This window comes from Streptomyces sp. NPDC001816, from assembly GCF_042892235.1.
Classification (GTDB): domain Bacteria; phylum Actinomycetota; class Actinomycetes; order Streptomycetales; family Streptomycetaceae; genus Streptomyces.
On record NZ_JBIATY010000019.1, the window covers coordinates 55,123 to 112,161 of the forward strand.

The window sequence follows — 57,039 nt, forward strand, 5'->3', positions numbered from 1 at the left end:
GATCCCCGTGGTCGCCGCCACGGGCGCCCCCTTCGTCGTCATGCACTGGCGCGGCTTCCTGCAGGGCGGCAACGTCCAGGGCGTGTACGAGGACGTCGTCGCCGAAGTCGTGGACGAACTGCAGGCGCGCGTGGAGGCCGTTCTCGCGGGCGGCATCGCCCCCGAGCGCATCGTCGTCGACCCCGGTCTCGGCTTCTCCAAGCAGGCCGAGCACGACCTCACCCTGCTCGCCCACCTCGACCGGCTGCACGCCCTCGGCCACCCCCTGCTCGTCGCCGCCTCCCGCAAGCGGTTCCTCGGCCGCGTCCTCGCCGGCCCGGAGGGCGCACCCCCGCCGGCCCGCGAGCGCGACGCCGCCACGGCCGCCGTCTCTGCGCTCGCGGCGCACGCCGGCGCATGGGCGGTTCGCGTGCACGAGGTACGCGCCACCGCGGACGCGGTGCGGGTGGCGCGCGCCGTCGAAGGAGCCCGGTGAGCGCCCCCCACACGGACGTCGAACAGGTGGAGGCCGCCAACACCGCCTTCTACGAGGCGATGGAGCGCGGTGACTTCGAGGAGCTGTCCTCGCTCTGGCTCACGCCCTCCGACCTGGGCGTGGACGAGGAGTACCACGACCCGGCGGACACCGGCGTGATCTCCTGCGTCCACCCCGGCTGGCCGGTGCTCACCGGCCGCTCCGAGGTCCTCAGGTCGTACGCGCTGATCATGGCGAACACCGACTACATCCAGTTCTTCCTCACCGACGTGCACGTCTCCGTCACCGGCGACACCGCCCTGGTGACCTGCACCGAGAACATCCTGAGCGGCGGCCCCGCCCCCGAGGACGGCGCGGAACTCGGCCCCCTGGTCGGCCAGCTCGTCGTCGCCACGAACGTGTTCCGGCGCACCCCCACCGGCTGGAAGCTCTGGTCGCACCACGCCTCCCCCGTACTGGCCGAATCCGACGAGGAAGAGGAGAACGGCCAGAGCGGAGCGAACGGCGAGAATTCCGGCGACAACCCCCTCGCGTGACCGGGTACGAACCCCACACGGACCAAGAAGTGGTTGGAATCACCTACCCGGGGGTATGTGCGGCTACCAGCCCATGACGCGGCCGGGTTCCCCAGGGGAAACACACGGTGAAGCCTGCGGGTCCCCACCCGGGCACGCGCCCCCGTCACCCGGATGTGTCAGCGTCCGCAGGTAGATTCGTCAGAGGCCGGTGTGCCGCCCGCACGCGGCACCGCCCGGTCGTTCCCGACGATTGCAGGAGTGATTCGCGTGGATCGTGTCGCGCTGCGCGGCCTGAAGGCCCGCGGGCACCACGGTGTGTTCCCCAAGGAGCGCGAGGAGGGCCAGACCTTCATCGTGGACCTCGTCCTTGGTCTGGACACCCGGCCGGCCGCGGCCGACGACGACCTGGCGAAGACCGTCCACTACGGCATCGTGGCCGAAGAGGTCGTGGCCGTGGTCGAGGGCGAACCGGTGAACCTCATCGAGACCCTCGCCGAGCGGATCGCCCAGACCTGCCTGAAGCACGAGGGAGTCCAGGAGGTAGAGGTCTGCGTCCACAAGCCGGACGCCCCGATCACCGTCCCGTTCGACGACGTGACCGTCACCATCACCCGGAGCCGAGTATGACCCGACCTTTCGCCCAGGGTCACAGCGACCCGACCGTCCAGCCGGTGCCCGCCTCGGTCGTCGAGCAGGTGGACGCCGCCGACACGACACTGAGCAACCCGAAATGGGCCGTGATCTCCATCGGCTCCAACCTCGGCAACCGCCTGGAGACCCTCCAGGGAGCCGTCGACGCCCTGGAGGACACCCCCGGCGTCCGTGTGAAGGCCGTGTCGCCGGTCTACGAGACGGAGCCGTGGGGCGTCGAGCCCGGCAGCCAGCCCTCCTACTACAACGCCGTCGTCGCCCTGAAGACCACCCTGCCGCCGTCCTCCCTGCTGGAGCGGGCCCACGCCGTCGAGGAGGCCTTCAACCGGGTCCGCGACGAGCGCTGGGGACCGCGCACCCTGGACGTCGACATCGTCGCCTACGCGAACGTCACCTCCGACGACCCGCAGCTCACCCTCCCGCACCCGCGCGCCCACGAGCGCGCCTTCGTACTCGCCCCGTGGCACGACATCGACCCGCAGGCGCTGCTGCCCGGCCGGGGCACGGTGGCCGAACTGCTGTCGGCCGTCACCCGCGACGGCGTCGAGGCCCGCAGGGACCTGGAACTCCGACTGCCCGAGTAGTCGTTAAGGTCAAGACGACCACAGTCCGGGACCGGTCCGGGGGAGCTGAAGGGACACCGTGAGAGAGCTGCGCATCAGGTTGCTGGCCGGCGTGTTCGTCGTGGCCGGCGTCCTGTCCTGGGCGGGCGCCCGCCTCTGGAACTCGATCGGGACACTCCCCAGCGTCCCTCTGGCCGCCCCCGTCGTCCTCGCGCTGATCGCGGTGGTCCTGCTGGCCACGGCGCTCTCGCTGCGCGCCCGGCTCAGGGCCCAGCGCGAGCGCCGCCCCGGCGCCAAGGGCGTCGACCCGCTGATGGCCGCCCGAGCGGTCGTCTTCGGCCAGGCCAGCGCCCTGGTGGCCGCCCTGGTCGCCGGCATGTACGGCGGCACGGGCGTCTTCCTGCTGGAGCTCCTCGACATCCCTGCCCGCCGCGACCAGGCCCTCTACGCCGGCCTCTCGGTCCTGGCCGGCATCGGCGTGATAGCGGCGGCCATGTTCCTGGAGCGGGTCTGCAAGCTCCCCGAGGACGAGGACCGCAACCACGCGGGCGCGGAGCCGGCGGCCTGACCACCGGCTCCGGTCGTTCGGCGCAGGCCGGTCAGCGCGCCATGATGAGGCTCATCGCCTCGTTCCGCGTCGTCGCGTCGCGCAGCTGACCGCGCACCGCCGAGGTGATCGTCTTCGCGCCCGGCTTGCGGATGCCCCGCATCGACATGCACATGTGCTCGCACTCGACGACCACGATCACGCCCCGCGGCTCCAGGATCTCCATCAGGGAGTCCGCTATCTGCGTGGTGAGCCGTTCCTGCACCTGCGGGCGCCGGGCGTAGACGTCCACGAGCCGGGCCAGCTTGGACAGACCGGTGATCTTCCCGGTCACGGACGGGATGTAGCCGACGTGGGCGACGCCCCGGAACGGCACCAGATGATGCTCACAGGTGCTGTAGACCTCTATGTCCTTCACGAGCACCATCTCGTCGTGCCCCAGGTCGAACGTCGTCGTCAGGACGTCCTCGGGCTTCTGCCACAAGCCCGCGAAGATCTCCTTGTACGCCCGAGCCACCCGCGCCGGCGTCTCCCTGAGGCCCTCACGATCCGGATCCTCACCGACCGCGATCAGCAGTTCCCGTACGGCGTTCTCGGCGCGCTTCTCGTCGAACTCGCCGATGGTGCCCTCACCGTCCAGGGTCACGGGGTCGGTCATCTGGTTCCTCGTTCCTGTGCTGTCACGCGTGCGTCCACGCGCTCTGTCTGCGGACATGCGAAATGCCGCGCCCCCCAGGCTAGAACCTGGGGGCCGCGGCATTCATTCCGGCCTGGTGGCTGAATGTGTTCAGCTCTCGGGGCGGTCTTCCGGGGTCTTGTCCGTCACCGGGGCGGACTCCGACGCCGTCGACTTGACCGTGCTGATCGCCGCCGTCGAGCCGTTCGCCCCGTTGGTCAGTGCCAGCTCCTTCGGGGAGAGCACCGGCGGGCGGGTGGACGGGGTGCGGCGGGAGGAGCCGGTCCACGCGGGCCGCGGCGGGCGCTTGTGGATCGGGGCGAAGATCTCGGCGATCTCCTCCTTGCCCAGGGTCTCCTTCTCCAGCAGGTGGAGGACGAGCTGGTCGAGCACGTCGCGGTTCTCGACCAGGATCTCCCAGGCCTCGTTGTGCGCGGTCTCGATGAGCTTCTTGACCTCTTCGTCGACCAGCGCGGCGACCTCTTCCGAGTAGTCGCGCTGGTGAGCCATCTCACGTCCGAGGAAGGGCTCGCTGTTGTCGCCGCCGAACTTGATCGCACCGAGCCGCTCGGTCATGCCGTACTGCGTGACCATCGCGCGGGCCAGGTTGGTGGCCTTCTCGATGTCGTTGGCGGCGCCGGTGGTCGGGTCGTGGAAGACCAGTTCCTCGGCCGCGCGGCCGCCCAGCATGTACGCCAGCTGGTCGAGCATCTCGTTGCGGGTGGTCGAGTACTTGTCCTCGTCCGGGAGCACCATCGTGTAGCCGAGGGCGCGGCCGCGGGAGAGGATCGTGATCTTGTGGACCGGGTCGGAGTTCGGCGAGGCCGCCGCGACCAGGGCGTGACCGCCCTCGTGGTACGCGGTGATCTTCTTCTCCTTGTCCGACATGATCCGGGTCCGCTTCTGCGGGCCCGCGACCACGCGGTCGATCGCCTCGTCCAGCGCCTTGTTGTCGATCAGCTTCTGGTCGCTGCGGGCGGTGAGCAGCGCGGCCTCGTTCAGCACGTTGGCGAGGTCGGCGCCGGTCATGCCGGGGGTGCGGCGGGCGACGGCGGCCAGGTCGACGTCGGGCGCGACCGGCTTGCCCTTCTGGTGAACCTTGAGGATCTCCATGCGGCCCTGCAGGTCCGGCGGGTCGACCGCGATCTGGCGGTCGAAGCGGCCGGGGCGGAGCAGCGCCGGGTCGAGGATGTCGGGCCGGTTCGTCGCGGCGATGAGGATCACGCCGCCCTTGACGTCGAAGCCGTCCATCTCGACGAGCAGCTGGTTCAGCGTCTGCTCGCGCTCGTCGTGACCGCCGCCGAGGCCGGCGCCGCGGTGGCGGCCGACCGCGTCGATCTCGTCGACGAAGACGATCGCCGGGGCGTTCGCCTTGGCCTGCTCGAAGAGGTCACGGACTCGGGAGGCACCGACACCGACGAACATCTCGACGAAGTCGGAACCGGAGATCGAGTAGAAGGGCACTCCGGCCTCGCCGGCCACGGCGCGCGCGAGCAGCGTCTTGCCGGTGCCGGGACGGCCGTAGAGGAGCACGCCCTTGGGGATCTTGGCGCCGACGGCCTGGAACTTGGCCGGCTCCTGGAGGAACTCCTTGATCTCGTGGAGCTCCTCGACGGCCTCGTCGCAGCCCGCGACGTCGGAGAAGGTCGTCTTCGGGGTGTCCTTGGTGATGAGCTTGGCCTTGGACTTGCCGAAGTTCATGACCCGGGAGCCGCCGCCCTGCATCTGATTCATCAGGAACAGGAAGACGACCACGATCAGGACGAAGGGCAGCAGGGAGAGCAGGACGCCGACGAACGGGTTCTGCTTGGACGGCGAGACCGTGTAGCCGTCCGGGATCTGCTTGTCCTGGTACTTGTTCTGCAGTGTGGCGGCGATGGCCACGCCCTGGTCGCCGATGTAGCTCGCCTGGATCTTCGAGCTGTCCTCGACCTTCTGGCCGTCCTTGAGGGTGACCTTGATGGTCTGCTCGTCACCGGTGGTGAGCTTGGCCGACTCGACCTTGTTCTCGTTGATCGCCGCCACGACCTGGCCGGTGTCCACCGTCTTGTAGCCGCCGGACGAGCCGACGACCTGCATCAACACGACCACGGCAAGGACGGCCAGCACGATCCACATGACCGGCCCACGGAAGTATCGCTTCACGTCCATCCATACGGAGCGGTGCCGCCCCGTCCCTCCTGCCATAGTGAGTTTGATAAGACAGTTCTTCTGACGGTACCCCAGCATTGTTGTCCGAAGCCGCACGGAGTGGCATGGACGGCTGGCGTTCCCGTCTCTGCTTGCTCCAACGGCGCGAAACCCGCTGGGGTTCCCGATCGTCTTACAGGGGCTGGCCCGATTGGCTCAGCCGCCGTAGACGTGAGGCGCGAGCGTACCGACGAACGGCAGGTTGCGGTACTTCTCGGCGTAGTCGAGGCCGTAGCCGACGACGAACTCGTTGGGGATGTCGAAGCCGACCCATTCCACGTCGATGGCGACCTTGGCGGCGTCCGGCTTGCGCAGCAGCGTGCACACCTTGAGGGACTCCGGCTCACGGGAACCGAGGTTGGACAGCAGCCAGGACAGGGTGAGTCCGGAGTCGATGATGTCCTCGACGATCAGGACGTGCTTGCCCTGGATGTCGGTGTCCAGGTCCTTGAGGATCCGCACGACACCGGAGGACTGGGTGCCCGCGCCGTAGGACGACACGGCCATCCAGTCCATCGTGACGGGGGTGGACAGCGCCCGGGCCAGGTCGGCCATGACCATGACGGCGCCCTTGAGCACGCCGACGATGAGCAGGTCCTTGCCCGCGTACTCCGCGTCGATCTTCGCGGCCAGCTCGGCCAGCTTCGCGTCGATCTCTTCCTTGGTGATGAGCACCTGCTTGAGGTCGGCACCCATGTCTTTCGCGTCCACCCGCATCACTTTCGGTCGTCCCGCACTTACGGCCGCTCTTACGGCCACCGGCTGTCCGGCCCGTCGGAGGGTCGCTCCGGGGGTCGGGATTCAGCCTTGCCGAATCACCAGTCTGCCACCCTGACGCTGGGCGACGACTTTGCCGGGGAGATTGATGGCTTTCTGGCCGCGCCAGCCGGTGATCAGCCGGTCGACTTCCTCGATGTGGCGGGCGAAGAGCGAGCCGGCCGGGGCACCGGCCTCGATGGCGGCGCGGCGCAGGATCCGGCGGCGTACGGCGGGCGGGAGGGCGTAGAGCTTGGCGCACTCCAGGAGGCCCATGGCGTCGCGTACGGAGGCCTCGGCCTGGGAGGCCCAGGCGTCGAGGGCGTCGGCGTCGTCGCGGGAGAGCTGGGCGGTGCGGGCGAGGGCCTCGACGACGCCTTTGCCGAGGGCCTTCTCCAGGGCGGGCAGACCTTCGTGCCGGAGCCGGGAGCGGGTGTAGGCGGGGTCGGCGTTGTGCGGGTCGTCCCAGACGGGCAGGGACTGGACCATGCAGGCCTTGCGGGCGGTCTGCCGGTCGATGTGCAGGAAGGGGCGCCGGTAACGGCCGTCGGCCCCCGAGACCGCGGCCATTCCGGACAGGGAGCGGATGCCGGAGCCGCGGGCGAGGCCGAGCAGGACGGTTTCGGCCTGGTCGTCGCGGGTGTGGCCGAGCAGGACCGCGGCGGCGCCGTGTCGTTCGGCCGCGGCGTCGAGGGCGGCGTAGCGGGCGTCTCGGGCGGCGGCCTCGGGGCCGCCCTCGCGGCCGACGGACACGGCGATGGACTCGGCGGGGTCGAGGCCGAGTTCGCGCAGCCTGAGGACGACCTCCGCGGCCCGGAGGTCGGAGCCGTGCTGGAGGCCGTGGTCCACGGTGATGCCGCCGGCACGGATGCCGAGCTTGGGGGCCTCGAAGGCGAGGGCCGAGGCGAGCGCCATGGAGTCGGCGCCGCCGGAGCACGCGACCAGCACGAGCGGGGAGGGGGTGCGCTCGTTCCGGCTCGGTTCGCGGGCATCCGCGGTGGCAGCCGTCGCGGCTGTCATCGCGGCTTCGGTGATGCAGCTGTGTTCGGTGAGGAGGTCGTGAAGGACGCGGCGGACCGCCAGGCGTATCGCCGCGACCGCAGGATGGGGACCCATGTCCGGTTCCCTTCATGAAGTTTTCGGGGGGTGAGCCCGAGGTCGGTCACTCAGAGTGTGTAGATGGTGACAGAAGCGGGCCGTTCCCCGAGCATTGCACGCTTACCCATCGCTCACGGTCCCTCGGACGGGTGATTGGAGGGGCATTCGCCTGCCGTAGGCCGGATTCGGTTCACGACTGCCTCACGCGGTTCACGACTCGGCCTTGCGGTGCACCCGTGCGACCCAGTCCGCCGGTTTGGCGATCTCCGCCTTGGTGGGCAGGGTGTTGGGGGATGTCCACACGCGGTTGAAGCCGTCCATGCCGACCTGTTCGACGACCGCGCGCACGAAGCGTTCGCCGTCCCGGTACTGCCTGAGCTTGGCGTCCAGACCGAGCAGCTTGCGCAGGGCGAGGTCGAGGCGGGAGGCGCCCCTGGCGCGGCGCTGCTGGAACTTCTCGCGGATCTCGGAGACGGTCGGCACGACGCTCGGGCCCACCCCGTCCATGACGAAGTCGGCGTGGCCCTCCAGCAGCGACATGACCGCGGTGAGGCGGCCGAGGATCTCGCGCTGGACCGGGGTCTGCACCAGCTCCACGAAGGAGCGTCCGCCGTCGTCCTCCTCGCCCTCGGGGCGGCCGCCGGCGAGGGACTGGGCGGCTTCCCGAATGCGCTCCAGGACGGTCATCGGATCGACGTCGGTCTCCGCCAAGAACGACTGGATTTCACCCTCGAGGTGGTCACGGAGCCAGGGCACGGCGGTGAACTGCGTGCGGTGGGTCTCCTCGTGCAGGCACACCCAGAGCCTGAAGTCGTGCGGCTCGACGTCGAGTTCGCGCTCCACGTGGACGATGTTGGGGGCGACGAGGAGGAGACGGCCGCCACTCGGTGCATCAGGGGGGCCGCCGGCCGGGAGGTCGCGGGAGGCGGGGGCGAAGGTCTCGTACTGGCCGAGGACGCGGGAGGAGAGGAAGGACAGCAGCATGCCGAGTTCGACGCCGGTGACCTTGCCGCCGACGGCGCCGAGGACCACGTTGCCGGGGCTGCTGCCGCGGCGTTCCTGCATCTTCTCCAGGAGGGGCTTGAGGATCTCCCGGAAGCCGGCGACGTTCGCCCGGACCCAGCCCGGGCGGTCGACGACCAGGACGGGGGTGTCGTGGGTTTCCCCGGTGCCCATCCGGGTGAAGCCCCGGACGTGTTCCTCCGAGGCCTTCGCGTGCCGGCGCAGCTCCGCAACGACGGCCCTGGCCTCGTCGCGGCTGACTTCGGGGCCCGGTCGTACGAGCCGTGTCGCGGTCGCCACCGCGAGGTTCCAGTCGACCATCCCGGGAGATGCGGTGCCACCGAAGCTCGTCATGCGTCAACGGTACGTGAGCGCTCCCGCTTGGGGCAGGCCGTGGGCGTCGGGTGAGGTGCGGTTTCTCGTGTGGTGACGGGTGTTGGCGCCTACCGGCAGCCGCAGTCCGCCAGTGCCGTCGCCGTCTTGTCCAGGGCCGTCTGGGCCTCCTGGGGGTCGGTCGTGTCGGAGGCCAGGAAGGCGAAGGCCAGGAAATGGCCGTCCTGGTCGACGACCGTGCCCGCCAGGGTGTTCACGCCGGTCAGGGTGCCTGTCTTCGCGCGTACGACGCCTGCCGCGCCGTCGGTGTAGCGGTCGGTCAGGGTGCCGGTGAAGCCGGCCACCGGGAGGCCGGTGAGGACCGGGCGGAGGCCGGGACGGGCCGGGTCGGCGGCCTTGACCAGCAGGGCGGTGAGGAGGTTCGCCGTGAGCCGGTCGTCGCGGTTGAGGCCGCTGCCGTCGTGGAAGGCGGCGCCGGACATGGGCAGGCCGAGCTTGGTCAGCTGGGTGGCGATGGCCTTCGCGCCGCCGTCGAAGCTCCCCGCCCGACCACTGGCCAGGGCGGTCTGGCGGGCCAGGGCCTCGGCGATGTCGTTGTCGCTGTTCGTCAGCATGCGCTCGACCAGGGCGGACAGCGGGGGCGAGGAGACGGTGGCGAGGGTCTCGGCGCGGTTGGTGGCCTTGGAGGGCCCGGGGGGCGTGGCCTTGATGCCGGCCTGCTTGAGGTAGTCCGCGAACTTGCGGGCCGCGTCGGCCGCCGGGTCGCTCACGCGGGGCGCCGCGCCCCTGGTGGAGGCGTCGGCGCGGCCCTCGTCGGCGGTCAGGGCGCTGACCGGGGCGAGGTTGTCGTTGACGCCGATGGGATGCAGCGCGGGGCCGGAGAAGAGCGTGGTGTCGTAGGAGAGCGTGATCTTGCCGAGGCCGCGCTTCCTGAGGGCGGCCGCGGTGTCGGCGGCGAGCGTGCGCAGGCTCGCCCAGCTTTCGGCCTTCGGGTGGGCGGTGAGGGTGGGGTCGCCGCCGCCGACCAGCACCAGTTCCTTGGTGTCGGGTTCGAGCGCGGCGCGGGTGGTGAGGCGGTGGTCGGGGCCGAGGGCGGACAGCGCGGCGACGGCGGTGGCGATCTTGGTGGTGGAGGCGGGGGTGAAGGCCTGGTCGGCGGCGGTGCCGTACAACTGCTTGCCGGTGCTGACGTCGACGACGGCCGCCGCATGGCCGCCGCCGAGCGCGGAGGCGTCCAGGAGCGGCCCCAGGACGTCCGCGAGGGCCTTTTGGCCCGGCGGGGCCTTCTTGGTGCTGACGGTGCCCGTGGTGCCGCCCAGGCCCGTCAGGACGGCCGGGGCGCTCGGTGCGGGCCGGGGGCCCCGCGCGCTCGTGCCCAAGGCGCCGTGATCTGCGCCACCTGACCGCTCCAGGGCGGCGGCCCGGTCCCGCTCGGCCGTACGCTGACCGTTGGCGTCCCAGGGACCGGCGACGGTCACCACACCGGCGGCCAGCGCCAGCCCGGCGGTGGCGGCGCCCGCGGTGTACTGCCAGGTCCTGAGGGCTCGCGGCCGAGGGAGGTGTGCAAGCCCGGGGCGCACTGCCTTCGTCAGCCGCGCGACCCCTGGTTTCGCGGCCGTCACGGCGCGCGCCAGTCGCGGTCGTACGGCGTTCGCGATCCGCAGCACCTGCGGTCTCGCGGCTCGCCAAGGCCTCAGCTCTGGCACGACCACCAGCCCCTTTCGCGATCACACACCTGCGTGAGGGACACTTAACCACCAGAACTATGTGCTGATCATGGAGGAGCCACCGGTGGAGTTCGACGTCACGATCGAGATCCCGAAGGGTTCGCGGAACAAGTACGAGGTGGACCACGAGACCGGTCGGATCCGCCTGGACCGTCGCCTCTTCACCTCGACCGCCTACCCGACCGACTACGGCTTCGTCGAGAACACCCTCGGCGAGGACGGCGACCCGCTGGACGCGCTGGTCATCCTGGACGAGCCGACCTTCCCCGGCTGCCTGATCAAGTGCCGCGCGATCGGCATGTTCCGGATGACGGACGAGGCGGGCGGCGACGACAAGCTGCTGTGCGTTCCGGCCACCGACCCGCGGGTGGAGCACCTGCGCGACATCCACCACGTGTCGGAGTTCGACCGCCTGGAGATCCAGCACTTCTTCGAGGTGTACAAGGACCTGGAGCCCGGCAAGTCGGTCGAGGGTGCCAACTGGGTGGGCCGCACGGACGCCGAGATCGAGATCGAGCGGTCCTACAAGCGCTTCAAGGAGCAGGGCGGCCACTGAGCCTCTCTGTTGCCACGGGCCGCACGCGCACGCGTGCGGCCCGTTCGCGTACCCATGCGCATACTGAGCCCTACGGAATGTTGCGTTCAGGGAGCGGTGCGAGGTGACGGAGGCGGAGGACCGCAAGCCCCGGTCCGACGAGGCGCGGTACGACCCGGAGATCACGTCCGAGTTCGCCGTTCCCGAGGGCATCGAGGTCCCCGAGGGCGCCGGTGAGCCGGAGGCCACCTCCGAGTTCGCCGTGCCGGAGGGGCTGGCGGCGCCGCAGCCGCCCAGTGCCGAGCCGGAGGGGTCGGCGTTCAGCCTGCCGCGCACCTACAGCGCCAAGGACGCCCCGCCCGCGTTCACCCCGGCGACCGGGATGCCGGCGGTCAGCCTGATCAAGGACGCGCCCTGGCAGGACCGGATGCGCACGATGCTGCGCATGCCGGTGGCCGAGCGGCCGGCGCCGGAGCCGGTGCAGAAGGCCGAGGAGGGCGGGCCCGCGGTCCCGCGCGTGCTCGACCTGACGCTGCGTATCGGGGAACTGCTGCTGGCGGGCGGCGAGGGCGCGGAGGACGTGGAGGCCGCGATGTTCGCGGTGTGCCGGTCCTATGGCCTGGACCGCTGCGAGCCGACGGTCACCTTCACGCTGCTGTCGATCTCCCACCAGCCGTCCCTGGTGGAGGACCCGGTCACCGCGTCCCGGACCGTACGCCGGCGGGGCACGGACTACACGCGGCTCGCGGCCGTGTTCCGGCTGGTGGACGACCTGACCGACCCGGAGACCCATGTCTCGCTGGAGGAGGCCTACCGGCGTCTGGCGGAGATCCGCCGCAACCGGCACCCCTACCCCGGCTGGGCCCTGACCCTGGCGAGCGGGCTGCTCGCGGGTGCGGCCTCCGTGCTGGTCGGCGGTGACCTGATCGTCTTCGTCGCGGCGGCGATCGGCGCGATGCTCGGCGACCGGCTGGCGTGGCTGTGCGCGGGGCGGGGACTGCCGGAGTTCTACCAGTTCACGATCGCCGCCATGCCCCCGGCGGCGATCGGAGTGGCGTTCGCGCTGGCGCACGTCGACGTGGCGGCGTCCGCGGTCGTCACCGGTGGGCTGTTCGCGCTGCTGCCCGGGCGGGCGCTGGTGGCGGGCGTGCAGGACGGGCTGACGGGCTTCTACATCACCGCGGCCGCCCGCCTGCTGGAGGTCATGTACTTCTTCGTCGGCATCGTCATCGGTGTGCTGATGGTCCTGTACTTCGGCGTGAAGGTGGGCGGCGAGCTGAATCCGGACGCGGCGATGAACATCTCCGAGCGGCCGCTGATCCAGATCGCCGCGTCCATGGTGCTGTCGCTGACGTTCGCCGTGCTGCTGCAGCAGGAACGATCCACCGTGCTGGCGGTGACCCTCAACGGCGGTGTGGCGTGGTCGGTGTACGGCGCCATGCACTACGTGGGCGGCCTCTCCCCCGTCGCCTCCACGGCGGTGGCCGCGGGGCTGGTGGGGCTGTTCGGGCAGCTGCTGTCGCGGTACCGGTTCGCGTCCGCGCTGCCCTACACGACGGCGGCGATCGGGCCGCTGCTGCCCGGTTCGGCCACGTACTTCGGGCTGCTGTCCATGGCGCAGAACGAGATCGACAAGGGGCTGGTGTCCCTGGCGAAGGCCGCCTCGCTGGCGATGGCGATCGCCATCGGGGTCAACCTGGGATCGGAGATCTCCAGGCTGACCCTGCGGGTCGGCTCCGCGGGCAAGCGGAGGGCTGCCAAGCGGACCAGGGGGTTCTGAGCCGCCTAGTAGTTCCGGGGGTACCCGTTCTGGTCGTACTGCTGCTGGTCGTAGTACTGGTTGTCGTACCCCTGGTGGCCCTGGTTGTCATAACCCTGGTGGCCCTGGTTGTCGTAGCCCTGCTGGCCCTGGTTGTCGTAGCCCTGCTGGCCCTGGTTGTCGTAGCCCTGGTTCCAGTACTGCTGGTCCTGCTGCTGCGGCTGGTACGGCTGCTGCTGGTACTGCGGCTGGTAGGGCTCCTCCGGCTCGATGCGGCGGAGCTGGGTGGTGGCGGCGTCCATGGCCGGGGGGCGCTGGTACTGGGGCTGCTGAGGAGGCTGAGGCGTCTCCCGCGGGGCCTTCTTGGCCTTGCCGCGCGCGCGGAGGAACTCGATCGCGATCGGGATCACCGAGACGAGGACGATCAGGATGAGGATCGCCTCGATGTTCTTGTTGACGAAGTCGATGTTGCCGAGCCAGGAGCCGAGCAGGGTGACGCCCGCGCCCCACATGACGCCGCCGATGACGTTGAAGATCAGGAACGAGCGGTACTTCATGCCGCTGACGCCGGCGATGATCGGCGTGAACGTGCGCACGATGGGCACGAAGCGGGCCAGGACCAGGGACTTCGGGCCGTACTTCTCGAAGAACTCGTGCGCCTTGGTGACGTTCTCCTGCTTGAAGAGGCGGGAGTCCGGGCGGTTGAAGAGGGACGGGCCGACCTTCTTGCCGAACATGTAGCCCGCCTGGTCGCCGAGGACCGCGGCGAGACAGATCAGGGCGATCGCGCCCCACAGCGGGAAGTCCAGCTGGTCGGAAGTGATCAGCAGACCGCAGGTGAACAGCAGCGAGTCGCCCGGCAGGAAGAACCCGATGAGCAGACCGGACTCGGCGAAGACGATGAGCAGCAGACCCCAGATGCTGTACGTGTTGAGCAGATAGTCGGGATCGAGCCAGCTCGGGCCGAGGGCGAGTGTCATCACGGGTCCGGGCTCCTGAGGGGGATGAGGGCGGCTACGGCGGCTGAAAGGGCGATGGGCCGCCGCACAAAGCTACCAACGCGATGTGACCGCCCCAGGTTCCACCGGTGACTCCAGGATGCACTGTGGGGCAACCGGGGCAAAGCTGTGAGCCATGGGACTCGATGACTACGGCGGCGGCCAGGGGCCCCAGCCGGACGTGCTGGTCGTCACGACCAACGACGTGCCCGGATACCGGGTGCAGCAGGTGCTCGGCGAGGTCTTCGGGCTCACCGTGCGCTCGCGGCACCTGGGCAGCCAGATCGGCGCCGGACTGAAGTCGATGATCGGCGGCGAGCTGAAGGGCCTCACCAAGACGCTCGTGCAGACCCGTAACCAGGCCATGGAGCGGCTGGTGGAGCAGGCACGCGCGCGTGGCGCCAACGGGGTGCTGGCGTTCCGCTTCGACGTGACGGAGGCCGCCGACGTGGGCACGGAGGTGTGCGCGTACGGGACCGCGGTGGTCCTGGCCCGGGAGTAGGCCTCCCGGGCCAGGGGTCACGCGGTGTGCCGGTCGGCGTTGGCGGTGATCGCCTCGCTCAGGTGATCGGCGAGCCCGGGCCGCATGGCGTCGTAGAACGCCTTGAAACGCTCGTCGGCGACGTACATCGCGCCCAGGCAGCGGTGCATGGGGTGCGGGCACTCGTAGAACCACTTGCTGATGTGCCGACGGTGCTCCTCGGCCAGGTCCATGGCCGTCTCGCCGGACGGCTGCTCGCCGGCGGTCATCAGGGCCACGTAGCGCCGGGTCCAGTCGTCGACCTCCGCCTGGAGGCGCTTCCAGTCCTCCTTGGTGTAGCGGGCGGCGCGGCGCTGCGACTCCGCGTACGCCTCGGTGCCTCCCCAGCGCTGCTCCGCCTCCTCGGCGTACTGCTCGGGATCCTTGTCCCCGAAGACCTCGAACCGCTCCTCGGGCGTGAGGTTGATGCCCATCGTGCGTGCCTCCATGGCGTGCTCCACGGCCGTGGCCATCTTCTGCAGCTTCTCGATCCGGGCGGTCAGCAGCTCGTGCTGGCGGCGCAGGTGCGCGCGCGGGTCCACCTCCGGGTCGTCGAGCAGGGCCGCGACCTCGTCGAGCGGGAAGCCGAGCTCCCGGTAGAACAGGATCTGCTGGAGCCGGTCGAGGTCGGCGTCGCCGTAGCGCCGGTGGCCGGCGTGGGTGCGCTCGCTGGGCACGAGCAGGCCGATCTCGTCGTAGTGGTGCAGGGTGCGCACCGTGACCCCGGCGAACCCCGCGACCTGTCCCACGGAGTAGCTCACTTTTCCGCTCCTTGTCGTCGGTACGTCGTACACGCTGAGGCCTCACGCCGCGTGAGGTGCAAGCCCGTTTCGCTTCGGGATGTTTGACCTCTTTTGTCCGCTTATGGTGATCTCGTGGCCCAGGACAGCGCGCAGCAGGCGCCCCCCACCGCTCCCGCGACCCCCGCGCGCGCTCTGTTGCCCTTGATCCTGCCCGCTCTGGTCGTGGGCGTGGTGTGCAGCCTGCTCTTCGTCGGGGTGACCGTCGCGGCCGAGCAGCTCGAGGACGTGCTGTGGAAGAACCTGCCCGCCGCCCTGGGCATCGGCGGCTACTCCACGCTGTGGATCTTCGTCATGCTCACCGCGACCGGCATCGCGGTCGGTCTGGTGGTGTGGAAGGTGCCGGGGCACGCGGGGCCCGACCCGGCCACCATGGGGCTGAACGCGCCCGCGCTGCCGCCCGTCGTGCTGCCCGGCCTGCTGCTGGCGGCGGCCCTGATGCTCGCGGGCGGCCCGAGCCTCGGCCCCGAGAACCCGATCATCGCCGTCAACGTCGGGCTGGCGGTATGGCTGGGCCGCCGGTTCCAGCCCAGGCTGCCTGGCCCGCTGTGGATGACGCTGGCGGAGGCGGCGACGATCGGCGCGCTGTTCGGCACCCCGGTGGCCGCCGCCCTGGTCATCTCGGAAGCGCTGGCCGGGCAGCGGATCAAGGGCCTGCTCTGGGACAACCTCTTCGCCCCACTGGCCGCCGCCGCGGCGGGCGCCCTGACGACCGACCTCCTCCACCACGCGAGCTTCGACCTCCATCTGCCCCCGATCGGCCGACCGGGCGCCGCCGACATCCTGGCGGCGATCGTCATCGCGTCGTTCAGCGCGGCACTCGGCATGTGCGCGGTCTACGCCTTCCCGTACCTCCACCGCGCCTTCCAGCGGCTGCGGCACCCGATGCTGATGCTTCCGGTGGGCGGACTCGTCCTGGGGGCGCTGGGGGCTCTCGGCGGCCCGCTGACGCTCTTCAAAGGGCTGGACCAGATCGCGCAGCTGGCCGCCGACCCCGAGGGCTGGTCGGCCGGACAGTTCGCCACGATGACGGTGGTGAAACTGGCCGCCCTGACGGTCGCCGCGACCTGTGGCTTCCGCGGCGGCCGGATCTTCCCCGGCGTGTTCATCGGCACCGCCCTGGGTCTGTGCGCCCACGCCCTGGTGCCCGGCGTCCCGCCCGCCGTGGGGGTGGCGGCGGGCGTGCTGGGCATGCTCCTGGCCATCACCCGGCAAGGCTGGGTGAGCCTGTTCACCGCTGCGGTCCTGGTCGCCTCGCCCGTCATCCTCGCCCTGCTCTGCATCGCCTCGCTGCCGGCCTGGCTGCTGGTGACGGGGCGGCCGCAGATGCAACTGAGGGCGGACGGCACACAGATCCGCTGACTCACTCCCCTGTCTGGAGGCACGTACATGGCCCTGCACAAAGGTCCCGAGAAGCAGGACGAGCGGCCGATGTCGGTCAACCCGTTCTTCGGGGAGGCAAACCCGATTGTCGAAATGACCGAGGCCCCGCCCAAGCACCGGCTCCCCGACGCGCCCCTGCCCCCCAACACGGCGGCGCAGATCGTGCACGACGAGCTGATGCTGGACGGCAACTCCCGGCTGAACCTGGCCACGTTCGTCACCACCTGGATGGAACCGCAGGCCGGGGCACTGATGGCGGAGTGCCGGGACAAGAACATGATCGACAAGGACGAGTACCCGCGCACGGCCGAGCTGGAGCGGCGCTGCGTGGCGATGCTCGCCGACCTGTGGAACGCGCCGGACCCGTCGGCCGCCGTGGGCTGTTCGACCACGGGATCCAGCGAGGCGTGCATGCTGGCCGGGATGGCGCTGAAGCGGCGCTGGGCGACGCGCAACGCCGACCGCTACCCGGCGGCGCGCCCGAACCTGGTCATGGGCGTCAACGTCCAGGTCTGCTGGGACAAGTTCTGCAACTTCTGGGAGGTGGAGCCCCGGCTGGTCCCGATGGAGGGCGAGCGGTACCACCTGGATCCGCAGGCGGCGGCCGGCTTGTGCGACGAGAACACCATCGGGGTCGTCGGCATCCTCGGCTCCACCTTCGACGGCTCCTACGAGCCGATCGCGGACCTGTGCGCGGCCCTGGACGACCTCCAGGAGCGCACCGGTCTCGACATCCCGGTGCACGTGGACGGCGCGTCCGGGGCCATGGTGGCGCCCTTCCTGGACGAGGACCTGGTGTGGGACTTCCGCCTCCCGCGCGTGGCCTCGATCAACACCTCGGGCCACAAGTACGGCCTGGTCTACCCGGGCGTCGGCTGGGCCCTGTGGCGGGACAAGGAGGCGCTGCCCGAGGAACTGGTCTTCCGGGTGAACTACCTGGGCGGCGACATGCCGACCTTCGCGCTCAACTTCTCCCGGCCCGGCGCCCAGGTGGTCGCGCAGTACTACACGTTCCTGCGGCTGGGCCGGGAGGGCTACCGGGCGGTGCAGCAGTCGACACGGGACGTGGCGCGCTACGTCGCCGGCAGGATCGAGGCGCTGGACGACTTCCGGCTGCTCACACGCGGCGACGAGCTGCCGGTGTTCGCCTTCACCACCGCTCCGGGGGTGAAGGCGTACGACGTGTTCGACGTCGCCCGGCGGCTGCGCGAGGGCGGCTGGCTGGTGCCCGCGTACACCTTCCCGCCCAACCGGGAGGATCTCTCCGTGATCCGGATCGTGTGCCGCAACGGCTTCTCCCACGACCTCGCCGACCTGTTCCTGGAGGACCTGAACCGCCTGGTGCCGGAACTGCGCCGGCAGCCGCATCCGCTGACCCAGGACAAGGAGGCGGCCACCGGCTTCCATCACTAGGGCCCGGAAGGCGGACGACGGGAATTGTCAGACAGGTCCTAGCGGCCCAGGCGCGCGAACCTCCGTACCGCCAGTGGGAAGAACACGGCCAGCAGGCCCAGCGGCCAGGCCACGGCCGCCCCCACGTGGCCCGGATCGCCGCCCTGGCCGCCGAGCAGGTCCCGTACCGCCGTCGCCGACTGGGACAGGGGATTCCACTGGACGGCCGTGCCCAGCCAGTCGGGCATGGCGTCCGGTGTAGCGAGGGCGTTGGAGAGGAAGCCGACCGGCCAGACGAGGATCTGCACGGCCTGGACCATCTCGGGCCGGCCGGCGACCAGGGCGAGGTGGATGCCGACCCACAGCATCGCGAAGCGGAGCAGCAGGAGCAGGCCGATGGCGCCCAGGAAGACTCCGGGGCCGCCGTGGGCCCGCCAGCCGAGCGCGTACGCCACCGCCGTCATCAGGGCGAGCACGACCGCCGACTGGAGCATGTCGGCCGCCGAACGGCCCACCAGGACCGCCCCGTTGGTCATGGGCAGGGAGCGGAAGCGGTCGATGACGCCCTTGTTGAGGTCCTGGGTGACGTTGAGCATCGTGCCCTCCAGGCCGAAGGCCATGGTGAGCGCGAGCATGCCGGGCACCAGGTAGTCGACGTAGTCGCCGGTGACGCCCCGGCCGCCGCCGATCAGGTAGCCGAACATCAGCAGCAGCATCACCGGGAAGACCAGGGCGACCAGCACCTGCCCGGGCTGCCGTGCCCAGTGGGCGAGTTCGCGCCGGGCCATGGTCCAGGAGTCAGTCAGGACATACTGGACGGAAGGGGACATCGCCATCACGCGACCTCCTTCACTCGGTTCCCGTCACCGGTCAGGTGCAGGAAGACCTCGTCCAGCGTGGGCCTGCGCAGGGCGACGTCCGCCGCCTCGATGCCCGCCGCCTCCAGGGCGCGTACGACCCCGGACAGCGCACCCATGCGGTCGGTGACCGGGGCGCTGAGCAGCCTGCGGTCGGTGTCCACCCGGACGCCGGTGACGGGCAACAGGGCGGCGGCCGCGCCGAGCAGGCCCGCGTCGCGCAGCACGACGTCGATGCGGTCGCCGCCGGTGAGGGTCTTCAGCTCGTCGGGGGTGCCGTCGGCGACGACCCGGCCGTGGTCCACGAAGGCGATGCGGTGGGCCAGTTGGTCGGCCTCCTCCAGGTACTGGGTGGTGAGCAGGACGGTGGTACCGCCGCCGACCAGGGAGCGGACGGCGGACCAGACCTCGGCGCGGCCGCGCGGGTCGAGGCCGGTCGTCGGCTCGTCCAGGAACAGCACCTCAGGATCGGTGATCAGGGAGGCGGCGAGGTCGAGGCGGCGGCGCATGCCGCCGCTGTAGCGGGCCACCGGGGTGCGGCCGGTGTCGCCGAGGTCGAAGCGGTCCAGGAGTTCGGCGGCGCGCACGCGCGCGTGGCGGGCGCCGAGGTGGTGCAGGCGGGCGAACATCTCCAGGTTCTGCCGGCCGTCCAGCTGCTCGTCCAGGGCCGCGTACTGGCCCAGCAGGCCGATGCGCCGCCGCAGCGCGCGGGCCTCGGTGCGGACGTCGTGCCCGGCGACCTCGATGCGGCCGCCGTCCGGCCTGAGCAGGGTGGACAGGATCCGCACCAGGGTGGTCTTGCCCGCGCCGTTGGGGCCGAGCACCGCGTGCACGGTGCCGCGGGTGACGTGCAGGTCGAGCCCGTCCAGGGCGTTTCTGGTGCCGTAGGTCTTGCGTGCGTCCTCGACGGTGATCGCCGCGTCGGCCACGTGCCACCCCCTCGCTAGTCAAACTTGACTACCACCTGAAAGTAACGCGATCCCGCGCATTGGTCAAACTTGATTAGCGGTCGTCCTCCGGGTGCCGCTCCCCCGTCGCGTACGGGTTCTCCTGGCCCTCGGTGAGTACGCCCACGAAGCGCTCGCCCTCGCCGGCGAACGTGTAGGCGCCTGCCTCCAGGCGGGCGATCAGCCCCCGGGTCCAGGCCTCGTCGGAGTCGGCCCTGTGGACCCAGAGGTTCATGATCTCGCCGATGTGGCCGAGCTGTTCGGGGCCGTCCTCGGGGATGTAGTGCTCGGTGACGGCGGCCCGCCACTCCCCGATGCGCCGGATCCGCTCCCGGAGCAGGTCCAGCGCCTCGGCCCGCGCCAGCTCGACCAGGAAGCCGATGGCCGCCGACTGGATGTCCATCTTCTGGTCGTAGGCGACCAGGGACTCCCGCAGCAGCCGGAAGAACTCCTCCTCGCCCCGGTCCGTGATCTCGTACTCGGTGCGCGGCGGCCCCCCGGCCGTGGAGGGCGCGATCTCGTGCGCGTGCAGCAGCCCCTGCTTCTCCATCTGCTTCAGGGCGTGGTAGATCGAGCCCGGCTTGGCGTTGGACCACTCGTGCGCGCCCCAGTACTCCAGGTCGCCCCGCACCTGGTAGCCATGGGCCCGCCCGTGCTGGCGCACCGCGCCCAGCACGAGAAGACGGATCGCTGACATGCGGTCCAGGTTATTGCCGTGGAGCTAGCCCGCCTGCTCCAGGGCCACCAGCTCGAACGCGGTCTTCCCGTCCAGGGACTCGCGGATGATGTCGGCGTGGCCGGCGTGCCGGGCCGTCTCGCGGATCAGGTGCAGACACAGCCAGCGCAGGGAGACGCGGCCCTCCGGCGGGAACCACGGGTCGGGCGGCAGCGGGAAGCTGTCGTCCAGGCTGGGCGCGGAGCGGATGAACTTCTCCGTCTCGGCGGCGACCTGCTCCCAGTACGCGAGCTGCGAGGCGACCGTCTCGTCGTCGGCCAGCCGGAAGCACTCGTGCCAGTTCGACTCGTCGCGCCGGATGGCCGGCGGCTCCTGCTTGGCGCGGGCCACCCAGCCCTGCTCGACCTCGGCGACATGCTTGAGCAGTCCGCCGAGCGACAGTTCGCTGGCGCTGGGGCAGGAGCGGGCCTGCTCCTCGGTCAGTCCGAGCAGCGCCCGGCGGATCCCGCCGCGCTGTTCCTCGATGAACGCCAGCAGCGCTCCCCGCTCGTCGCCCTGCGTCTCCGCCGCCACGTGAGTGACCATGACCGACCGCCTTTCTTCGGGTCCGTTTCCCTGACACCGACGAAGCTACGGGCCCTTGCGGTCAGGTTCTGTCCGCAAGGGCCCGCGAGGCGAAGGAGATCTGGAAGGGACCCGGGAGGAGGCCTAGAACGGGAAGCCGCTGCGGCCGTGCTGCACCGAGATCCACTTGATGGTGGTGAAGGCCTCCAGGGTCGTCTCGCCGTTCAGGCGGCCGAGGCCGGAGTGCTTCTCGCCGCCGAAGGGCACGAGCGGCTCGTCGTGCACGGTGCCGTCGTTCACGTGGAACATGCCCGTGTCGATCTGCTTGGCGAACGCCACACCGCGCTCGATGTCACCGGTGTGGACGGCGCCGCTGAGGCCGTACGGGGTGTCGTTGACGATCCGGACCGCCTCCTCCTCGCCGTCGAAGGGGACGAGGAAGACGACCGGACCGAAGACCTCCTGCTGAAGCAGGGCGGAGTCGGCGGGGACGTCGGTGAGCACGCTGGGCTCGACCAGGTTGCCGGTGGTGATGCCGTGCACCAGGGCGGTGGCGCCCTCGGCGAGTGCCTGCTCGACGGTGCCCGAAACGGCGTTCGCCTGCGCGGAGTTGATCACTGGGCCGATGACGGTCTGCGGGTCGCGCGGGTCGCCGACCTTGAGCGTCCTGACCTTGGCGACGAACTTCTCGGTGAACTCGTCCGCGATCGAGCGGTCCACGAGCACCCGGTTCGCGGCCATGCAGACCTGGCCCTGGTGGACGTAGCGGCTGAAGACCGCCGCGTCGACCGCGTAGTCGATGTCGGCGTCGTCCAGGACCACCAGCGCGCTGTTGCCGCCCAGTTCGAGCACCGAGCGCTTGAAGTGCGAGGCGCAGACGGTGGCGACGTGCCGGCCGACCTTGTCCGAGCCGGTGAAGGAGATGACCTTGGGGATCGGGTGCTCGATGAAGGCGTCGCCGATCTCGGCGATGTCGGTGACGACGACGTTGAGCAGGCCGCCGGGCAGCCCGGCCTCCTCGAAGATCTTCGCGACCAGGGTGCCGCCGGCGATCGGGGTGTTCTGATGCGGCTTGAGCACCACACCGTTGCCGAGGGCGAGGGCCGGGGCCACCGACTTGATCGACAGCAGGAACGGGAAGTTGAACGGGCTGATCACGCCCACCACACCGACCGGCACCCGGTAGACGCGGTTCTCCTTGCCGTCGGTCGGCGAGGGCAGGATCTTCCCCTCGGGGCGCAGCGCCAGGTGGACCGACTCGCGCAGGAACTCCTTGGCGAGGTGCAGCTCGAAGCCCGCCTTCACGCGCGTGCCGCCGAGTTCCGCGATGATCAGGTCGGCTATCTCCTGCTCGCGGTCCTCTATCAGCCTCAGGGCCCGCTCGAAGACCGCGCGGCGGGTGTACGGGTTGGTCGCGGCCCACTGCTTCTGGACACGAGCGGCGCTCTTGTAGGCCTGGTCGACCTCGTCGACGGTGGCCACCGTGATGGAGGCCAGCTTCTCGTCGTCGTAGGGGTTGAAGTCGATGACGTCCCAGGAACCGGTGCCCGGGCGCCACTCACCGTCGATGTACTGCTGGGCCAGCTCGCTGAAGTAGGACGACATGTGATCCCTCAATCACTAGCGATGCCAGATCCTGGTCACGGTCTGATCACCCGTCATCGTACTTGCGATTCAAGAGAGTTGAAGGTGACCTCTCAAGACAGTTGAAGCAGTCCCCGCAACAGGTCCCGGCTCTCGTCCGGGCCCGGGCTGTCCTGCTGCAGCTCCTTCAGCGCCTGCTCGTACTGGGCGACGTCCTCCCGCTTGTCCAGGTAGAGGGCGCTGGTCAGCTGCTCCACGTACACCACGTCGGGCAGGTCCGTATCGGGGAAGCTGAGGATGGTGAAGGCGCCGCTCTCGCCGGAGTGCCCGCCGAAGCCGAACGGCATGACCTGCAGCCGTACGTTGGGCCGCTGGGAGACCTCGATCAGGTGCTGGAGCTGGCCGCGCATCACGTCGCGGTCGCCGTAGGGACGGCGCAGGGCCGCCTCGTCCAGGACGATGTGGAACTCGGGGGCGTTGTCGTCGAGCAGATGCTTCTGCCGCTCCAGGCGCAGCGCCACGCGCCGCTCCACGTCGGCCGTGCTCGCGCCCTTCATCCCGCGCCGGACCACCGCGCGGGCGTACTCCTCGGTCTGCAGCAGGCCGTGCACGAACTGCACCTCGTACACCCGGACCAGGGAGGCGGCACCCTCCAGACCCACATAGGTGGGGAACCAGCTGGGCAGCACGTCGGTGTAACTGTGCCACCAGCCCGCGACATTGGCCTCCCGGGCGAGGGAGAGCAGCGACTCGCGCTCCGCCTCGTCGGTGATGCCGTACAGCGTCAACAGGTCTTCCACGTCCCTGGTCTTGAAGCTCACCCGGCCCAGCTCCATCCGGCTGATCTTCGACTCGGACGCACGGATCGAGTACCCCGCCGCCTCACGCGTGATCCCCCGCGCTTCACGCAGTCGCCTGAGTTGCGAGCCGAGCAGCATGCGCCGCACCACCGATCCGGGCTCTCCCGCGCTCACGTTCGCCAGCCTCCCCAACCGTCTTTGGGGCCGAAGTCTGCCACTAAAACACTTCGAGCAGTACTCGTCCGGTTACGGAAACGGAAAGAGGTCGGCCGTTTTCCGGAGGAAGAGGTCAGGACCTTTGGCAGACTCGCGATCCAAGTTGGCGGAAAAAATGGCCAAGAAGCGGTACGGGCAGGTTCAATTCGGTCGCGTGCACGTGCATCTGCCCTTGCATCTGCCCTTCCCATCCGAAACCATGGTGCAGCGCCACCGCTGCATCGCAACGACCGCGAATTCCCGGGAGTGCCTCGCATGGGAACGAATGGATCGACCATGCTCAAGCCGTTACGGCAGGGCCTTCCGCCGCTGGATCCCGCGGCCGTGTCCGATGCCGCCTCCTGCGCCCTGCCCGCCCGCTACGAAGCGGTGCGCGAGGCCCGCCGCTTCACGCGCGGCACGCTGGACCAGTGGGACGTGGGCGACCGCTTCGACGACATATGTCTCGTCGTCTCCGAACTCGTCACCAACGCCCTGCGCCACGGCCTGCCGCTTCCCCACCACCGCCCTTCCAACGAGGCCCTGCGGGCCGCACCTTCCGACTCGGCCGACGCGGCATGCTCCGAGCACGAGCCCTCGGTACGGCTGCACCTGATGCGCTGGGCCGAGCGGCTGGTGTGCGCGGTGCGCGACCCCAGCCACGAGACGCCCGTCCCGCGTGACTCGGACGACTTCTCGGCCGAGTCGGGCCGCGGACTGTTCCTGGTCGACTCCTTCGCCGACAGCTGGGGTTGGCACCCGCTCGCGGGCAGCCTCGACGGCAAGGTCGTCTGGGCGCTGTTCCGGCTCCGAACGGCCGACTGAAGAAACGCGGCGTCGACCGACGCCGCGTTTCTACGCGCGTACACCCGAACTTCGCCCGGCCGTCACCGGCTGTCCCTACCACCCCGGCCCACCGGGCCGGTGAGTCGTTTCAGCCGGCTATCAGATGGTCGAACTCGCCGTCCTTGACGCCGAGGAGCATGGCCTCGATCTCCGCGCGCGTGTAGACGAGCGCGGGCCCGTCCGGGAAGCGCGAGTTGCGTACGGCCACCTCGCCTCCGGGCAGCCGCGCGAACTCCACGCAGGAGCCCTGCGAGTTGCTGTGCCTGCTCTTCTGCCAGGCCACGCCGTCCAGCTGCGTGGCAGCCATGCCGTTGTAAGCCATGCCGTTGTACACGTCGTACCCCCCGTACACGCCGTCAACGTCGCGGTCCACAGGTCGCTCCCCGGTGGTGCACTGGCTGGTGTGGCCATGGATGCTGTAGTCAACTGACCCGGATCATAACCCCGTTCACGTGCAGATGCATGAGCAGATGCACGTGCACAGGGGGTGTTCCCGCGATTACAGCTTTGGCGTCCGCTTTACCGAAATCGTTCCAGCGTCTGCCCCAGAGACGGCAGCACATGCCCCCGCCAGCCCCCGCCCATGATCTTCCGAGCCATCATCTGCGCCGGGTCGTCCGGATCGAATCCCTCGTGCACTAGGAAGAGACGCGTTCCGCGCCCTTCCTGTTCCAGGGTCCACGTAATGGTCCAGTCCGCGGGATTGGCCGGATCTGCGTCCGCCCACCGGAGGGACAGCATCCGCTCGGTGTCGTAGGCCAGTACCCGCACTTCCACGACACCGGAGAAGCGGGAGCCCGGCCGCGGGACCGAGGTCATCCGGTACCGGTGACCGACCTCGAGCCGGAAGTCCTCGGCGCCGGGCATCTGCCAGCGGGCCAGCAGGTCGGGCTCGGTCAGGGCGCGCCAGACCTTGGCGGGCGGGTGCGGGAAGAACTGGTCGACGCGGATCGTGGTGAGGTCGTCGGCGTCGCCGGGTGCGGTGTTCATGGGCGGTCATCGTCCGGCATGCGGTCGAGCAGAGCGCCGAGGCCCTTCAGCTGGTCCCGCCAGAACCGCTCGTACGGGTGGAGCCAGTCCTGCACCTCGGCGAGCGGGGCCGCCTCCAGGCGGTAGATGCGCTGCCGGCCGGAGCGCTGCTCGGAGACGAGGCCGGCCTCGCGGAGCACCCTGAGGTGTTCCGAGAGGCTCGGGCGGCGCATGTCGAAGTGGTCGGCCAGGGCCTGCACGGGCTGCGGCCCGCGCTCGCGCAGCAGCCGGAGCACTTCCCGGCGGGTGGCGTTGGCGAGCGCCGCGAAGACGCGGTCCTCGGCGGCCTCCCGGGTTCCGGCTGCGGTCATTGCCGACCTTCCTACTGGTGAGCCTCCGTGAGCAGCATCAGACCGTTGCCGTCCGGGTCGCGGAAGGAGGCCATCCGCCCCCAGGGGTACTCGTCGGGGCCCTGCACCTCGGTGCCCGCCTCGGCGAGCCGTGCGCAGTCGGCGTCGACATCGGTCGTCACCAACATGATCCCCCGGGCCGAACCGGGCTCGAAATCCCCCATGCCGGGCCCGGAGAGCGTGAAAACGGTCTGCGCACCCTTCGGCGCGACCTGGAGCCAGCGCCCCGGCGGCATCTGGAGGTCGGCGGTGACCTCGAAGCCGAGGACGTCCCGGTAGAAGCGCAGGGCGCGGTCCTGGTCGGTGACGGGAAGCGTGACGAATGAGGCGTGCGTGATGGTCATGACCAGAAGCATAGGTAGGCAATCTCCTACGCGCCAATCGTAGGAGATTGCCTACCTATCACTGCTCACCTTACGGTTCGCGTGGGATCGCTTAGCTGATCAGAGACGCTCACAACGGATTCCTGACCGGCGTCCGGAAGTCCTCCTGGTAACGGCTGGTAGCTTGCTGCGGTCCCTCCGGTCCGGGGGGTGTCGACCGCGACGGGCCGACGGCCCCGGGGCGGCCGGCCCGCCAGAGCTTGGGGAGCTTGACGTGACTACGGCGACTGCAAGGGTGCGGACCGCGGCCGCGGCCGCGGGGCTGGTGGGCGCGCTCGCGCTGACCGGGTGCAGCGGGGGCGGTTCCAAGGACGACGCCTCGCCCACCCCGAGCGCGACCCCGACGTCCACGGGTACGGGCGCCGTGACCGGCTCCTCCGGCAAGCTCCAGGGCAGCTGGATCACCACCAGCAAGGGCGCCGTCGTGGCCCTGGTGATCACCGGGAAGCAGGCCGGGCTGTTCGTGACTGGCGGGACCGTGTGCAGCGGTGCCGCCGGCACCGAGGCGGGCATGCAGATGATCCATCTGACCTGCACCGGCGGCGGCAAGGACCGGGTCACCGGCATGGTCGACTCGGTGAGCAAGGACGCGCTGAAGGTGACCTGGTCGGGCAAGCTCGGCCAGGAGACCTACACCAAGGCCGAGGGCGGCAAGCTGCCGTCCGGGCTGCCGACGGCACCCGTGAAGCAGTGACGGGGCCCCTGAAGCGGTGAATTCGCCCGGGGCGCGTGATCGCGTCCGGGGCGCAGGGGCCATGATGCGGGGAGACCGTCACGACCTCGATGGGACTCGCTCATGCGCGCCATTCCGCTCACCGTCACCGCCCTCGCCGCCGCCCTTGTGCTGACCGCCTGCAATGACGGCGGTGGCGGCAAGAACGGGAAGAGCAGCTCCGCCTGCGAGATCGGCAGAGTCTCCGTGCAGATCGGGTCGGCGAGCGTGGCCCCGGTCGCCGGTGACACGGGCGAGGTGCCCGTCAGCATCACCAACCAGAGCGCGCCCTGCGTCCTGGACAAGTTCCCGGGCGCCCGGCTGAACACGGGCAACGTCGAGGTCGACGTGCCCATGCAGCAGGGGGCGAAGGCCCAGAAGCTGAAGCTCGCCAAGGGCGACTCGGCGAGCTTCACCATCTCCTATGTGCGCGGCAAGGCGGGCGACAAGCGCAGCGTGGCGGCGAAGACCGTGAAGATCGCCCTGCCCGGCTCCACCACCACCCGGACCTTCCCGTGGTCGTACGGGCCCGTCGCCTCCAAGGGCACCCAGGGCACCCCGGACGCCTCCGTCAGCGCCTTCCAGCAGGTCGGGGACTGACGGCTCACGGCAGTCTGGGGCGGGCCCTGACCTGGGCCTCGTCCGCCGCTCGCGCGCCCTCCGTCCAACCGGCCGCGTCGGTCACGCCGCGCAGCCGGGTCGTGGTGGTCTCGGGGAACATGCGCTCCAGCCGGTCGGTGACGGCCACCTCGCGGGTGGCGAGGACGGGCAGCAGGTCCTGGGTCACCTGGGTCTCGGCCACGGCCGCGAGACGGTCGCCGACGCGGTGGGCGTAGGCCGCGAGGAAGGACTGCCGGAAGGTCTTGGTGCGCTTGCGGCCACCGGCTCGCTGGGCGGCCTCCGCCTTGGTCATCGCGTGCGTGGCCTGCACCAGCAGCGAGGTGTGGAGCAGCTCGACCGCCTCCAGGTCCGCCTCGAAGCCGACGACCGTGGAGAAGCCCAGCGGTTCGTTCCACACCGCGCGGCAGTGGTTGGCGGTGGCGACCGCGTCCAGCAGCATCGCCTTGGCCTGCTCGTAGGGCGGCTCGACGCCGATGCGGCAGGCACCCGGCGCGTCCGGCGCGGGGGCAGCGGCGGCGAGCAGCGCCTCGTCGACGCTGTGCCGGGCCATCAGCTCCTGCGCCTTGGCGCTCAGCGCCTCGGCCTCCTCCGGATACCCGGTCGCCTCGGCCTTGGCGAGCAGGGCGCGGATCCGGGTGAGCATGCGGGACGCGGCGGGCCCGTGCTCGCGGCGGGGCTCTTCGAGGGGCTCCAGGGCGGGCAGCCGCAGCAGCAGGCGGTACAGCTGGAGCACCGCGGTGGCGTGCGAGAAACGGTCGCCGTCGCGCGCGGGGTCCTGCGGCAGCGCCTCCAGCTGGGCTGCCCAGCGGTGCCCGCGCGGGCGGTCCCGCCCGGCCTGCGCCCGGATCAGCCCCGCGGCCAGGCGGACGTGGCCGTCGTCCAGCTCGCGCCGTACGAGCCGTACGACGTCGGCGGGCTGCCAGCCGCGCTGCCAGGCCGTGGCGACGAACTCCTGACCCCGCCGCACGAGTTCGGCGTCGGCCGCGGGGTCGGCGGCGAGCAGGGAGGCGCCCGTGTCGAGTCCGGCGTCGGTGTCGTCGTACAGGGCGGCCCGGAAGGCCCGCTCGACGGTGCTGGAGGTGCTGGTCACGGTGTCGATCGTGCCATGGGCCGCGGACGGCGGGCCGGGGCCGTCCACACCCTGTGGACAGCTTTCCGCACGCGGCGGCCGCAAGGGCGGCCTGCGCACTGTCAACTACTGGTTGACGGTGCCGGGGTGACAACCTACGGTTGACGCATGGCGACCAACCCGAACATCACGGCATCCGTGCGCCTCGACGACCTCATCGAGGCGATCAAGAAGGTCCACCCCGAACCCCTCGACCAGCTCCAGGACGCGGTGATCGCCGCCGATCACCTCGGTGACGTGGCCGACCATCTGATCGGTCACTTCGTCGATCAGGCCCGCCGCTCGGGGGCCTCCTGGACCGACATCGGCAAGAGCATGGGCGTGACCCGGCAGGCGGCGCAGAAGCGGTTCGTGCCGAAGGAGTCCGCCGACCTCGACCCCAGCCAGGGCTTCAGCCGCTACACCCTCCGCGCGCGGAACGTGGTCATGGCCGCGCACAACGAGGCGCTGGCCGCGCGCAACACCGAGGGCCGCCCCGAGCACCTGGTCCTCGGGCTGCTGGTCGAGCCGGAGGGCCTGGCCGCGAAGGCGGTCACCGCGCAGGGCGTCCTGCTGGACTCCGTACGCCAGGCCGCGACCGCCGCGCTCCCGCCGGCCGCCGAGGAGGTCCCCGACCTCGTCCCCTACGGCCCGGAGGCCAAGAAGGTCCTGGAACTCACCTTCCGCGAGGCCCTCCGGCTCGGCCACAACTACATCGGCACCGAGCACCTCCTGCTGGCCCTGCTGGAGCACGAGAACGGCGTGGGCGTCCTCAGCGGGCTCGGCATCACCAAGGCCGGGACCGAGGAGTACGTCGGCAAGGTGCTGGCGCTGCTCCTGGAGCAGAAGAAGGCCGCCTCGGACGCGCAGGAGGCCGCGAGCGACGGACCGGCGGACTGAGAAGGGGCCGGAACAGCGGTCCGGGAGCATCCGGCCCCGAGACGCGAATCCGCAGGTCAAGCCCATTGTCAGTGCCGCCTGCCACACTCGCAGTCATGACCGACCGGTGGGCTCTCGCACCGGCCGAGGACGGTGGCGTGGACGTCGCCCCCCTCGGCTCGGACGGGCTGCCCGCCGGTCCGGTGCGGCGGGAGAGCGATCTCGCCGGGGCGGTGCGGAGCCGCCCGGAGGTGACGCGCTGGGTGTGGCGGTCGACCCCCGAGGTCTATCCGCGTCTGCTCGCCACGGGGGTGCGAGTGGAGCGGTGCTACGACATCGAGGACGCCGAGACACTTCTGCTGGGTCATGAGGGCCGGTACGGCGAGCCGCGCTCGGCCGCCGCCGCCCTGGCCCGCCTCCGCGGCGGCCCCGTACCGCCCGACCCGCCGCTGCGCCCGGCCGAACCGGGCGCCCAGTCCCCGCTGTTCGAGCCGGGCGGCACCCGGCTGCCGCTGGCGGACCTCCTCGCGGTCTACGCCGACCAGCAGCGGCGGCACGGGAAGACCGCCCACCCCGACCGGATGCGGCTGCTGACCGCCGCCGAGTCGGCCGGGATGCTGGTGGCCGCCGAGATGAACCACGCCGGCCTCCCCTGGAGTGCCGGGGTCCACCGCGAGCTGCTGCACGACCTGCTGGGCGAGCGGTACGCGGGCGGTGGCGAGCCGCGCCGCCTGGCCGAGCTGGCCGACGAGGTGTCCACCGCCTTCGGCCGCCGGGTCCGGCCCGACCTGCCCGCCGACGTCGTCAAGGCCTTCGCCCGGGCCGGGATCAAGGTGAAGTCCACCCGCCGCTGGGAGATCGAATCCCTCGACCACCCTGCGGTGAAACCGCTGCTGGAGTACAAGAAGCTGTACCGCATCTGGGTCGCGCACGGCTGGTCCTGGCTGCAGGACTGGGTCCGCGACGGCCGCTTCCGGCCCGAGTTCCTCGCCGGCGGCACGGTCACCGGGCGCTGGGTGACCAACGGCGGGGGCGCGCTGCAGATCCCCAAGGTGATCCGGCGGGCCGTGGTCGCCGACCCCGGCTGGCGGCTGGTCGTGGCCGACGCCGACCAGATGGAGCCGCGCGTGCTGGCGGCGATCTCCCGCGACCCCGGCCTGATGGAGGTGGCCGGCCGCGAGAGCGACCTCTACCAGTCCGTCTCCGACCGCGCCTTCTCCGGCGACCGGGACCAGGCCAAGCTCGCCGTGCTCGGCGCGGTCTACGGCCAGACCTCGGGCGACGGCCTGAAGAACCTCGCCGCGCTGCGCCGCCGGTTCCCCAAGGCGGTGGCCTACGTCGACGAGGCCGCGCGGGCCGGTGAGGAGGGCCGGCTCGTGCGCACCTGGCTGGGCCGGACCTGTCCGCCCGCCGCCCGGCAGGGCGAGGACGCGGAGGAGGAGGCGGGCATCCCCATCGGCGAGGACACCCCCGACGGGCAGCCATGGGTCCCCGGATACGCGTCCACCGACTCCCGCGCGCGGGGCCGCTTCGCGCGCAACTTCGTGGTGCAGGGCAGCGCCGCCGACTGGGCCCTGCTGCTGCTCGCCGCGCTGCGCCGGTCCTGCGCGGACCTGGCGGCCGAGCTGGTGTTCTTCCAGCACGACGAGGTGATCGTGCACTGCCCCGCCGAAGAGGCCGACACCGTCGCCCAGGCCATCCGGGACGCGGCCGAACTCGCCGGACGGCTGACCTTCGGCGAGACCCCGGTGCGCTTCCCGTTCACGACGGCGGTGGTGGAGTGCTACGCCGACGCCAAGTGAGGGCTCCTCACGGGGCCGAGGCCTCGGCCAGCAGCTCGCGCAGCTCCTCCAGCACCGCCTGCTCGTCGGTGCCGTCGAGGGCCCCGAGGGCCGCGCGCCAGGCGTCATGCGCCTCCGGCCGCCGTCCCTGCTCGCTCAGCAGCAGCCCGTGCTGGTGGCGGGCGAGGCCGCCGATGTAGCGGTCGGCGCGGGCGTCGGCCCGGCGCAGCAGTTCGGTGCACTCCTCGGCGGCCCGCTCGGCCTCGCCCAGCCGGCGCAGCGCGCGGACCAGGCCGAGCCGGGTCTGCGACTCGCCGTGCCAGTCGCCGTGTCCGCCGAGGATGCGCAGGCTCTCCTGGAAGTGCCCGGCGGCAGCGGCCGGTTCGCCGAGGGTGAGGTGGGCGTAGCCGATGTTGCAGTGCGCGGAGTGCTGCACGATGACCGCGCCGATCTCGTCCCCGATCGCCAGCGAGCGCCGGTGCTGCTCGATGGCGGCCCGCGGGTCGGTGTGCTCGTAGAGGTTGCCGAGGTGGCTGCGGGTGACGGCCTCGCCGTAGGGGTCGTTCAGCTGCCGGGAGTGGGCGAGGCTCTGCCGCAGCGCCTCGCCGGACTCCTCGAACCGGCCGAGCCCCTCCAGCAGCAGCCCGCGGTTGTTCAGACAGCGCCGGATCCAGGAGACCGTGCCGAGCCGCCGCCAGATCACGAGGGCCTGGTCGGTGAGGGCGAGGGCGTCGTTCTGCCGGCCGGTCAGGAAGTGCAGGCCCGCGAGGTCGCCCAGGGCGTACGCCTCGGCCGCCGCGTCCCCGAGCCGCCGCGCCGCACCGAGCGCGGCCCGCCCCAGCACCTCCATCTCGGCGACCCGGCCGCTGCGCTGCACATAGGGGAAGAACAGCCGGACCAGCGTGGAGAGATGGGCGTCCCGGCAGTCGTCGCCCGAGCCGGCGTTGCGCTCCACCAGCGCCACGATGTTCTCCAGCTCCACATCGCCCCAGGCGAACGCCCGCTCGGCGGACTCGAAGGTGCCCAGGGTCGCCACGTCCGCCGCGTGCTCCGGCGGCTGGGCGGAGGTGGGCCGCAGACGGTCGTCCTGGTCGAGACCGGGCTCCACGATCGCGACGAGGGCGCGCTCGGCGGCGGTCGCGTACCAGCGCAGGGCGGTCAGGTCCGGATCGGCGCCGGAGGCCGTCTCGGTGCTCTGGCCTGCCAGTTCGCGGGCGAAGTCACGGACCAGGGCGTGCGGGGCGTAGCGGCCGTACTCCGTCTCCTCCAGCAGGGCCACGTCGACCAGCCGGTCCAGGGCGGCCTCGGCGCGGCGCGAGTCGGTGCCGGTGAGGCGGGCGACCAGCGGGGCGCTGTAGGTGGGCAGATCGAGCGCGCCGATGCGGCGCAGGGCGAGGGCCGCGTCCCGGTCGGCCTCGCGTTCGGCGGCGGCGAGCGCGTCATGGGCGACGGCCAGCGACCGGCGGACGCTCAGGTCGTCGTACTCCAGGTGGTGCAGGCGGCCTTCCGTGGCGGCCAGTTGACCGGCCAGCACGTCCGGGGTGAGGGCCCGGCGGGCGGCCAGCCGGGCGGCGACGACCCGCAGCGCGAGCGGCAGCCTGCCGGTCAGCTCGACCAGGGCGTGGCTCGCGTCGAGCCCCTCGCGTCCGCTCACCGCGCGCAATAGTGCCGCGCTGTCCTCGCCGGTCAGCGGGGAGAGCGGGAAGCGCCGGGCGCCGTCCAGGGCGGTCAGCGGGGAGCGGCTGGTGATGATCACGGCGCAGCCGGGCCCGGCCGGCAGCAGGGGCCGTACCTGGGCCGCGCTCGCCGCGTCGTCCAGCACCAGCAGGATGCGGGCCGGGGCGAGCAGGGAGCGGAGCAACGCGGCTGCGGCGTCCGGGTGTTCGGGGATGTTGCGGGGATCGGCGCCGAGGTCACGGAGCAGGGCGGTGAGCGCCTGGGACGAGGTGAGCGGGGCCATGCCGGGGGTCGCGCCGTGCAGGTTCACATACAGCTGACCATCAGGGAAACGTTCCCTCATTTCATGGGCCACGTGCAGGGCGAGGGCGCTCTTGCCCACGCCGGCCATGCCGCTGATCACGGCGACCTGGCTCCGCCGGTTGGCGAGGGTGTCGTGCAGCGCGTTGATGTCTGCTGCTCGGCCGGTGAAGTTTGCGGGGGGTGCCGGTAGTTGGGCCGGCGCGGGTGTGTGGGGGGGTACCCGGCCTTCGGCCGGGTTCGGGTTCCCACCCGCACCGACCGTGCCACTTTCGTTGTCGGGTGCGGGTGACCCCTGTGGGGGGTGCTCGCCGTCGGCGGCTGCGGGTACGTGCGTGCCGTACGTGCGCTGGGCAGGGACCCTGGGAGCGGCTACCCCGGCCTCCCATGCCGGGGCGCCCCGCAGGACCTCCACATGAGCCTCGCGGACCGACGGTCCCGGTTCGATGCCGAGTTCCTCCACCAGGCGGGCGCGCAGGTCGCGGTGGACGGCCAGGGCCTCGGCCTGGCGGCCGGTGCGGTGCAGAGCGAGCATCAGCTGGCGGTGGTAGGCCTCGCGCAGCGGATGCTCGGCGACCAGGGCCGCCAGCTCGGGGACGAGTTCGGCCAACCGGGCTCCGCCGAGCGCGAGTTCGGCGTCGTACCGCCACTCCAGCAGGAGCAGCCGCGCCTCCTCCAGACGCTGTACGAGGGCGTAGCCGCCGAAGTCGGCGGGAAGTCCGCTGAGCGGGGTGCCGCGCCAGAGTGCGAGCGCGGCCGTGCAGGGGCGCACGACACCCGCCCAGTCCCGCCGGGCGTGCGCGGCGCGCGCCTCGGCGACCCGGGCGTCGAAGACGTGCACGTCCAACTCGCCCTCGTCCACGCGCAGCAGATAGCCGGGCGCCACGGCCCTGAGCCGCTCGGGGTCGTCCAGGAGCCGGCGCAGCCGGGTGACGTGGTTGTGCAGCGAGGCCTGCGCGGAGACGGGGGGTGCCCCGCCCCACAGGGCGTCCTTCAGCGACTCGACCGAGACGACCCGGCCTGCCTCCAGCAGCAGCGCGGCGAGCAGGGCGCGGACCTTGGGGCTGCCGATGGCACGGACGAGACTGTCGGGCGTGTCGGGGGTGCAGGAGGCGTCGGAGGTGTCGGAAGTACCGGGGGTGCCTGAGGTGCCGGGGACGCCGTCAGCAGCGCCGTACGAAATCTCGTACGGCTGCCGGTCGTACAGGACGGGCGGTCCCAGCAGTCCGAACCGCAGCTCGCACCGCCGCATCCCGCTCCACTGCCTTCCCGCGCGGTCCCGTCCGACCGTGCTGCGCGGCGGGCGTGTGCCCGCCGTTCCCTGGCGGAAATCCGCCCCATTCCAACGATTTTCCGCCAGCCACCACCTGTTGGCAGGGGCCGGAATCCGTTAGGGTTCCTGCCTACCAGCCCTGCCGCCCGGCTACTTCCGGCCAGCCGAACCGCGACCTGCGGACGAACCGTTGGCCACATGTTAGCGATCCGTTGGTGGGCCCTGATGTGATCCTTTCATCGGATCCGGCCCGACGGCGCGCGCGGCAAGTCGCGTAACTCGGGGGAGTGTCGCCGCAGGCCTGATCCGGGGACGCAAGGGCCCCCGGTCGTCGGAGGTGAACGACCGGGGCCCTGTCCCGTCCCTTTCCCGCCCTTCGGGCCTTCGCCGCCCCTCGCCACCCTTCGCTCAGATGACGGGCGGGCGTCCGAGCCGGGTGAGCCGCCACACCGTCCGCCAGCGCATCGGCCGCCGCTCGCCGGGCGACTCCCGCAACCCCTCCGCGAACCCGCCGAACCAGGCCCGCAGCCCGGCCAGGGAGCGGGTGCGGGCGAGGGTGAGCAGCAGCCACGCCCCCAGGTGCACCGGGATGAGCGGCAGCGGCAGCCGGCGCCGGACGAGCCAGACCCGGTTGCGGGCGTTGACGCGGTAGTAGATGGCGTGCCGGGCCGGCGAGGTCTTGGGGTGCTGCAGCAGCAGCTTGGGGGCGTAGAGGATCTTCCAGCCGGCGTCGGCGGCCCGCCAGGCGAGGTCGGTCTCCTCGTGCGCGAAGAAGAACTCGGCGGGCCAGTCACCGGTCTCGGCCAGCATCGCCATGCGGAGGGCGTGCCCGCCGCCGAGGAAACCGGTGACATAACCGCCGCGCAGGGGGTCGGACTTGCCCACCCGGGGCACGTGCCGCTGCTGCGTCTCACCGTGTTCGTCGGCGATGCGGAAGCCGATGACGCCGAGGCGGGGGTCGGCCGCGTACAGCTCGCGCACCCGGCGCAGCACGTCGGGGTCGACGAGCAGTCCGTCGTCGTCCAGTTCCACCACGGCGTCGACGTCGCCGTACTCCCGCAGCCGGGCCAGGGCGACGTTGCGGCCGCCCGGGCAGCCGAGGTTCTCCTCGACGTCGATGGTGGTGACCTCGCCCGGCAGGGACAGCCGCTCGGCGAACTCGGGCAGCCGGCAGCCGTTGCCGACGATCACGATGCGGGCGGGCGCGACGTCCTGTTTGGCCACGGACTCCAGCAGGGCGTCGACTTCGGCGGGCCGGTTGCCCATGGTCACCACGGCGACGGCGATCCTCGGCTCCACCATGTCCCTCACCCCATCCGGCCGACGGCGGCACCGGCGTCCTGACCGCGGGGCGCTCGCCGTTCACCAAGATGTTGCCTCAGGTGCGCCGGTCCACCTGACGCCGATTCACTTTGCAGCCCCTTTGCTCCGGTTTTGTGTGCACCTTTCCTTGGGTCGCGGGAACTTCAGCGGCGACTCCCCTCCCCCGGCTCGCCACGACTGCGCACTCTCGACAACTCCCGACGGCCGTTCGGCCCTCTCGCCACGGCCCGCGCGGATCCGGAGCGCAGCGCCGACCACACGCCCGCCGCGGTCACGGCCGCGAACGCCACCAGGACCGCGGTGGCCACGCCCGGCCTGCGGCCGCTGAGCAAGCGGGCTATGGCAATGACGGGACCGAACTCAGCTACCGCGCCGAAGGCGAGGACGACCGTGCCGAAGCGGCCGCGGTCGACACGGTCGTACCCGTGGAACTCATCGTGCGCCGGAGCACGGCCCGGCCGCCCGGTAGGGGGCCTCCCGGCGCGGTTGAAACCGCGCTGAAACCACGCTGAACCGCCTCGGCCGCAAGCTCTGCGGCATGACGACGACAGACCACGAACTCGCCATCGCAGCCACCGGGTTGCGCAAGTCCTACGGCGACAAGAACGTCCTGGACGGCATCGACATCCAGGTGCCGGCCGGCACGATCTTCTCGTTGCTCGGCCCGAACGGCGCGGGCAAGACCACCGCCGTCAAGATCCTCTCCACTCTGATCTCCGCGGACGGGGGTCAGGCGCGGATCGCCGGGCACGACCTCACCACCCAGGCCCAGACGGTACGGGCCGCGATCGGCGTCACCGGGCAGTTCTCCGCCGTGGACGGCCTGATCACCGGTGAGGAGAACATGCTCCTGATGGCCGACCTGCACCACTTCTCCAAGCGGGAGGGACGCCAGGTCACCGCCGAACTGCTGGAACGCTTCGACCTCACCGAGGCCGCGAAGAAGCCCGCCTCCACCTACTCCGGCGGCATGAAGCGCCGCCTCGACATCGCCATGACCCTGGTCGGCAACCCGCGGATCATCTTCCTCGACGAGCCGACCACCGGCCTCGACCCACGCTCCCGCCACACCATGTGGCAGATCATCCGCGAGCTGGTCTCCGACGGCGTCACCGTCTTCCTCACCACCCAGTACCTGGACGAGGCCGACGAACTCGCCGACCGCATCGCGGTGCTCAACGGCGGCAGGATCGTCGCCGAGGGCAGCGCCGAGGAACTCAAACGGCTCGTCCCCGGCGGACACGTCCGGCTGCGCTTCACCGACCCGGCCGCGTACGAACGGGCCGCGACCGCGCTGCGCGAGGCCTCCCGGGACGACGAGTCCCTCGCCCTGCAGATCCCGAGCGACGGCAGCCAGCGCGAACTGCGCGCCATCCTCGACTGGCTCGACGCCGCCGACATCGAGGCGGACGAACTGTCCGTGCACACCCCGGACCTGGACGACGTGTTCTTCGCCCTGACCGGCACTTCCGACCCCGCCCCCGCCCCCGCCGCCGGCACCGCCGACAAGGAGACCGTCCGATGAGCGCCCCCGCCCACGCCTTCCGCGACAACCTCACGATGCTGCGCCGCAGCCTCCTGCACGCCCGGCGCTACCCGTCGCTCACCCTGAACCTGCTGCTCACCCCGATCATGCTGTTGCTGCTCTTCGTCTACGTCTTCGGCGACGTGATGAGCGCGGGCATGGCCGGCGGCCACGCGGACCGCTCCGAGTACATCGCCTACATCGTCCCCGGCATCCTCCTGATGACCGTGGGCATGACCTCGCTCGGCACCGCCGTGTCCGTGGCCACCGACATGACCGAGGGCATCATCGCCCGGTTCCGCACCATGGCGATCTCCCGCGCCTCGGTGCTGACCGGCCACGTGATCGGCACCGTGATCCAGACGATGCTGGCCCTGGCGCTGATCCTCGGCATCGGGGTGGCCATGGGCTTCCGGCCCGACGCCACGCCGCTGGAGTGGCTCGCGGCGGCCGGCCTGATGGCCCTGGTCAGCCTCGCCCTGACCTGGATCGCGGTCGGCATCGGCCTGGTGAGCCCGAACGCCGAGGGGGCCAGCAACCTCGGCATGCCGCTGACGATGCTGCCGCTGCTGTCCAGCGCGTTCGTGCCGGTGGACGCCATGCCGGGCGGGTTCCGCTGGTTCGCCGAGTACCAGCCCTTCTCGCCGGCCATCGAGACCCTGCGCGGGCTGCTGCTGGGCAGCGAGATCGGCACGAAGAACGCGGTGCTGGCGGTCGGCTGGTGTCTGGCGCTGACCGTGCTGGGCTACCTGTGGTCCAGGGCGCAGTTCAACCGCGAGCCGCGGAGTTGAGGTCGCGTCACTCGCGAGCCGCAGCGGTGAGTTCGCGCAGTGCAGCGGCCCGCAACTCCTCCTGGCCCAGGGTGGTGTACGCCGATCTCGCCTCGGCGTAGGCCGCCCTGTCGGCGTTCTCTGCCGCATGCCGGGACCGCACCGAGGACAGGGTGGGCAGGTCCCGCATCACCGGCATCCGCTCCGCCAGCGCCATCAGCCGTACCGCCGCCGTGTCGCCACGGGCCAGCCCGGTGAAGCCGAGCGCCAGCAGCACCGTGCCGTACACCGGCAGTTCCGGCAGGTCCCCGGCCCCGGGGGAGCCGGACAGCATCCCGAGCAGCCGTACCCGCAGATGCTCGGCCAGGTGGGTCACCGGCTCCAGCCGGCCGTGCTGCGCGTGCGCCGCGAGCGCGGCCGCCTGCACCTGCAGCGCCCACGACTCCAGGAAGGGATCACCGGCCACCAGCAGGCTGCTCTCCCGCAGCCCCTGCGCGGCCTGTCGCCACAGGCCGAGCCCGACCTCGGTCAGTCCCCGGGCCAGTGCGATCTCCGCCCGGGCCTGCAGCCCTTCGGGAGTGAGGGGCTGGGCGTGCTCCGGCTGCCGGTCCGGGGCGGCGAGGCCCAGCCAGTACTCCGCCTCGTCGACCTCCCCGCGCTGCAGACAGGCGGACACCAGCCCGTAGCGGACGCCGATCGCGTCGGACCAGTCCCCCACCTCGCCGAGCGCCTCCGCGGCCCGCAGATGGTCGTACGCCTCCGCGCCCCGCTCCGTCTTGAGGCACAACTCGCTGATCCGACCGTGACTGAGCAGCATCATGAACGGATTGCCGAGCGGCTCCACCGCGGTGAGCATCCGGCGGGCGCACTCGAGCGCGCGCTCCGTCTCGTACGTGGATTCCCACACGTAGCTGGCGACGCCCGCCGCGATGCCCGCCAGCATGGGTTCGTCGGCGTCGCACAGTTCCTGGAGCCGCGCGTACTGAGGCGGGTGTATGTCCGGGACGGCACCCAGCACGACGGCCAGTGCCCGTGGCACGGTGTCCGGCCGGGCGGGCGGCAGCCGGCGCAGGGTGACGAGCTGGCGCACGGCGTGCGGGCCGTGGCCCATGAAGAGGCCGGCCGCGCACACCACCGCCGCGCTTCGAGCCGCCTCCAGATCCTCGGGGTCCTCTGGCCCCGGACGGAAATGGGACAGCGGCCCGCCGGTCTCGGCGGCGAGGCCGGTGAGCCGGGCGTAGTTGTTGCCGGCGGACCACAGGCAGGCCAGTGCGGCGGTGACCGCGGCGACGGCCGGCACGTCGGCGCGGGCCAGGCCGTGCCGCAGCGCCAGGACGAGGTTGTCCTGCTCGGCACGGACGCGACCGAAGGCGGCCAGCGCCTCGGCGCCGAACAGCTCGTCGTGGTGCGCCCGGCCGAAGTCCCGGGCCCAGCAAAGGAACCGGCCGGTCACCGCCTCCCCCTCGCCCGCCTCCTCCCGCCGGGCCGCGCTGAACTCCCGCAGCGTCTCCAGCATGTGGAAGCGCACCCCGGAAGGGCTGTCACCCACCTTGATCAGGGACTGCCCGGCCAGCTGCTCCAACAGATCCAGCGCGCCCCCGCTCTCACCGAGCACGTACTCCGCCGCGTCCACGGTGAAGCCCCCGGGGAAGACCGACAGCGCGCGCAGCGCGGCCCGGCCGTCGCTCTCCAGCAGGTTCCAGCTCCACTCGACCACGGCCCGCAGCGTGCGATGCCGTTCGGGTGCGTCGCGGGCGCCGCCGCGCAGCAGCGCGAAACGGTCCTGCAGGCGGCGCGCGATGTCGGCCACGGAGAGCACCCGCACCCGGGCGGCAGCGAGTTCCACGGCCAGCGGCAGCCCGTCCAGGTGGCGGCAGATCTCGGCCACGGGGTCGGCGGGCAGCTCGACGCCGGGCCGGGCCGCCCGCGCCCGCTGCACGAAGAGTTCCACGGAGGTCGCCGGGGACAACTCGGGCAGCGCGTACACGGACTCCGAGGTCAGCCCCAGCGGCGCCCGGCTGGTCGCCAGCACCCGCAGCTCCTTCGACCGCGACACCAGCGCCTGGACGAGACCGGCCGCACCGGCGAGTACGTGCTCGCAGTTGTCCAGCACCAACAGGGCGGGGCCGGGACCCAGCGCGGCGACGATGCCGCTCACCGTGTCCCCGCCGCCGGCGAACTGCCGGACGTCCCCGGTGCCGACCGCCGAGGCCACCTCGTCGGCCACGTCCTCGTCGGCGGTGACACCGGCCAGGGCGACGAAGTGCACCAAGGGCTGCGCGGCCGCCCGGCTCACCGCGTACGAGAGCCGCGTCTTGCCCAGCCCGCCGGGGCCCACGACGGTGACCACGCGCGCGTCGCGCAGCAGCCCGGCGACGGCGGCGACGTCGGCGTCCCGCCCCAGCAGGGGGTTCGGCTCATGCGGCACGCCGTGGCGGACGGGTGGGGTGTCCGCGCGCAGCAACTCCTGGTACACGGACCTGAGCCGGGGCCCCGGATCCGTGCCCAGCTCGTCGCGCAGCCCGCGCCGGTAGGCGTCGTACCGGGTCAGCGCCGCGGCCCGGCCCGCCGTGGCCGCCTCGCAGCGCAGCAGCTCCGCCAGCACCTCCTCGTCGCGCGGCAGTTCGCGGACCAGTTCGGCCAGCGGCGCCGCGGCCTCCGCCCTGCGCCCCAGCCGGGCCAGCGCGAGCGCCCGGTACCGGACCAGCGCACGGAACGCCCGGACCCGGTCGGCACGCAGCGCCGTCACCGGATCGTGCCGTTCCTCGTCCGCCCCGGCACCCAGGCTGCCGTCCCACAGCGCCAGCCCCTGCTCGGCCCGCGCCAGGGCACCCTCGTGGTCCCCCGCCCGCGTGCACTCGGCGCTCGCGGCCTCGTACGACAGCAGCGCCGAGCTGTCGACCTGCGCCTCGTCCAGCGCGAGCCGGTATCCGGTCGGTGTGCTCACGATCAGCTCGGCACCGAACTGTGCCCGGAGCCGCGACACCAGTACCTGCACCGCCTTGCCCGGCCGCTCGGGCAGCTCCTCCGCCCACAGCCCCTCGACCAGCCGCCCCGTACTGCACCCGGTACGCAGCTCGTCGGCGAGCAACGCCACCAGTCCACGCAGCCGAGGCGCCGTGATCTCCTGTCCGCGACAGGAGACTCGGGGCAGCAGGGTCAACTCGGTCGTCACGCCTGAAGACTAGCCAGCGAGACGCCGAACACACTCCCGAATCCGCCGCCCTCACAGCCCACGCCGCCGCAACAGAAAAACCCCAGGCCAGAAGCATCTGACCTGGGGTTCCAATGGAGCCGCCTTCGGGATTCGAACCCGAGACCTACGCATTACGAGTGCGTTGCTCTGGCCATCTGAGCTAAGGCGGCACGCTGTCCGCACTATGGTGCGATCAGCAACGTCGGTAAGTCTACACAGTTTCCGGGGTGCTCCGTACCAACCCCCGGAGCACCCCCGACCGACCCGGCGATCAGGTCTATGAGCAGCGCTTTCCCGCCGCCGGAGGCGTCCCGTGGAGGAGGTAGGTGTCGATCGCCGAGTCGATGCAGGAGCTGCCGCGGCCGTAGGCGGTGTGGCCGTCGCCGACGTAGGTCAGCAGGCGGCCCGAGGAGAGCTGGCGGGCGAGGGACTGGGCCCAGGGGTAGGGGGTGGCCGGGTCGCGGGTGGTGCCGACCACGACGATGGGGGCCGCGCCCTTCGCCGCGACGCGGTGCGGCTCGCCCGTCGCCCTCACCGGCCAGTACGCGCAGTTCAGGGAGGCCCAGGCCAGGCTCTCGCCGAAGACCGGGGACGCCTTCTCGAACTGCGGGACGGCCTTCTCCACCTGCTCGGGGCCGGTGAAGGCGGGCGGCAGGTCGAGGCAGTTCACGGCGGCGTTGGCCATCATCAGGTTGCTGTAGTGGCCGTTCGCGTCGCGTTCGTAGTAGCTGTCGGAGAGAGCGAGCAGGCCGGCGCCGTCGTTCTTCTGCATCGCCGAGGTCAGCGCGTCGCGCAGCTGCTCCCAGGTTCCCTCGTCGTACATCGCCGCGATCACCCCGGTGGTGGCCAGCGGCTCGCCGAGCGTGCGGTGGTGCACGTCGTCCGCCGGGATGGGGTGGGCGTCCAGCTTGCGGAAGAAGGCCTGAAGATGGTCGCCGACCTGGGCGGGTGTTGTGCCGCTGCCGCCGAGCGGGCAGTCGGGCCGGCGTACGCAGTCCTTGGCGAACGCCTGGAACGCCGTCTCGAAGCCGGCCGTCTGGTCCAGGTTGAGCTTCCGGGCGTCCAGGGAGGGGTCCATCGCCCCGTCCAGCACCAGACGGCCCACCCGGTCCGGGAACAGCCCGGCGTACGTCGCCCCGAGGAAGGTGCCGTACGACGCCCCCACGTAGTTCAGCCTGGGGTCGCCGAGCACCGCCCGCAGGATGTCCATGTCCCGCGCCGCCTCGATGGTGGACACGTGCCGCAGCAGCTTCGCCGAGTGCGCCCCGCAGCTGTCGGCGAACGTCCGGTACTCGCTGACCAGCGCGTTCCTCTCCCGCTGGTCGTCGGGCGTGTTGTCCGTCTGCGTGTAGGCGTCCATCCGGCGCCCGTCGAGGCATTCGACGGGCTCGCTGCGGGCGACGCCCCGCGGGTCCATCGCGACCATGTCGTAGCGGGCGCGGATCTCGGCGGGGTAGCCGATGCCCGCGTACTGCTGCAGGTAGTCGATCGCGGAGCCGCCCGGGCCGCCCGGGTTGACCAGCAGCGAGCCGAGCGGCCGGTCCTTGCCGGTGGCCTTCTTGCGGGCGACGGCGAGCCGGATGTCACCCGAGCCGGGCTTGGCGTAATCCAGCGGCGCCACCATCGTGGCGCACTGGAAGCCGGCGGCACCGCAGCTGCGCCACTGCAGGTGCTGGGTGTAGTACGACGACAGCGCCGCCGGGGTGGACCGCGGTAGCGCGGCCAGCGCGGCCTCAGCCGCACGGCCGGACGACGTGGTCGAGCTGCCGGCGGAACAGGCGGACACGAGCAGCGCGACGGCCGCGAGGAGGCTGCCCGAGACACGCGCGGTCCCCCGGCGGGTCCGGTTTCGGGTCCGGGTGGCGTACTTCCGGCGGGGGGAGGGCCAGGTGTGCATCGGACGAGCGTAACGCTGAGCGACAGGGTGGGTGCGGTGCGTTCGGACTGTGGCCTCGTACGGGGGACGCGGTCCGTCAACCACCGTACGCCCGGCTCACCCCGCCCGCAGTGCCATCGTCATCGCCTCCACCGCCAGCAGCGGAGCCACGTTGCGGTCCAGGGCCTCGCGGCAGGCGGCGATCGCCTCGATCCGGCGCAGCGTGGCTTCCGGACTGCTGCCGCGGGCCAGCCGGTCCAGGGCGTCCTCGGTGTCGCCGTTGGCGATGGCGACCCGTGAGCCGAGCTGGAGGGCGAGGACGTCGCGGTAGAAGCCGGTGAGGTCGCCGAGAGCCACGTCCAGGCTGTCGCGCTGGGTGCGGGTTCTACGGCGCTTCTGCATGTCCTCGAGGTCCTTCATCACGCCCGCCGTACCGCGCGGCAGCCGTCCGCCCTGGGCCGCGCCGAGCGCCGCCTTCAGCTCCTCGGTCTCCTTGCCGTCCATCTCCTCGGCGAGCTGCTTGGCGTCCTCGGCGGCCGCGTCGACCAGCTCCTGGGCCGCCTTGAGGCAGGCGCCCACCTCGTCCAGCCGCAGCGGGAGCCTGAGCACGGCGGCGCGGCGCTCACGGGCCGCCGGGTCGGTGGCCAGCCGGCGGGCCCGGTCGACATGGCCCTGGGTGGCGCGGGCGGCCGCCGCGGCGACCTGGGGTTCGATGCCGTCACGGCGGACGAGCATGTCGGCGACCGCGTCGACCGAGGGCGTCCGCAGGGTCAGATGGCGGCAGCGGGAGCGGATCGTGGGCAGGACGTCCTCGATCGAGGGGGCACACAGCAGCCAGACCGTCCGCGGGGCGGGCTCCTCGACGGCCTTGAGGACGGCGTTGGCCGACTTCTCGTTCAGCCGCTCGGCGTCCTCGACCAGGATGATCTGCCAGCGGCCGTTCGCGGGAGAGGTGAACGACTTGCGGACCGTGTCCCGCATGTCCCTCACCAGGATCTCCGAGCCCACGGCGGCGACCGTGGTGACGTCCGCGTGGGTGCCGAGCAGCGCGGTGTGGCAGCCGTCGCAGAAGCCGCAGCCGGGTGAGCCGCCGAGGGCGCGGTCGGGGCTCACGCACTGCAGGGCCGCGGCGAAGGCCCGCGCCGTCTGGTTCCGGCCCGCTCCGGGCGGGCCCGTGAACAGCCAGGCGTGGGTCATCTTCGACGCCTCCGGCGGCGGCTGGTCCGCCGCCGCGGCCGTGACCAGGGCGTCGGCGTCCCGGGCGGCGGCGTCGAGCACCGCGCTCACCTTCTCCTGCCCGACGAGGTCGTCCCACACCGTCATGGGTCACGCCGCCCTTCCGTCACACTCCACGTTCCGCCATCCATTGTGCGGGTGCGCACTGACAACGACGGCGGCGCCCGTCGGTGCGCCTGAACGCTCCGACGGGCGCCGCCCGATGTTCTCGCTCAGCCGCGGCGGCCGTGACCCCGGCCCCGGCGGCCCTGGTCCTCGCCCGGCTCTCCGTACCCCTGCTCGTCGTACGACCCCAGCAGCTCGTCCGCCAGGGACGGCAGGTCGTCCAGCGGGGTCTCCTCGGCCCAGTCCGGGCGCGGCCGGCGGCGCGGTGTGCCGTCGGCGTCGACCTGCGGCATCTCGCGCGTACGGTCCTCGGTGCCGTCGGGGCCCGCACCCGGCCGCTCGTCCCGGAAGAAGCCGGGCGGCATCCGGTCCGCCGGGGCGTCGCCCCGCACGGGCGGCAGCACGGCGGTCTCGTCCGCTGCGCCAGGGGTCACCGGCGGGAGTACGGCCGTCTCGTCTGCGGAGGCGGGCGGCGCTGCGGCCTTCCTGTCCGCGGACACGGGCGGCAGCACGGCCGTCTCGTCCGCCGCACCCGCAGGCACCGGCGGCAGCACCGCGGTCTCGTCGGCGGCCGAAGACGCAACCGGCGGCTGCGGCAGCTCGGCCGTCACCTCGGAGTCGGCCCCGCCCTTCCGGGCTTCTTCGGCCCGCTCCTCGCGCACCGGCCGCAGCACCGTCGTCTCGTCCGCGCCCGGCGAGACCACCGGCGTCGGCACGGTCGCCGCGTCCGGGGTCATGCCCGGCACCGGCGGCTGCGGGGTGCCGGGCTTGAGGGCCGCCACGTCGGCCGCAGCCGCGGCCTCGGCCGCCTGACGGCGGGCCTCCTCCGCGCGCAGCAGGGCCTCCTCGGCCTTGCGCTGCTTCTCCAGGCGGCGCGCTTCCTCCTCGGCACGCAGCCGGGCCTGCCGGGCCTCTTCCTCGGCGCGCAGCCGGGCCTCCTCCTCGGCCTGCTTGCGGCGCCGCTCCTCCTCGGCCCTGCGGCGGGCCTCCTCCTCGGCGCGGGCCTTCTCCTCGGCGAGGAGCCGCTGTCGCTCCTCCTCCGCCCGGCGCCGTGCGTCCTCGGCCCGCTGCCGGGCCTCCTCCGCCTGCCGTTCGGCCTCGCGGCGCTGCGCCTCCTCCAGCTCGCGGCGCTTGCGCTCCTCCTCTTCGGCGCGCAGCTTGGCGAGCTGCTCCTCGCGCTCGCGCTCCAGGCGCTCCTCCTCGGCCTTGCGCGCGGCCTCTTCCTCGGCCTTGCGGCGCGCCTCCTCCTCGGCCTTCTTCCGCGCCTCCTCCTGGGCCTTGATCTCGGCCTCGGAGAGCGGCAGCACGGTGTCGAGCCGGTGCCGGATCACAGTGGTGACGGCCTCGGGCTCCTGCGCGGCGTCCACGACCAGGTAGCGGCCCGGGTCGGAGGCGGCGAGGGTGAGGAAACCGGCCCGCACGCGCGCGTGGAACTCGGCGGGCTCCGACTCCAGCCGGTCGGGCGCCTCGGTGAACCGCTCGCGGGCGGCCTCCGGCGCGACGTCCAGCAGGACGGTGAGGTGCGGGACGAGCCCGTCGGTCGCCCAGCGGTTGATGCGGGCGATCTCGGTCGGGGACAGGTCGCGGCCCGCGCCCTGGTAGGCCACGGACGAGTCGATGTACCGGTCCGAGATGACGACGGCGCCGCGCTCCAGGGCGGGCCGTACGACGGTGTCGACGTGCTCGGCCCGGTCGGCGGCGTACAGCAGCGCCTCCGCGCGGTGCGACAGGCCCGCCGAGGACACGTCCAGCAGGATCGAGCGCAGCCGCTTGCCCACGGGGGTGGCGCCCGGCTCGCGGGTGAGGACGACCTCGTGGCCCTTGGCGCGGATCCACTCCGCGAGCGCCTCGGCCTGGGTGGACTTGCCGGCGCCGTCGCCGCCCTCCAGGGCGATGAAGAAGCCGTTCGCCGCCGGGGCCTGGACGGGGTCGTCGCCGCCGAGCAGCGCGTCCTTCAGGTCCTGGCGCAGCGGGACGCCGGAGCGGTCGTCGACCTTGGCGAGCACCAGCGCTGCCACCGGCAGCAGCAGCGCGCCGACCAGCATCAGCGTGAAGGCGGCACCGCCGTGTGCGAAGACGAACCTGCCGTTCTCCAGCCGGTGCGGGCCGATCAGCGCCGCTACCAGGGGGGCGATCAGGGCACCGAGCGCTATGAAGACCCGTACGACCGCGTGCAGGTGCTCGGTGGTGCGGGCCCTGCGGTACTCCTCGGTCTCCTGGTCGAGCAGGGCGTGCCCGGTGTTCGCGGCCACGCCTGCGGCGACACCGGCCAGGGTGACGATCAGCAGCACGGAGGTGACGTCCGGGACGAGCCCGGCGGCCAGCAGGGCGATACCGGTGAAGGCGATCGCGAGGGCCAGGAGCCGGCGGCGCGAGAGCGAGGGCAGCACCGAGGGCGCCGTCCGGATGCCGACGGCGACACCGCCGGTCAGGCCCAGCACCAGCAGGCCGTACAGGACCGGGCCGCCGCCCAGGTCCTTGGCGTGCAGCACGCACACCGCGACCGCGGCGGCGATGGCTCCGGCCACGGCGGCGCAGGCCGGGACGAGCAGCGGGATGGCGCCCGTACGGCCCTTGTCGACGCCCGTGCCGGTGCGCGGACGGCGCAGGCCCTCCAGCGGGGAGCGCGGGCGCGGGGTGCGCGTGTCCGGCAGCTCCAGGAAGGCGACCACGGACAGGGACGCGGCGAACAGTCCAGCCGCCACGTACGACCCGAGGGCCGCCTGGTGCTGGTCGAACCAGGCCACCACGGTGCCGAGCAGGTTGTTCAGCAGGGCGGCGACGACCAGGGCGGCGGCGGCCAGCGGGACGGCCAGGAAGCTGGTGCGCAGCGCGAGGCGGCGCAGGGCGTCCAGGTGGTCCGGCAGCGGCCGTACCGTCGCCCCCTCCGGGGGCGGGGCGGGCAGCAGGGCGGGGGCCGCGCTCTCCCGGCACACCGTCCACAGCCGCTCGGCGACGCCGGTGACGAAGGCGGTGACCAGCAGGACCGCGAGTGCGTTGTCCGGGGTCCAGTCGATCCACAGAGGCGCGACGATCAGCAGCGCGGCCCGCACGCCGTCGGCGCCGGCCATCGTCCAGCGGCGGTCGAGCGGGCCGTCCTGGGAGGTGAGCGTGGTCAGCGGGCCGAGCAGTACCGCGCCGAAGAGCAGCGCGGCGAGGATGCGCGCCGCGAAGACGGTCGCCACTGCGAACGCCACGCCTCGGTAGCCGCCGCCGAAGGAGCCCTCGACGATGGCCGCCTGGAGGACGAGAAGGACCAGCACCAGCAGCGCGAGGGTGTCGCCGACACCGCTCACGAGCTGCGCGCTCCACAGGCGCCGAAGCTCCGGTCGGCGCAGCAGGGAGCGGACGGCGCGCTCGCGGGAGTCCGCGACGAGTGCGTCGTCCGGTTCGGTGGTGGGGGCCGTTGGCTGCTCGGCTCGCGTCATGCGTTCAGCCTATCGGCAGCCACCGACAGCACACCCAGGCCGTCCGGGCATGCGCGCGCCCCGACACCAAAGTGATGCCGGGGCGTTCGTTTCGCGAAGCCGGAGCAGCGCACCGGGCGCCGCTCCGGCGGAGCGTCAGTCCTCCGTGCCGGAGGCGGTCGCCTTCGAAGCCGTCGCCTTCTTGGCCGTCGTCTTCTTCGCCGTGGTCTTCTTCGCGGCCGCGGTCGTCTTCTTCGCCGCCGTCTTCTTGGCGGCGGTCTTCTTCGCCGGAGCGGCCTTCTTGGCCGTGGCCTTCTTCGCCGTCTTCTTGGCGGGCCCCTTCGCCCGCTTCTCGGCGAGCAGCTCGAAGCCGCGCTCCGGAGTGATCGTTTCCACACTGTCGCCGGAGCGCAGGGTCGCGTTGGTCTCGCCGTCGGTGACGTACGGACCGAAGCGGCCGTCCTTGACCACGACCGGCTTGCCGGAGACCGGGTCCTCGCCCAGCTCCTTCAGCGGCGGCTTGGCGGCCGCGCGGCCCCGCTGCTTCGGCTGGGCGTAGATCGCCTGCGCCTCCTCCAGCGTGATCGCGAAGATCTGGTCCTCGGACTGCAGCGAGCGCGAGTCCGTGCCCTTCTTCAGGTACGGGCCGTAGCGGCCGTTCTGCGCGGTGATCTCCACGCCGTCGGCGTCGGTGCCGACGATGCGCGGCAGGGACATCAGCATCAGCGCCTCTTCAAGGGTCACCGTGTCCGGCGCCATGGACTTGAAGAGGGAGGCGGTGCGCGGCTTGACCGCGTTCTTGCCCGTCTTCGGGGTGCCCTCGGGAAGGATCTCCGTGACGTACGGGCCGTAGCGGCCGTCCTTGGCGACGATCATGTTGCCGGTCTCCGGGTGGGCGCCCAGCTCGAAGTCGCCGCTCGGCTTGGCCAGCAGTTCCTCGGCCAGCTCGACGCTCAGCTCGTCCGGCGCCAGGTCGTCCGGGATGTCGGCGCGCTGGTGCTGCTCGGTGTCCTTCTCGCCGCGCTCGATGTACGGGCCGTAGCGGCCGACGCGCAGCACGATGTCGTTGCCCACCGGGAACGAGGAGACCTCGCGCGCGTCGATCGCGCCCAGGTCGGTCACCAGCTCCTTGAGGCCGCCGAGGTGGTCCCCGTCGCCGTTGCCGGCCTCCGCCGCACCCGTGACCGTGCCCTCGCCGAAGTAGAAGCGCTTCAGCCACGGCACTGCCTGGGCCTCGCCGCGGGCGATGCGGTCGAGGTCGTCCTCCATCTTGGCGGTGAAGTCGTAGTCGACGAGCCGCCCGAAGTGCTTCTCCAGGAGGTTGACCACGGCGAAGGACAGGAAGGACGGCACCAGGGCCGTGCCCTTCTTGAACACGTAGCCGCGGTCGAGGATCGTGCCGATGATCGACGCGTACGTCGACGGGCGGCCGATCTCGCGCTCTTCCAGCTCCTTGACCAGGGAGGCCTCGGTGTAGCGGGCCGGGGCCTTGGTGGCGTGGCCGTCGACCGTGATCTCCTCGGCGGACAGCCCGTCGCCCTCGGCGACCTGCGGCAGGCGGCGCTCGCGGTCGTCCAGCTCGGCGTTCGGGTCGTCGGCGCCCTCGACGTAGGCCTTCAGGAAGCCGTGGAAGGTGATCGTCTTGCCGGAGGCGCTGAACTCGACGTCCCGGCCGTCGGCGGCGGTGCCGCCGATCTTCACGGTCACGCTGTTCCCGGTCGCGTCCTTCATCTGGGAGGCGACGGTCCGCTTCCAGATCAGCTCGTAGAGCTTGAACTGGTCGCCGGTCAGGCCGGTCTCCGCCGGGGTGCGGAAACGATCACCCGAGGGGCGGATCGCCTCGTGCGCCTCCTGGGCGTTCTTGACCTTGGCGGCGTAGGTGCGCGGCTGCGGGGGCAGGTAATCGGCGCCGTACAGCTGCGTGACCTGGGCGCGGGCGGCCGAGACCGCGGTGTCGCTCAGCGTCGTGGAGTCCGTACGCATGTACGTGATGTAGCCGTTCTCGTACAGCTTCTGCGCGACCTGCATCGTGGCCTTCGCGCCGAAGCCGAGCTTGCGGCTGGCCTCCTGCTGCAGCGTCGTCGTACGGAACGGGGCGTACGGCGAGCGGCGGTACGGCTTGGACTCGACCGAGCGCACGGAGAAGCGGGTGTTCTCCAGGGCGGCGGCGAGGGCGCGGGCGTTCGCCTCGTCGAGGTGGAGGGTGTTCGCGCTCTTGAGCTGTCCCAGGGAGTCGAAGTCGCGGCCCTGCGCGACGCGCCTGCCGTCGACGCTCTGCAGGCGGGCGAGCAGCGACGACGGGTCCGACGGATCCCCCGCGCGGCCGGTCGCGAAGGTGCCCGTCAGGTCCCAGTACTCGGCCGAACGGAACGCGATGCGCTCGCGTTCCCGCTCCACCACGAGCCGGGTCGCGACCGACTGGACGCGGCCGGCCGACAGACGCGGCATGACCTTCTTCCACAGGACCGGCGAGACCTCGTAGCCGTAGAGGCGGTCGAGGATGCGGCGGGTCTCCTGGGCGTCGACCATGCGCTGGTTGAGGTCGCGCGGGTTGGCGACGGCCTCGCGGATCGCGTCCTTGGTGATCTCGTGGAACACCATGCGCTTGACCGGGACCTTGGGCTTCAGGACCTCCATGAGGTGCCACGCGATGGCCTCGCCCTCGCGGTCCTCATCGGTGGCGAGGAAGAGCTCGTCGGAGTCCTTCAGCAGGTCCTTGAGCTTCTTGACCTGGGCCTTCTTGTCGGCGTTGACGACATAGATCGGCTCGAAGTCGTGCTCGACGTCCACCCCGAGGCGGCGGACCTCGCCGGTGTACTTCTCGGGCACCTCCGCGGCGCCGTTGGGGAGGTCACGGATGTGCCCGACGCTCGCTTCGACTACGTAGCCGGGGCCGAGGTAGCCCTTGATCGTCTTCGCCTTGGCAGGCGACTCGACGATGACGAGTCGGCGGCCGCCCTGTGCGGTCTCGCTGGTCGGGGACAACTTCGCTCTTCTCTCCGGTCGACGCTGTGGCCTCCCCCCAGGCCCTGGTCCCGGGGTCGCGGCGTGCTTCTGGCTCGTGTGACGCTGCGGAGTGTGACGCTACATCCCGCCCCCGTGTCAAACGGGAAAAGCCCACAACGGCCACTCGAACGGTAACCCGACTACCGGCATTCCTGCCGCCCGGAGTGTCCGGTGACGTCTCCTCCCCTGTCCGGAGCGTGACGCTCCCATTACTCGTACGACAGTACGGTCGCCGATGTCAGAGGCGGGTAAGGCAGTACGCGGCAAGGCCCAGCGCGATGACTCCGGCGGCGCCGGCGAGGGTGGCCGATGCGACCTGACTCACACCCTGGGCGACTGGTTCACCACGCCGCACCCGAGTCCCGGTCCACACCAGCAGAGCGCCCCCGAACAGGGCGAACACCACTCCCGCGAAGATCGCCGGCCCGCTCTCCATGACCCGCCCGCCCCTTTCGTGCCGTCCGCCCCTACCCAGCGCGGGGAGGGTGCCACGCGCGGGAGACGGGCGGGCGACATCGGGGTGAACGGCAGGCCGACGTGACCTCGAACACACACTCGAACAAGGTCGGCCCGGCCCGGCACCCGTAATTTTCCGGCCGTTTTACCGGCACCGGCGCGCCCCCACCCGTGCCACCGGCATACGACCCCGATCCGGACGCGAGTACGACGGCTCGGGTAGCCGGGCTACGGCACCCGGCCCGGCCGCCGTACCCGCCTCACACCACCGGGTCCAGGAAGCCCTGCTCCACCAGCAGCCGGATCTGCGCGGGCGTGCGGTCGCGCAGCAGCACCGGGTCCTCGCCGACCAGCTGGGCGATGGCGTCCAGGATGCGGCCGGCGCTCAGCGTGCCGTCGCACACGCCCGCGAAGCCCGCGCCGATCGTGTCCACCTTCGTGGCGCGGCGCATCCCGCGATGCTGGCGCAGCACCACGTGCTCCGGGTCCTCGGCGCCGGGCAGCCCGACCTGCTCCTGGACCACTTCGGCGGCCAGCCTGAAGTGACCTTCGAGCAGGGCCGCGTCGTCGTACTCCCGGAGGAAGTCGAGGCGGTCGAAGTGCGCCCGGATCGCCTCCCCGAGCGGCTGTTCGACCGGGTGCGGCCATTCCTCCACGGTGACCGAGGGCTCGGCGGCCCCGGTCCTGCGCAGGGTGATCCAGCCGAAGCCGATCGCCTTGACCTTGCGCGCCTCGAACTCGTCGAGCCAGGCGTCGTACCGCGCCTGGTACTCCGCGGGGTCACCGCGGTGGTCGCCGGCGTCCCTGAGCCACAGCTCGGCGTACTGCGTGATGTCCTGCACCTCGCGCTGCACGATCCAGGCATCGCACCCGCGCGGCACCCATGACCTGAGTCTGTCCTGCCAGTCCTCCCCCGCGACGTGCTGCCAGTTGGCGAGGAACTGCGCGAACCCGCCCTCGTTCAGGCGGTCGCTCGCTCCTTGAACGAGCGAGCGGCACAGATCGTCCCCGCCCATCCCGCCGTCGCGGTACGTCAGTCGGGCACCCGGCGAGATCACGAACGGCGGGTTGGACACGATCAGATCGAACGTCTCGTCGTTGCGAACCGGCTCGAACAGCGAGCCCTCGCGCAGGTCGGCGGCGGGCGCGCCGGAGAGCGCGAGCGTGAGCGCGGTGATGTGCAGCGCGCGCGGGTTGACGTCGGTGGCCGTCACGCGCGTGGCGTGCTGGGAGGCGTGCAGCGCCTGGATGCCGGAGCCGGTGCCGAGGTCGAGCGCGGAGGCGACGGGCGTACGGACGGTGATGCCGGCGAGGGTCATGGAGGCACCGCCGACACCGAGGACGACGGCCGTATCTGTCTGATGGCCTCGCCGGCCGATGCCGCCCGCGCCGCCGACCGCACAGCCCAGGTCGGACACGATGAACCAGTCCTCGCCGCCGGGACCCCCGTAGGGCCGTACGTCCACGGTCGCGGCCACCTCGTCGCCGCCCACGCGCAGGAGCCACCCGCCCTCCAGGGCCTCCTCGACCGGCAGAACGGCCGCCACGCGCGCGTGGGGCACCGGTTGCTGGAGCAGGAAAAGCCGTACGAGCGTCTCCAGCGGCGTGTCGCCGCGGGTGGCCCGCAGGGCGGGCACCGTCTCGCTGCGGGCCAGCGCCGCGTAGGCGGGGGCGCCGAGCAGATCGAGCAGCCCGTCGGCGGTGAAGGAGGCGGCGAGCAGGGCGTCGCGCAGGCGCGCGGCGACCTCGGGCCGGTCGGTGGCGGGCAGGGGGGCGAGGCCGGAGTCAGTCACGCCCCCCATTGTGGCCCGCGCGGGCGGCCGGGGGCCGCCTCAGCACGGGCCGTGGGCCGATGTCAGCCGGTCGTCGCCGGGGCCGACGCCGACGCCGACGCGGCGACCTGACAGCTGGGCTGCTTGGCGATGGCCGCCTGGACATCGCCCTGCTCCAGCCGCTTCAGCGCCTCCGTGCCGCTGTTGCTCTGCTTGCCGATCTGCTTCGTCTGGTCGGCGACCTCGTGCAGCCCCTGGGCGAACTTGCCCTGGTCCTTGGTGTCGAGATCGTCGACCTGCTTCTTCAGGTCGGCGTACGAGGAGGACAGACCGCTCAGGTTCTTGGTGGCGTCCTGCTGCCGCTTGGCGCCGCCGTCGACGCCGGGGGGCGCTCCTGCGCTGTTGATGGCCGCGGCGAGCGCCTTGTAGCCGTCGGCCATGTCCTGGAAGGCCTGCGAGTACGTCGCCTTGGCCGTCTTCGGCGGCAGGTTGCTGTCCGTGGCGATCTTGGCTATCGACGCGTTCGCCGCCCTGATCTTCGCGTCCTGCGCGGGCACCGCGTCGCACACCGTCTTGGCCCAGGCCACCAGCTTGGGGTCGGGTCCGCTGTCCTTGTTGCTGCTGCATCCCGACAACGCCACTACCAGTACCGCACCGCTGGACAGTGCGGCCGCGAGCTTCTTGTTCACCGGATTGGTCCCTTCCATGGCTCTCGGCCCCCGGAATCTACACGCGGACCGGCGTTCTCCACATGCCGAACGCCCCATTAGTCAGCTTTTGTGACTCTTTACGCCATGGGAGAGAAGGCTCACGACGTGGGCGAGCCCACACACGAAGGCGGGCGGGCGGCGCGTCAGCACGCGCCACCCGCCCGCCCGTTGTGCAGGCCCGGTCCGGACGGCCTACGAAACCACCGCCGGATCAGCCGAGTTGGAGACCCGCTCGGCGCCGTCGTCGTCGCCCACCGCGATGCCGCGCCGCTTGGAGACGTACACCGACACGACGATCACCACGAGCGCCAGGACCGCGATCGCGATGCGTACACCGATGTTCTTGTCGCTGCCGTAGGAGAACTTGATCACCGCGGGCGCGATGAGCAGCGAGACCAGGTTCATGACCTTCAGCAGCGGGTTGATCGCCGGCCCCGCGGTGTCCTTGAAGGGGTCGCCGACCGTGTCGCCGATCACCGTGGCCGCGTGGGCTTCACTGCCCTTGCCGCCGTGATGACCGTCCTCCACCAGCTTCTTGGCGTTGTCCCAGGCGCCACCGGAGTTGGCGAGGAACACCGCCATCAGCGTGCCCGCGCCGATCGCTCCCGCGAGGTACGAACCGAGCGCGCCGACACCGAGGGTGAACCCGATGAAGATCGGCGCCATCACGGCGAGCAGACCGGGCGTGGCCAGCTCGCGCAGGGCGTCCTTGGTGCAGATGTCGACGACGCGCCCGTACTCGGGCTTCTCCGTGTAGTCCATGATCCCGGGGTGCTCGCGGAACTGCCGCCGCACCTCGAACACCACCGAACCCGCCGAGCGCGACACGGCGTTGATGGCGAGTCCGGAGAAGAGGAAGACGACCGCGGCACCCGCGATGAGACCGACCAGGTTGTTGGGCTGCGAGATGTCCAGCGACAGGCTCATCGGCGCACCCGGCCCGGTGAGCTTCGCCCCGACGTCCTGCACGCTGGTCGTGATCGCGTCCCGGTACGACCCGAAGAGCGCCGAGGCCGCGAGGACGGCGGTGGCGATGGCGATGCCCTTGGTGATGGCCTTGGTGGTGTTGCCGACCGCGTCCAGGTTGGTGAGCACCTGCGCGCCCGCGCCCGTGACGTCGCCGGACATCTCGGCGATGCCCTGCGCGTTGTCGGAGACCGGACCGAAGGTGTCCATGGCGACGATCACGCCGACCGTGGTGAGCAGGCCGGTACCGGCCAGGGCGACCGCGAACAGCGCCAGCATGATCGACGTACCGCCGAGCAGGAACGCCCCGTACACGCTGAGGCCGATGAGCAGGGCGGTGTAGACGGCCGATTCCAGACCCAGCGAGATGCCGGAGAGGATGACGGTGGCCGGGCCCGTGAGGGAGGTCTTGCCGATGTCCCTGACCGGGCGGCGGTTCGTCTCGGTGAAGTAGCCGGTCAGCTGCTGGATCACGGCGGCGAGCAGGATGCCGATGGCGACCGCGACCAGCGCGAGGATCCGCGGGTCGCCCTCCTTGCCCCGGATCGCCGCGTCGGTGACGCCGGCGAGGTCGGAGTACTTCGCGGGCAGATAGACGAAGACCGCGATCGCGACCAGGACGAGGGAGATCGCCGCGGAGATGAAGAAGCCGCGGTTGATCGCCGTCATGCCGCTGCGGTCGGCGCGCCGCGGGGCGACCGCGAAGATGCCGATCATGGCGGTGACCACGCCGATGGCGGGCACGAGCAGCGGGAAGGCGAGCCCGGAGTCGCCGAAGGCGACCTTGCCGAGGATCAGTGCGGCCACCAGGGTGACGGCGTACGACTCGAACAGGTCGGCCGCCATGCCGGCGCAGTCGCCGACGTTGTCGCCCACGTTGTCGGCGATGGTCGCGGCATTGCGCGGATCGTCCTCCGGAATGCCCTGCTCGACCTTGCCGACCAGGTCGGCGCCGACGTCGGCGGCCTTGGTGAAGATGCCGCCGCCCACACGCATGAACATGGCGATCAGGGCGGCACCGAGGCCGAAGCCCTCGAGCACCTTCGGCGCGTCGGCCGCGTACACCAGCACCACACAGGAGGCGCCCAGCAGGCCGAGGCCCACCGTGAACATGCCGACGACGCCGCCCGTGCGAAATGCGATCTTCATCGCGGTGTGTGAAACGGTGGTGAGATCCTTTTGCGGTTCACCCGGGCCCGGGGTCGCCTCCCGGGCCGCCGCGGCGACCCGCACATTGCTGCGCACGGCCAGCCACATGCCGATATAGCCGGTGGCCGCCGAGAACGCCGCGCCGATCAGGAAGAACACCGACCGGCCGGCGCGCTGATTCCAGTCGTCCGCGGGCAGCAGCATGAGCAGGAAGAAGACGACGACGGCGAATACGCCGAGCGTGCGCAGCTGCCGGGCGAGATACGCCTTGGCGCCCTCCTGGACCGCCTCGGCGATCTTTTTCATGCTGTCGGTGCCCTCGCCCGCTGCCAGCACCTGGCGCACCAGGACACCCGCGACCACGAGCGCGGCCAGGGCGACGGCCGCGATCACCGCCACGATGATCCGGTTGTCGTCGGTCAGGACCGCTGCTGCGAAGGTTGTGGGTTGGCCCAACTGATGAGGGGTAGAAAGCCCCGCCATTCGTCCTCCTTGACGCTTGGGCTGAGCTCAAGATGTGGACGGATTGTAGGTACCCGATCGCGATCTAAACAGGGCGCGGTAAGCGGAATTGGCCTTCTTGTGCTCTTCAGCAAATGATCGGGATCGCGCCAGGGAACCCGAAAGCGGTAATGCCTCAAAGGCATTGACGACCAGATTGATGCTTGATCGAATTATCAGGCTATCGATCGTGAATTCCTTCACGAATTCCAGGGTCGCCGGAAACGATGCTGGAAGCAACACGAAGGGCCCTGCTCAGCAGGGCCCTTCGATGCGCTGTGCGCGGGGGTCGTTCAGGCGAGTGCCGCGGCCGGCGGGGCAGTGGGCCAGCTCATACGGATCAGCCCACCGTTCTCGCCCGTGGTGACCTCCACGTCGTCCACGAGGCCGCTGATGACGGCGAGGCCCATCTCGTCCTCCTCCGCCTCCACGTCCGCGTCCGCAGCGGCACCGCCGGCCACCCGCTCGGCGGGGGCGGCATGCGGGGCCTCGTCGCCGACCTCGATGGAGAACTGTTTCTCCTCCTCGATCAGCGC

At 71.5% G+C, this 57,039-nt stretch carries 48 protein-coding genes, 1 tRNA gene and 1 pseudogene (2 of these 50 cut by a window edge); 17 read left to right on the forward strand and 33 right to left on the reverse strand.

Features of this window, described 5'->3' with window-relative positions:
* The 5 genes from folP to ACFYZZ_RS42515 all read left to right on the forward strand — a co-directional run.
* Window positions 1-475, forward strand: partial view of a dihydropteroate synthase gene (gene folP, locus ACFYZZ_RS42495; RefSeq protein ID WP_389188583.1) — the 3' portion only. Its footprint begins 386 nt before the window's first position; 475 of the gene's 861 nt are visible here — the last part of the coding sequence; its start codon lies beyond the left edge, outside the window; its stop codon occupies window positions 473-475.
* A complete protein-coding gene (locus ACFYZZ_RS42500; RefSeq protein ID WP_389188585.1) occupies window positions 472-1,011 on the forward strand; it encodes a nuclear transport factor 2 family protein in 540 nt (179 codons plus the stop codon). The genes folP and ACFYZZ_RS42500 overlap by 4 nt, the downstream gene beginning before the upstream one ends.
* A 249-nt stretch (window positions 1,012-1,260) precedes the next feature.
* Window positions 1,261-1,620 (forward strand): dihydroneopterin aldolase, encoded by a 360-nt coding sequence (gene folB, locus ACFYZZ_RS42505; protein ID WP_356299925.1) that lies wholly within the window; start codon window positions 1,261-1,263, stop codon window positions 1,618-1,620.
* Complete coding sequence (gene folK / locus ACFYZZ_RS42510) at window positions 1,617-2,228, forward strand: 2-amino-4-hydroxy-6-hydroxymethyldihydropteridine diphosphokinase (RefSeq protein ID WP_389188588.1); 612 nt, start codon at window positions 1,617-1,619, stop codon at window positions 2,226-2,228. Before folB ends, folK begins: the two co-directional genes overlap by 4 nt.
* A 58-nt stretch (window positions 2,229-2,286) precedes the next feature.
* The gene (locus tag ACFYZZ_RS42515; protein ID WP_386579532.1) at window positions 2,287-2,775 is read left to right on the forward strand and encodes a DUF3180 domain-containing protein; all 489 of its coding nucleotides are present in this window, start codon (window positions 2,287-2,289) and stop codon (window positions 2,773-2,775) included.
* A 31-nt stretch (window positions 2,776-2,806) separates the two neighbouring features.
* Here the strand turns inward: ACFYZZ_RS42515 and folE are convergent, their stop codons facing one another.
* The 6 genes from folE to dacB all read right to left on the reverse strand — a co-directional run bounded on the left by folE (window position 2,807) and on the right by dacB (window position 10,521).
* Window positions 2,807-3,412, reverse strand: coding sequence for a GTP cyclohydrolase I FolE (gene folE, locus ACFYZZ_RS42520; RefSeq protein WP_389188591.1), 606 nt, complete (start codon window positions 3,410-3,412; stop codon window positions 2,807-2,809).
* Window positions 3,413-3,541: 129 nt separating this feature from the next.
* Window positions 3,542-5,581 (reverse strand): ATP-dependent zinc metalloprotease FtsH, encoded by a 2,040-nt coding sequence (ftsH, locus tag ACFYZZ_RS42525; protein ID WP_389188594.1) that lies wholly within the window; start codon window positions 5,579-5,581, stop codon window positions 3,542-3,544.
* A gap of 195 nt (window positions 5,582-5,776) precedes the next feature.
* Window positions 5,777-6,337 carry a hypoxanthine phosphoribosyltransferase gene (hpt, locus tag ACFYZZ_RS42530; RefSeq protein ID WP_389188597.1) on the reverse strand — a complete coding sequence of 187 codons (561 nt, stop codon included), beginning with the start codon at window positions 6,335-6,337 and terminating at the stop codon, window positions 5,777-5,779.
* Between the two features lie 84 nt (window positions 6,338-6,421).
* Window positions 6,422-7,492, reverse strand: coding sequence for a tRNA lysidine(34) synthetase TilS (gene tilS, locus ACFYZZ_RS42535; RefSeq protein ID WP_389188600.1), 1,071 nt, complete (start codon window positions 7,490-7,492; stop codon window positions 6,422-6,424).
* Between the two features lie 192 nt (window positions 7,493-7,684).
* A complete protein-coding gene (locus ACFYZZ_RS42540; protein WP_389188603.1) occupies window positions 7,685-8,830 on the reverse strand; it encodes a zinc-dependent metalloprotease in 1,146 nt (381 codons plus the stop codon).
* An 89-nt stretch (window positions 8,831-8,919) separates the two neighbouring features.
* Window positions 8,920-10,521 (reverse strand): D-alanyl-D-alanine carboxypeptidase/D-alanyl-D-alanine-endopeptidase, encoded by a 1,602-nt coding sequence (gene dacB / locus ACFYZZ_RS42545; protein WP_389188605.1) that lies wholly within the window; start codon window positions 10,519-10,521, stop codon window positions 8,920-8,922.
* Between the two features lie 79 nt (window positions 10,522-10,600).
* Between dacB and ACFYZZ_RS42550 the strand changes: the two genes are divergently transcribed.
* Together ACFYZZ_RS42550 and ACFYZZ_RS42555 are read left to right on the forward strand one after the other, a co-directional pair.
* Window positions 10,601-11,092, forward strand: coding sequence for an inorganic diphosphatase (locus ACFYZZ_RS42550; protein WP_010044289.1), 492 nt, complete (start codon window positions 10,601-10,603; stop codon window positions 11,090-11,092).
* A gap of 103 nt (window positions 11,093-11,195) precedes the next feature.
* Entirely contained in the window at window positions 11,196-12,851 is a 1,656-nt protein-coding gene (locus ACFYZZ_RS42555; RefSeq protein WP_389188608.1) for a threonine/serine exporter ThrE family protein, read from the forward strand.
* 5 nt (window positions 12,852-12,856) lie between these two features.
* Here the strand turns inward: ACFYZZ_RS42555 and ACFYZZ_RS42560 are convergent, their stop codons facing one another.
* Complete coding sequence (locus ACFYZZ_RS42560) at window positions 12,857-13,813, reverse strand: DedA family protein (RefSeq protein WP_389188611.1); 957 nt, start codon at window positions 13,811-13,813, stop codon at window positions 12,857-12,859.
* A 151-nt stretch (window positions 13,814-13,964) separates the two neighbouring features.
* Between ACFYZZ_RS42560 and ACFYZZ_RS42565 the strand changes: the two genes are divergently transcribed.
* On the forward strand, window positions 13,965-14,330 hold the full coding sequence (locus tag ACFYZZ_RS42565; protein WP_145885814.1) for a YbjQ family protein: 366 nt from the start codon (window positions 13,965-13,967) through the stop codon (window positions 14,328-14,330).
* A gap of 17 nt (window positions 14,331-14,347) precedes the next feature.
* On the opposite strand, the gene ACFYZZ_RS42570 is transcribed toward ACFYZZ_RS42565, so the two are convergent.
* Entirely contained in the window at window positions 14,348-15,109 is a 762-nt protein-coding gene (locus tag ACFYZZ_RS42570) for a MerR family transcriptional regulator (protein WP_389188614.1), read from the reverse strand.
* A 114-nt stretch (window positions 15,110-15,223) separates the two neighbouring features.
* Between ACFYZZ_RS42570 and ACFYZZ_RS42575 the strand changes: the two genes are divergently transcribed.
* Entirely contained in the window at window positions 15,224-16,510 is a 1,287-nt protein-coding gene (locus ACFYZZ_RS42575) for an ion channel protein (RefSeq protein ID WP_389188617.1), read from the forward strand.
* A 27-nt stretch (window positions 16,511-16,537) separates the two neighbouring features.
* The gene (locus ACFYZZ_RS42580) at window positions 16,538-17,944 is read left to right on the forward strand and encodes a glutamate decarboxylase (RefSeq protein ID WP_389188620.1); all 1,407 of its coding nucleotides are present in this window, start codon (window positions 16,538-16,540) and stop codon (window positions 17,942-17,944) included.
* 38 nt (window positions 17,945-17,982) lie between these two features.
* On the opposite strand, the gene ACFYZZ_RS42585 is transcribed toward ACFYZZ_RS42580, so the two are convergent.
* From ACFYZZ_RS42585 to ACFYZZ_RS42610, 6 genes are all read right to left on the reverse strand, one after another.
* Window positions 17,983-18,759: an ABC transporter permease gene (locus ACFYZZ_RS42585; protein WP_389188622.1), complete on the reverse strand. Its 777-nt coding sequence runs from the start codon at window positions 18,757-18,759 to the stop codon at window positions 17,983-17,985.
* The gene (locus tag ACFYZZ_RS42590; RefSeq protein WP_389188625.1) at window positions 18,759-19,709 is read right to left on the reverse strand and encodes an ATP-binding cassette domain-containing protein; all 951 of its coding nucleotides are present in this window, start codon (window positions 19,707-19,709) and stop codon (window positions 18,759-18,761) included. The genes ACFYZZ_RS42585 and ACFYZZ_RS42590 overlap by 1 nt, the downstream gene beginning before the upstream one ends.
* 73 nt (window positions 19,710-19,782) lie before the next feature.
* Window positions 19,783-20,424 (reverse strand): PadR family transcriptional regulator, encoded by a 642-nt coding sequence (locus ACFYZZ_RS42595; RefSeq protein ID WP_386579509.1) that lies wholly within the window; start codon window positions 20,422-20,424, stop codon window positions 19,783-19,785.
* Between the two features lie 24 nt (window positions 20,425-20,448).
* The gene (locus ACFYZZ_RS42600; protein WP_389188628.1) at window positions 20,449-20,988 is read right to left on the reverse strand and encodes a DinB family protein; all 540 of its coding nucleotides are present in this window, start codon (window positions 20,986-20,988) and stop codon (window positions 20,449-20,451) included.
* A gap of 123 nt (window positions 20,989-21,111) precedes the next feature.
* On the reverse strand, window positions 21,112-22,572 hold the full coding sequence (locus tag ACFYZZ_RS42605; RefSeq protein WP_389188631.1) for an aldehyde dehydrogenase family protein: 1,461 nt from the start codon (window positions 22,570-22,572) through the stop codon (window positions 21,112-21,114).
* A gap of 92 nt (window positions 22,573-22,664) precedes the next feature.
* Window positions 22,665-23,489, reverse strand: a complete 825-nt coding sequence (locus ACFYZZ_RS42610; RefSeq protein ID WP_389188771.1) for a helix-turn-helix domain-containing protein — start codon at window positions 23,487-23,489, stop codon at window positions 22,665-22,667.
* A 354-nt stretch (window positions 23,490-23,843) separates the two neighbouring features.
* Here ACFYZZ_RS42610 and ACFYZZ_RS42615 point away from each other — a divergent pair, with 354 nt between their 5' ends.
* Window positions 23,844-24,371, forward strand: coding sequence for an ATP-binding protein (locus tag ACFYZZ_RS42615; RefSeq protein ID WP_389188634.1), 528 nt, complete (start codon window positions 23,844-23,846; stop codon window positions 24,369-24,371).
* Between the two features lie 109 nt (window positions 24,372-24,480).
* Here ACFYZZ_RS42615 and ACFYZZ_RS42620 read toward each other — a convergent pair whose 3' ends face one another.
* The 4 genes from ACFYZZ_RS42620 to ACFYZZ_RS42635 all read right to left on the reverse strand — a co-directional run bounded on the left by ACFYZZ_RS42620 (window position 24,481) and on the right by ACFYZZ_RS42635 (window position 26,115).
* Window positions 24,481-24,714 carry a DUF397 domain-containing protein gene (locus ACFYZZ_RS42620; RefSeq protein WP_386579628.1) on the reverse strand — a complete coding sequence of 78 codons (234 nt, stop codon included), beginning with the start codon at window positions 24,712-24,714 and terminating at the stop codon, window positions 24,481-24,483.
* 197 nt (window positions 24,715-24,911) lie between these two features.
* Window positions 24,912-25,382: an SRPBCC domain-containing protein gene (locus ACFYZZ_RS42625; RefSeq protein WP_389188636.1), complete on the reverse strand. Its 471-nt coding sequence runs from the start codon at window positions 25,380-25,382 to the stop codon at window positions 24,912-24,914.
* Window positions 25,379-25,732, reverse strand: a complete 354-nt coding sequence (locus ACFYZZ_RS42630; RefSeq protein ID WP_389188639.1) for an ArsR/SmtB family transcription factor — start codon at window positions 25,730-25,732, stop codon at window positions 25,379-25,381. Before ACFYZZ_RS42630 ends, ACFYZZ_RS42625 begins: the two co-directional genes overlap by 4 nt.
* Window positions 25,733-25,743: 11 nt before the next feature.
* Window positions 25,744-26,115, reverse strand: a complete 372-nt coding sequence (locus ACFYZZ_RS42635) for a VOC family protein (RefSeq protein ID WP_386579499.1) — start codon at window positions 26,113-26,115, stop codon at window positions 25,744-25,746.
* A gap of 253 nt (window positions 26,116-26,368) precedes the next feature.
* Between ACFYZZ_RS42635 and ACFYZZ_RS42640 the strand changes: the two genes are divergently transcribed.
* Window positions 26,369-26,848 (forward strand): hypothetical protein, encoded by a 480-nt coding sequence (locus ACFYZZ_RS42640; RefSeq protein ID WP_389188642.1) that lies wholly within the window; start codon window positions 26,369-26,371, stop codon window positions 26,846-26,848.
* Between the two features lie 102 nt (window positions 26,849-26,950).
* On the forward strand, window positions 26,951-27,466 hold the full coding sequence (locus ACFYZZ_RS42645; RefSeq protein WP_389188645.1) for a DUF4232 domain-containing protein: 516 nt from the start codon (window positions 26,951-26,953) through the stop codon (window positions 27,464-27,466).
* A gap of 4 nt (window positions 27,467-27,470) precedes the next feature.
* Here the strand turns inward: ACFYZZ_RS42645 and ACFYZZ_RS42650 are convergent, their stop codons facing one another.
* The gene (locus tag ACFYZZ_RS42650) at window positions 27,471-28,577 is read right to left on the reverse strand and encodes a DUF2786 domain-containing protein (RefSeq protein ID WP_389188648.1); all 1,107 of its coding nucleotides are present in this window, start codon (window positions 28,575-28,577) and stop codon (window positions 27,471-27,473) included.
* Window positions 28,578-28,724: 147 nt separating this feature from the next.
* On the opposite strand from ACFYZZ_RS42650, the gene ACFYZZ_RS42655 reads away from it, so the two are divergent.
* Both ACFYZZ_RS42655 and ACFYZZ_RS42660 read left to right on the forward strand, forming a co-directional pair.
* Window positions 28,725-29,495, forward strand: coding sequence for a Clp protease N-terminal domain-containing protein (locus tag ACFYZZ_RS42655; RefSeq protein WP_389188651.1), 771 nt, complete (start codon window positions 28,725-28,727; stop codon window positions 29,493-29,495).
* Between the two features lie 95 nt (window positions 29,496-29,590).
* Window positions 29,591-31,276, forward strand: a complete 1,686-nt coding sequence (locus tag ACFYZZ_RS42660) for a bifunctional 3'-5' exonuclease/DNA polymerase (RefSeq protein WP_389188654.1) — start codon at window positions 29,591-29,593, stop codon at window positions 31,274-31,276.
* Window positions 31,277-31,283: 7 nt separating this feature from the next.
* On the opposite strand, the gene ACFYZZ_RS42665 is transcribed toward ACFYZZ_RS42660, so the two are convergent.
* From ACFYZZ_RS42665 to ACFYZZ_RS42675, 3 genes and pseudogenes are all read right to left on the reverse strand, one after another.
* Window positions 31,284-34,484, reverse strand: a complete 3,201-nt coding sequence (locus ACFYZZ_RS42665) for a BTAD domain-containing putative transcriptional regulator (RefSeq protein ID WP_389188657.1) — start codon at window positions 34,482-34,484, stop codon at window positions 31,284-31,286.
* A gap of 429 nt (window positions 34,485-34,913) precedes the next feature.
* Entirely contained in the window at window positions 34,914-35,807 is an 894-nt protein-coding gene (locus ACFYZZ_RS42670; RefSeq protein WP_389188659.1) for a glycosyltransferase family 2 protein, read from the reverse strand.
* Window positions 35,808-36,070: 263 nt separating this feature from the next.
* Window positions 36,071-36,235, reverse strand: a pseudogene (locus ACFYZZ_RS42675) (cation:proton antiporter); the annotation flags it as partial.
* A 131-nt stretch (window positions 36,236-36,366) separates the two neighbouring features.
* On the opposite strand from ACFYZZ_RS42675, the gene ACFYZZ_RS42680 reads away from it, so the two are divergent.
* Together ACFYZZ_RS42680 and ACFYZZ_RS42685 are read left to right on the forward strand one after the other, a co-directional pair.
* Window positions 36,367-37,353 carry an ATP-binding cassette domain-containing protein gene (locus ACFYZZ_RS42680; RefSeq protein WP_389188662.1) on the forward strand — a complete coding sequence of 329 codons (987 nt, stop codon included), beginning with the start codon at window positions 36,367-36,369 and terminating at the stop codon, window positions 37,351-37,353.
* A complete protein-coding gene (locus ACFYZZ_RS42685; protein ID WP_389188665.1) occupies window positions 37,350-38,144 on the forward strand; it encodes an ABC transporter permease in 795 nt (264 codons plus the stop codon). Before ACFYZZ_RS42680 ends, ACFYZZ_RS42685 begins: the two co-directional genes overlap by 4 nt.
* A 7-nt stretch (window positions 38,145-38,151) precedes the next feature.
* Here the strand turns inward: ACFYZZ_RS42685 and ACFYZZ_RS42690 are convergent, their stop codons facing one another.
* The 11 genes from ACFYZZ_RS42690 to ACFYZZ_RS42740 form a co-directional block, all read right to left on the reverse strand.
* Entirely contained in the window at window positions 38,152-41,298 is a 3,147-nt protein-coding gene (locus ACFYZZ_RS42690; RefSeq protein ID WP_389188668.1) for an ATP-binding protein, read from the reverse strand.
* Between the two features lie 114 nt (window positions 41,299-41,412).
* Window positions 41,413-41,489: transfer RNA gene (locus tag ACFYZZ_RS42695), tRNA-Thr, on the reverse strand.
* Window positions 41,490-41,596: 107 nt separating this feature from the next.
* Window positions 41,597-43,216 carry an alpha/beta hydrolase gene (locus ACFYZZ_RS42700; protein ID WP_389188671.1) on the reverse strand — a complete coding sequence of 540 codons (1,620 nt, stop codon included), beginning with the start codon at window positions 43,214-43,216 and terminating at the stop codon, window positions 41,597-41,599.
* Window positions 43,217-43,312: 96 nt separating this feature from the next.
* Entirely contained in the window at window positions 43,313-44,518 is a 1,206-nt protein-coding gene (locus ACFYZZ_RS42705; protein ID WP_389188674.1) for a DNA polymerase III subunit delta', read from the reverse strand.
* A gap of 125 nt (window positions 44,519-44,643) precedes the next feature.
* Window positions 44,644-47,964, reverse strand: a complete 3,321-nt coding sequence (gene tmk / locus ACFYZZ_RS42710) for a dTMP kinase (protein ID WP_389188677.1) — start codon at window positions 47,962-47,964, stop codon at window positions 44,644-44,646.
* A 135-nt stretch (window positions 47,965-48,099) separates the two neighbouring features.
* Window positions 48,100-50,928, reverse strand: coding sequence for a type I DNA topoisomerase (gene topA / locus ACFYZZ_RS42715; protein WP_389188680.1), 2,829 nt, complete (start codon window positions 50,926-50,928; stop codon window positions 48,100-48,102).
* 259 nt (window positions 50,929-51,187) lie between these two features.
* The gene (locus tag ACFYZZ_RS42720) at window positions 51,188-51,385 is read right to left on the reverse strand and encodes a hypothetical protein (protein WP_386579473.1); all 198 of its coding nucleotides are present in this window, start codon (window positions 51,383-51,385) and stop codon (window positions 51,188-51,190) included.
* 280 nt (window positions 51,386-51,665) lie between these two features.
* Window positions 51,666-53,207 (reverse strand): methyltransferase, encoded by a 1,542-nt coding sequence (locus ACFYZZ_RS42725; RefSeq protein WP_389188683.1) that lies wholly within the window; start codon window positions 53,205-53,207, stop codon window positions 51,666-51,668.
* A 53-nt stretch (window positions 53,208-53,260) separates the two neighbouring features.
* A complete protein-coding gene (locus ACFYZZ_RS42730; RefSeq protein ID WP_389188686.1) occupies window positions 53,261-53,866 on the reverse strand; it encodes a small secreted protein in 606 nt (201 codons plus the stop codon).
* A gap of 213 nt (window positions 53,867-54,079) precedes the next feature.
* Window positions 54,080-56,485, reverse strand: a complete 2,406-nt coding sequence (locus tag ACFYZZ_RS42735; protein WP_389188689.1) for a sodium-translocating pyrophosphatase — start codon at window positions 56,483-56,485, stop codon at window positions 54,080-54,082.
* Window positions 56,486-56,796: 311 nt separating this feature from the next.
* Window positions 56,797-57,039, reverse strand: partial view of an ATP-binding protein gene (locus tag ACFYZZ_RS42740; protein WP_389188692.1) — the 3' portion only. 195 nt of this gene lie beyond the right edge of the window; 243 of the gene's 438 nt are visible here — the last part of the coding sequence; its start codon lies off the right edge, out of view; the stop codon is at window positions 56,797-56,799.

Coding starts and splice junctions, on each gene's coding strand:
- folK (WP_389188588.1), top strand. CDS start 1,617: ATGACCCGACCTTTCGCCCAGGGTCACAGCGACCCGACCGTCCAGCCG.
- folE (WP_389188591.1), bottom strand. CDS start 3,412: ATGACCGACCCCGTGACCCTGGACGGTGAGGGCACCATCGGCGAGTTC.
- ftsH (WP_389188594.1), bottom strand. CDS start 5,581: ATGGACGTGAAGCGATACTTCCGTGGGCCGGTCATGTGGATCGTGCTG.
- hpt (WP_389188597.1), bottom strand. CDS start 6,337: ATGCGGGTGGACGCGAAAGACATGGGTGCCGACCTCAAGCAGGTGCTC.
- tilS (WP_389188600.1), bottom strand. CDS start 7,492: ATGGGTCCCCATCCTGCGGTCGCGGCGATACGCCTGGCGGTCCGCCGC.
- ACFYZZ_RS42540 (WP_389188603.1), bottom strand. CDS start 8,830: ATGACGAGCTTCGGTGGCACCGCATCTCCCGGGATGGTCGACTGGAAC.
- ACFYZZ_RS42565 (WP_145885814.1), top strand. CDS start 13,965: ATGGGACTCGATGACTACGGCGGCGGCCAGGGGCCCCAGCCGGACGTG.
- ACFYZZ_RS42580 (WP_389188620.1), top strand. CDS start 16,538: ATGGCCCTGCACAAAGGTCCCGAGAAGCAGGACGAGCGGCCGATGTCG.
- ACFYZZ_RS42585 (WP_389188622.1), bottom strand. CDS start 18,759: ATGGCGATGTCCCCTTCCGTCCAGTATGTCCTGACTGACTCCTGGACC.
- ACFYZZ_RS42595 (WP_386579509.1), bottom strand. CDS start 20,424: ATGTCAGCGATCCGTCTTCTCGTGCTGGGCGCGGTGCGCCAGCACGGG.
- ACFYZZ_RS42600 (WP_389188628.1), bottom strand. CDS start 20,988: ATGGTCACTCACGTGGCGGCGGAGACGCAGGGCGACGAGCGGGGAGCG.
- ACFYZZ_RS42605 (WP_389188631.1), bottom strand. CDS start 22,572: ATGTCGTCCTACTTCAGCGAGCTGGCCCAGCAGTACATCGACGGTGAG.
- ACFYZZ_RS42610 (WP_389188771.1), bottom strand. CDS start 23,489: ATGCTGCTCGGCTCGCAACTCAGGCGACTGCGTGAAGCGCGGGGGATC.
- ACFYZZ_RS42615 (WP_389188634.1), top strand. CDS start 23,844: ATGCTCAAGCCGTTACGGCAGGGCCTTCCGCCGCTGGATCCCGCGGCC.
- ACFYZZ_RS42620 (WP_386579628.1), bottom strand. CDS start 24,714: ATGGCTTACAACGGCATGGCTGCCACGCAGCTGGACGGCGTGGCCTGG.
- ACFYZZ_RS42625 (WP_389188636.1), bottom strand. CDS start 25,382: ATGAACACCGCACCCGGCGACGCCGACGACCTCACCACGATCCGCGTC.
- ACFYZZ_RS42630 (WP_389188639.1), bottom strand. CDS start 25,732: ATGACCGCAGCCGGAACCCGGGAGGCCGCCGAGGACCGCGTCTTCGCG.
- ACFYZZ_RS42635 (WP_386579499.1), bottom strand. CDS start 26,115: ATGACCATCACGCACGCCTCATTCGTCACGCTTCCCGTCACCGACCAG.
- ACFYZZ_RS42645 (WP_389188645.1), top strand. CDS start 26,951: ATGCGCGCCATTCCGCTCACCGTCACCGCCCTCGCCGCCGCCCTTGTG.
- ACFYZZ_RS42655 (WP_389188651.1), top strand. CDS start 28,725: ATGGCGACCAACCCGAACATCACGGCATCCGTGCGCCTCGACGACCTC.
- ACFYZZ_RS42660 (WP_389188654.1), top strand. CDS start 29,591: ATGACCGACCGGTGGGCTCTCGCACCGGCCGAGGACGGTGGCGTGGAC.
- ACFYZZ_RS42665 (WP_389188657.1), bottom strand. CDS start 34,484: ATGCGGCGGTGCGAGCTGCGGTTCGGACTGCTGGGACCGCCCGTCCTG.
- ACFYZZ_RS42670 (WP_389188659.1), bottom strand. CDS start 35,807: ATGGTGGAGCCGAGGATCGCCGTCGCCGTGGTGACCATGGGCAACCGG.
- ACFYZZ_RS42680 (WP_389188662.1), top strand. CDS start 36,367: ATGACGACGACAGACCACGAACTCGCCATCGCAGCCACCGGGTTGCGC.
- ACFYZZ_RS42685 (WP_389188665.1), top strand. CDS start 37,350: ATGAGCGCCCCCGCCCACGCCTTCCGCGACAACCTCACGATGCTGCGC.
- ACFYZZ_RS42700 (WP_389188671.1), bottom strand. CDS start 43,216: ATGCACACCTGGCCCTCCCCCCGCCGGAAGTACGCCACCCGGACCCGA.
- ACFYZZ_RS42705 (WP_389188674.1), bottom strand. CDS start 44,518: ATGACGGTGTGGGACGACCTCGTCGGGCAGGAGAAGGTGAGCGCGGTG.
- tmk (WP_389188677.1), bottom strand. CDS start 47,964: ATGACGCGAGCCGAGCAGCCAACGGCCCCCACCACCGAACCGGACGAC.
- ACFYZZ_RS42720 (WP_386579473.1), bottom strand. CDS start 51,385: ATGGAGAGCGGGCCGGCGATCTTCGCGGGAGTGGTGTTCGCCCTGTTC.
- ACFYZZ_RS42725 (WP_389188683.1), bottom strand. CDS start 53,207: ATGGGGGGCGTGACTGACTCCGGCCTCGCCCCCCTGCCCGCCACCGAC.
- ACFYZZ_RS42735 (WP_389188689.1), bottom strand. CDS start 56,485: ATGGCGGGGCTTTCTACCCCTCATCAGTTGGGCCAACCCACAACCTTC.